Consider the following 54854-nt stretch of genomic DNA (forward strand, 5'->3'; position numbering starts at 1 on the left):
TTTTATTTGTGCCCTTCTGAAAGTTCAACTAACAAGTAAGGAGGTACACAATGGCTAACGGAACAGTAAAGTGGTTCAACGATTCCAAAGGCTTCGGCTTCATCACCAGTGAAGACGGCACCGATGTATTCGTCCACCATACGTCCATCCAGGGCAACGGCTTCAAGTCCCTTGCCGAGGGTGACAGCGTTACGTTCGATACCGAGAAAGGCCCTAAAGGTCCCAAGGCAGTCAACGTCGTAAAAAAGTAGTGCACCGAAGAGAACCCCCTGCTCATCGCAGGGGGTTTTTCTTTGCCAAGGAGGGATCGAAATGATGAGCAAGCAAAAGAATGCCGAGCGCCTCGAAAGGAAGCAGCAGCAGATCGATGCGGGTCCGGTATCCGCCCGTTATCCGGGTGTTACCTCGATTGTTATCGCCATGGACTACTACAAGAAAGGGCCCGGCCCCTCGTTCATGCAGCGCACGGTCAACTTCTTCCCCGGCAGCGCCGCCTATTTCCTCATGGAGTGCATGGGGGATAAATGCATCGACGGCGGCTTCGATCTCGAGCCGATTATTCACACTATGGTGAAGGGGCGCCAGGAGTCGGCGAGCGGAGAGCTCGCCTGTCCCGGAAACGATGCCTCGGGCCACCGGCGGATCGGTTACCGGGTTGCTATACGCTATACCGATACTGCCCATTGAGGGAGCGGCGCTGCGATGCGCGAGAGCACGCGGCGACCGCAGAACCTGCCGGTGATGCACCGGGTCCCTTCTCTTCCCCCGAACACAGAAAAGGAGTTTTATGGAATTCAAACAGTTTGCTTTACATCCTCACATCGCCGCCGGGATCGAGGCTGCGGGCTATGTCACCCCGACGCCGATTCAGGCGCAGGCGATACCGCCGGTCCTCCAGGGGCGCGATGTCATGGGCCTGGCCCAAACCGGCACCGGCAAGACCGCTGCCTTTGTCCTCCCGCTCCTGCACCGCCTTATGCAGGGAGGCCGCAGGCGTGTGCGTGCGCTCATCGTCGCCCCGACCCGGGAGCTGACAGAACAGATCAACGAAGCGATCGCCGGCCTCGGAAGGCAGACCGGCCTCAAGAGCGCAACCGTTTACGGCGGTGTCGGCTTCGGTCCCCAGGCGGACAAGCTCAGGCGCGGGGCTGAAGTGGTCGTGGCCTGTCCCGGCAGGCTCCTCGATCATATCGACCAGAAGACGATCGACCTCTCCCGTCTCGAAGTGCTCGTCCTCGACGAGGCCGACCACATGTTCGATATGGGCTTTCTTCCTGATATCAGGCGCATTCTTCAGCACCTCCCCCGCCAGCGGCAGACCCTGCTCTTCTCGGCCACCATGCCGGAGGAGATACGGCGGCTGGCCAAGGATGTGCTGACCGACCCGGTCACGCTCCAGGTGGATGTCGCCGCTCCCGCAGATACGGTCAGCCACGCCCTCTACCCGGTCTCCCAGCACCTGAAGACGCCGCTGCTCATGGAGCTGCTGCGCAGCACCGATACCGAATCCGTGCTGGTCTTTACCCGCACCAAGCACCGGGCCAAGCGCCTTGCCGAGCAGCTCGAGAGGACCGGCTACCGCGCGGCATCGCTGCAGGGGAATCTCTCGCAGGCGCGGCGGCAGGCCGCGATGAACGGCTTCCGGAGCGGTACGTTCCAGATCCTGGTGGCGACGGATATCGCTGCGCGCGGGATCGACGTGACCAGGGTCTCCCATGTGATCAACTATGATATCCCCGCTACCACCGATGCCTATATCCACCGTATCGGACGGACCGGCCGTGCTGCCCGGAACGGCGACGCCTATACCCTGGTGACGGGTGAGGACAAGGATATCGTGCGCGCCATCGAGCAGGTCCTCGGCGGACCGATCGAGCGCCGCACCGTGGACGGCTTCGATTACGCCGCCGCCGCGCCGCCGAAAGAGCGTTCCTCCCGCGCATCCCGCAGTCCGCAGCAGCCGGCTCGAAGGGGACCGGGGCGCAGGACCGCTTTCTCTTCCTGCTCAAGAAGATAGAGAACCGGAAGGGGCAACCGCCCTGAAACTATTATTTGCTAAATACCTGACGGGTATGCTATTATAGGAATGAATTTCAGAAGTTTTTATGCGCACACGGGGCCACAAAGACTTTTGCTTTGTGGCTCTTTTCATTCTTGTGTACTTCTGAAATTTAATCCACACAAAGGAGGTACACACAATGGCTGAAGGAACAGTAAAGTGGTTTAATGAGGCCAAAGGCTTCGGCTTTATCACCAGCGAAGACGGCGGCGACGTATTTGTCCACTATTCCTCTATCCAGGGCAACGGCTTCAAATCCCTTGCCGAAGGCGATAGAGTCAGCTTTGATACCGAAAAGGGCCCCAAGGGTCCCAAGGCAGTCAATGTCGTAAAGCAGTAATACGTTACCGATAAACTCAAGCCCCCTGCTCCGGCAGGGGGATTCCTTTTACCGTGGGGGATCGATGATCAGTAAACAGAAGAATGCGGAACGGAGCGAAAGAAGACAGCAGAAGATAGATGCAGGACTGATGTCCGCCCGCTACCCGAATGTCGCCTCCATCGTCATCTCGATGAACTATTACCAGAAAGACATCGGCCATGCGATCATGCAGCGCACGGTCAACTTCTTCCCCGGCAGCGCCGCCTATTTCCTCATGGAGTGCATGAGGAACGACTGCATCGACGGCGGCTTCGATCTCGAGCCCGTTATCCACACCATGGTGAAAGGCCGCAAACGGTCGGGAAGAGGAGAGCTCGTCTGCAACGGGAACGACTCCGCCGGCCACGCGAAGATCGATTATTCGGTCGCCATAGAGTACTTCGAAAAGTCCCGCTAACGCTTTCCCCCTGCTCCCGTACTCCTTTACGGGTATCCGTGTCACATTTTCAATCTGCCCGGCCCGGCCTGCCTGGCCTCGATGCGCCCCTTCATTCCCATTGCGGGGTGGAACGGTTTATCGCAATAGAATTCGTAGTCGCCGGCCTCGGTGAAAGTGACCTTGGCCCGTTGCGTCGTTCGCCCGGGGAGATCGATATTCAGGAGCAGCGTGCCCGAGGGGTCTTTCAGCGAAAAGTTGTGCGTACTGCCAGAGGTGTTCTCGATAAGGAACAGGACGGTGTCCCCGCGCTGCACGATGATAGTGTTCGGTTCGAAGCGGAAGCTGCTCGCCTTGATGAGCAGGGAGCTCTCGCCGGCGGCGGGCGTCACCGTTACCGGTGGCCCGGCAGAGCGGGCGCCGGAGCATCCCGTAAAAAATAACGCTATCATGCAGAGTACAGCGGCAGTGCGCCGGGTGCCGTTCATGGCAATCCTCCTTGCCGGGAGGCTGTTCGGGAATCATTCGAGACCACGTCTCTCCTTCACCCTATAGTCTTTTGGCAGTGCTGTCAAGAGGAGCCGATCGGGCTTACCCTGCGAAGAAGAGCTGTCGCGACGAGCTGATGATGAAGTAGGTTGCGAGCATGAGGAGCAGGATGCCGAAGGCGCGGTTGGCCTGCTCCAGACGCTTGAGCGGGATGAAACGCTTCGCCCAGAAGAGAAAGAACGCGAGCCCGCCGAGGTACGAGGCGAGCCCCAGGGCGCCGGCGATGAGGATGGCCCAGGCCAGGTCGGGACGGAGCAGATCGACCAGCCCGATATCCCTGAAGATGCGGACGATCGAGAGCCACCACAGGATCATCACCGGGTTGACGAGCGAGAGCGAGAGACCGCCCAGAAACGACCACCGCTTCATCCGGAGAAACCTGCTGCCTTTATGTCCGGCAGCGCCCTCTCCGGCGCTGCTGTGGCGTATGCTCAGAACGCCGAGAGCGATGAGGATCACCCCGCCTGCGAGCCAGAAGATCGCCATCACCCGGGGTACCTCGAGGAACGGCGCTATGCCGAAGAGGGCGATGACGCCGTAAAGCATATCGATGCAGAACGCGCCGAGGACGACCATCAGCGCAGGCCGCAGGTGGCCGTTGATCGTTCTCCGGACCACCTCGATCTGGACGGGTCCGGCAGGGATCGCGGCGATGCAGCCCATGATATAGGCTGCTATGATGATGAGTATGACATTCATCAAAAGGTATCGTCCTCCTGCCTCGCGGCGCGACCTGCTGCAGATCTGCGACGCTCTCGGGAACTGCTTCCCCGGTCAGCGGGGAGCGCCGAACCCGAGGAACGCACGCACCCTGACCAGGAACCTGACGAGGAAGAGCTCGGCCCGGTCGAAGAAGGCGGCGACGATGCGGAACTGTCCGGCGATGATGGCGAGCCCCGGTATGCCGAGCACGATGCCGGGCAGGCCCGGGACAAAGCCGAGAGCGGCGCCGGCAAGGACAAGCGCGATGCCCAGGGTAATGAGGAGCGCTCTCCGGACGGGATGGCACTGCCGCTCCTCCCGCCGGTGCCTGTAATAAGTAATGAACCGCTCTCCGGACTTGCCATGGATAACCATGCTGAAATGCTTCTTGAACTCTCTAAACATAGTCTCCTAGTCTACCATGTTCAGACACCCGGGTTCTGCATACGGAGCCTAATGGCGTCTAACGGAATGAGCAGAGGCTAGTCAGACAAGGCATAGTACATTCGCTCATTCTCGCAAGGCATCCACGCCTTGTTCCGAGGCGGGGCAGCCCGCTCCGCCATCCTGGCTCCGCTCGGGCTGCCCATGCCGCTCATGTACTATGCCTTGTCTGACTCTAAGTCCTTTCATTTTGTTAGGAGCTCTAAGGCTGTATGCCGTTGTGGCATTCGTAGCAGGCGCCGCTTTTCCAGACATCGCCGATGTCTGCCGGATGCCGGAAGGGAATGCCGCTCTCGAGGTCGATCTCGACCGCGCCGCCGGCTCTCCCCTGCGAGAGGATGAGGTGGCAGGCGGTGCAGCTGCCGGTTATTGCCACACCGGACTCGTTCTTGTGGTTGCCGTCGTGGCAGCGCATGCAGCCGCGGAAATAGAAGTGGCCGATATGGTTCGGGTAGACCGACCACCGTGCGTTCATATGGGGGAAGATAGTGTCGCGGTAGAGGGCCTGCGTGCTCTCTACGGCTTCGGCGATGATCCCCGCATTTTTCTCGGAGAAGCCGGGATGGACGGTGCGGTAGGTATCCGTAAGCGTCCGTGCGATGCCCTCCATTGCTTCGGCTTCGGACCGGTACCTGAGCGCCATCGCGTTCACCGCATTCCGCTTGATCTCGGGAATGGACGGGTCGATCCTGCCCGACGCGAGCGCGAGATCGACGGCATAGTCGGGAGGGAGAAAGCGGTGGCTCGGACGGTTGTGGCAGTCGATGCAGTCCATCACGCGCGGCTTCGCTGCGGCAACGGCTTCCTTCGAGAGCGGGCTGCCAGCATCCTCGTAGACCGTGACCGCTCCGGTCCTCTTGTTGACGACGCGCACCCAGGGGATATCCTGGCGCTGCCGGTCGCGGGCGATGTACTCGATGCGTATGTCCTCGTTCACGTGCCAGTGAATGCCGGTAGGCTGGAGCGTGCCGGGCAGGCCGCCCCCCACTTTGATCAGCATGGTAATCGGCCAGTGCGTGTTATCCCGGTTATAGAGATAGTGGTCGAAACGCCGCTGCCGGGCGCCGAAGAAGTGGCTCGGCCAGTGGCACTCCTCGCAGGTCTCCCGGGCGGGCCGGAGGTCTTCGAGGGGCGTAGGAATAGGCCGGGGATAGACGTCCGCGAGCACGGCGTAGACCTGGTAGAGGCCCTGCAGCTTCGAGCGGGCGTACCAGCCGGCGCCCGGGCCGATATGGCAGGAGACGCACTTCACCCGTGCATGGGGCGAATGCTGGTACGCCGTGTACTCGGGCTTCATCACCCGGTGGCAGGTCTCGCCGCAGAATACTACCGAGTCGGTGTAGTGATAGGCCTGGTACGTAACGACCATGCTGATGAGCACGAAGACGAGCGTCCCGAAGAAGAAGACGAGTGCGGCGTTCCGGTGGCGGGGCTTGTTGAGGTCCACCGAGGGCCACTTGAAATAGGGCATCTCGCCGGTCTTCTGCCAGGTGCGCCACTTCCTGTACATCCCGAGGGGGATCAGCAGCAGTCCTCCTGCCAGGAAAAAGGGCAGGAAGAGGTAGAGGACGATGCCGAGATAGGGGCTGGCAATGGGACGGAAGAAATTGACGGTGAGCAGGAATACGATAGCGACAATCGAGACGACCGCGGCAAGGGCTCCGACAGCGCTTATCCAGTTCGAGGCGAGTTGCGGCAGTCTCTCTTTCATAAGTGCAGCGGCATCCTCCGGAACAATGGTCCTTAAGGCCATTATAGCAGTGTTCGGGCGTACGGGGAAGCGATAAGGCCATCAGACACCCGAACCGCGCTATGCCGCAGCATCACGGGCATATTGCCTAATCATCTATGGTTGTGGTAGCCTTAGTAATGCTGAAAGTTTCAGAAGTTTTTGCGTAGAGAGGGCCACAAAGGAGACACCTTTGTGGCCCTTTTCAGTACGGACCTTCTGGGCTTTGAATCTAACGAAGTAAGGAGGTGCACAAGCGTGGCAAAAGGAACAGTAAAGTGGTTCAACGAGGCCAAAGGTTACGGCTTCATTACCGCTGAAGACGGCAAAGATATCTTTGTCCACTATTCCTCTATCCAGGGCAACGGCTTCAAATCCCTTGCCGAAGGCGATAGAGTCACCTTTGACATCGAAAGCAGCCCGAAAGGTCCTAAAGCAATCAATGTCGTGAAAGAGTAACCGTAACCACCCGCCCTCCTGCCCCTCACGGCAGGAGGGTTTCATTTTCCGCTCCCCTTCTCAGCAGAGATCAAGTCTGAACCCGGGACCGGCTTGAAAAAAACGGACGACATGCTATCATGGAAATAAAGCCACGATATCCTGCGAGGTTGTTTCCGGAGATAGTATGGGAGCAGACGGCGCACGGGCGCTCATAGAGGAGATCCTGAGCTCCGCAGGCATCGGCATCAACGGCGCCAGTCCGCATGACCTTCGCATACGCGACGACCGTTTTTTCGAGCGAATCCTCCGCGACGGAAGCATAGGGCTCGGCGAGGCGTATATGGACGGATGGTGGGAGTGCGCATGCCTCGACGAGCTCTTCTGCAGGCTCATGCCCCTCGAGCCCGAGCTGCGGCTCCGGAAGAGCCTGAAGCTCGCCACGCATCTGCTCAAGGCGGCGGTGCTCAATGTGGGGAGCAGGTCGCGGGCCTATGCTGTCGGCAAAAAGCATTATGATAGGGGAAATGAATTGTACCGGTATATGCTCGACCGGAGAATGATCTACAGTTGCGCCTACTGGAAGAATGCGCAGGAGGCGAAGCTCGACCTGATCTGCAGGAAGCTTCGCCTCAAGCCAGGTGACAGGGTCCTCGACATCGGGTGCGGGTGGGGCGGTTTTGCGCAGTATGCCGCTGAGCGGTACGGGACGCGCGTCACCGGCATTACTATCTCCCGAGAGCAGGTCGCGCTCGGGAGGAAGCGCTGCAGCGGGCTGCCGGTGGAGATACGCCTGCAGGACTACCGCGACCTGCGCGAGCGGTTCGACCACATCGTCTCGGTAGGGATGTTCGAGCATGTGGGGCACAAGAATTATCGCACCTATATGGAGACGGTGCACCGCTGCCTCGAAGACCGCGGCCTCTTCCTGCTCCACACCATCGGCAGCAATGTTTCGAACATCGCTACCGATCCCTGGATCGACAAATATATCTTCCCCAATTCGCTCATCCCTTCGATGCGGCAGATAAGCGCGGCAGCCGAACGCCTCTTCGTCGTAGAGGACTGGCATAACTTCGGCCACGACTACGATCCGACCCTGATGGCGTGGTTCAGGAATTTCGACCGCCACTGGGAAAAGCTCCGCGCCTGGTATGATGACCGATTCTATCGCATGTGGAAGTTCTATCTCCTGAGCTGCGCCGGCGCCTTCAGGTCCCGGTATCTCCAGGTGTGGCAGCTCGTCTTCTCGAAGAACGGGCTCTCCGGCGGCTACGAGCCCGTCCGGTAAACAGACTTAGAGAGTCTAACGGAATGAGCAAAGAGAAGCCAGACAAGCGGTATCCGCCGCCCTCCGGAGCCCGACTTGTTTTTTATCACTCCTTCGTTTTAGGGTAACTGCATATGGATATCGAGAATCTTGCAGCGCAAATAAGACGCAACTGCGCCATCTCCGATGCGCAGTTCTGGGGGTACTATTCGCTCTGCGGCCTGCTGATGCGCTATCGCGACCTCTACCGGAGCGAACACGGCCTCAAGCCCTGGGAGAGCATCCCGGGCGATGCGATCGCAGTATGGATCGATGAGCGGGAACGACTCTGGCAGCGGCTCGAGCACGAGCCGCTACAGCCCCTTACTATCGGCGACGAATCCTTCGACCCCTTCGATGTAAACGGCCTGAACACCAGGATCAGCGGTTACGGCCTCGTCTACGGGGGCGGCTACGGCCTCTACCTCAAGCCGGTATTCTTTCTCGGCAGGCTCAACGCCTGCCGAGAGCATTACGATTACCGGGTATTCTCGGTCGGCAGGGAGCTCTGCAGGGACCTCTCCACCTCTCCCGCGATGCTCCAGGGCAGGTGCATCTATGTACGCACCGATATGGTGCGGGACCTGCTCTGGGATAAGGTGCAGCAGCTCTGCTCGCGCACCTACGGAGGACTGCTCGAGCCGCTGCTCGCGCAGTATGGCGTGACACGCGACAGCGGCGCCCCCCGCACCATTACCGGGGCGCTGGAGCGTATGGTAACGGATGCTGCCGAAACGCTTATGCTCCATGAGACCGGAGAGGCCTATGAGGACGGCCACGGTGAAGAGTGGCGCGCAGTGGTCACCCATGGCGACGACCGGACAGCGGAGTTTTACCTGCGGGGCATCAAGGACCTCGCTGCGGACACGTCGGTCATGGGACCGCTCGCCGCAGCGGTCGAGCGGCAGGACGCGCGCCTCCTCTCGTTTTATATGGTCTTCCTCGACGGGGTGCGCAGAGAGCTCTTCCCCGAGATCAGGAGCGCCTTCCAGCTCTTTGCCGAGACCGGAGACTGGGCGCGCATCGAGGCGGCCCGGAGGACCGGCTACGAGCGGGCGCGGCAGCTCACCGCGCTCGTCCTCGCGCGGTGGCGGGCCGGGCAGACTACCGCGGGGCTGAGGAAGGAAGTACAGCGGTATATGGAGAAGATACTCGCCCTCCCCTGATCGTAACGCCGTCACGACGCACGGCTGCCGTGCTCCTGGCCGCGCGTGCGTCGCGCCTCATCGCTTTCCGGAGGCTCCTTCTCCTCGGGCCGGGGTCTGCATACCGGGCAGTACGGTTCCCCTATGTCCAGGAGACAGACATGCCCTCATTCGGGACAGCAGACGCATTGTTCGATAGGGTGCCCGCATACGGGGCAGCGCTTTGCTTCTTCCATAGAAGACTTCTCCTTACGATTTCTGTGTCTCGGCATCTCTCCTTAAATTGTAGGACATTTTGCGAAAAGAAGCAGCGGCGGGCAATTGTCATCGCTGAAAAAATGGGGTAGAGTTAAGGTATGAGCGTCCTGCGGTTTATTCTATCTCTCGCCCTCGCTATCGCAGCAGCAGGCCACACGGCAGTATCTGCCGCAGCTCCGCCGCCCTGCACGCCTACCGAGCCCGACATGCTCGGGCCGTTCTACAAGCCCAATGCACCGGTGCGATCAAAAGTGGGCGAGGGGTACGTGCTGAGCGGCGTGGCGCGGTCGGCGGCGACCTGCAAGCCGATCAAGGGGGCGCAGATCGAGTTCTGGCTCGCCGGACCCGATGGGGACTACGACGACCGCTATCGGGCCAGGATGTTCACGGATGCTGCCGGGACCTATCGTTTCGAGAGCCCCTTTCCCGAGCCTTACGGGGGACGCCCGCCCCATATCCATATCCGGGTTTCAGCCGAAGGCTATCGGCCCCTCGTGACACAGCACTATCCCGTCGAACACCAGAAACAAGGGAAGATGGACCTCGTCCTCATCCCGGAGCGGTAGCCCCTGGGCAGCATCCGTACGCAGCTGCCCCGTGCTCAGTGAATCACCCACTCGCTCTTCCTCACGAGCTCGGGCTCGGGCCCTCCTGACAACTGCACGATATAGCAGCCCTTCGACGCATAGCGCTGGCCGGGGCCGAAGCTCACCCGCGGATAGGTGACGATGGCATAGGTCTGGTCCTTGGCCATATCGATGACATCGAGAAAGTAGTCGCGATAGAAGTCGCTCTGCATCATCATGAGCGCCTCCGAGAGCATCCAGCCGACGAAGTACATCTTGGACTGAATAGCGAAATCGGTTACCGGGATATTCCTCACCTTGAGCCAGTTCTCGACCACGAGCTTGTTCCGGTGCTTCTCCTGCGGCAGACGATAAGGGTAGGCGATATACGTAAAGGGGCGGATCTGCTCCGGCAGCGTATACAGCGACGCATCGAGGAGGCTTGCTGCCATGAAGAGCATCGCCGGCCTTTTGGCCCCTTCCGAGAGCGCCGCCGCGTCGGCGAGGTCCTTCGGCGGGAGCCAGAGCGCCACCACGGCTGAAGGATACGCGTCTGCCAGCGCTCTCCAGAAGGCCGGGGTAAGAGGCTCATCCGAGAGCATCCTCTCTTCGGGCGGGCCGAGACCGAGCTTTCTCCGCGTCTCCCTGAACGCCTCTGCAAGCACGCGCCCCTCCCGGGTGTTGCGGAAGACCTGAACGACGGGAACCGTTTCCGGTATCTCCTCGGAACGCAGGTACCGCGCCGCAGCCTCCCCTTCCTGATAAAGACCTTTGGAGAAGTAGAGCGTGTACCAGTCCGAATCCGCAATCACCGGATAGTCGGTGACCGGGAAGATGCAGGGGATCTTCCGCTCCTCGCAGAACCGGTGTATCGGCTCCCAGCTCCGGGTGGTGATACCGCCGGCAAGGGCGAAGACAGGCTCCTTCCCGTAGTACTCCTCCACCTGGCCTCGCCATGTCTCGGGGGCTCCCTTCAACTCCCAGCGGGAGAGCACTATCTTGCGGTAGGAGCTGTACATCTCCTCGCGGAAGGGTCCTCCATGCCGCGCCCGTTTTTCCTGATGCCGCGACTGGGAGGTCCTGTCACGGAAATACGCCTCCAGGGGAGCGATCATCGCATCCCGGTCCTTTGGGGGGACCTCTTCGGTGATAACCGTAGCGAAGCGCAGCGTCGTGTCGGTCACGCCAGGAGAAATAGCCGCGGAGAGATTCTTGAGATAGAAGACCATGATCTCCGCATCCCGGTCCGAAAGCATATACCGCGGCATGACATAGTCGAACTTTCTGCCTGCCGGGTCCACTCCCGCCATGAGCGCCGCGGCGAGCGTCTTGTCCGTGTAGGCGGGCCGCACATCGCCGCCCGCATATTCTTTGGGAAGCTTCGCTTCGGGAGAGCCGATGACCCCCTGCCCGTGCGGCAGGGGCTTGTAAAGCTTCGCTCCATTGGTCGGCGGGGTAAAGACCGTACCCTCGTTCGACCCCAGGCCGCTCCTCAGGTGGCAGCTGATACAGGTGAACATCGTTCCCTCTACCGTGATGTCTCCCTCGACCACCGCCATCATCGGCTCACCCGACGGAAGGATGCCGTCGCGATACATCCGCTCCCCGAGCCGAAGGGCCTCCCCGGGCGGCAGGCCTGCCACTGTCGACGGCTGCGCCTCTGCAGCCTGGAGCGAGACCGCCAATGCAGGGAGCAGAAGCGCGCTCAGGAGTACGGCACAAAAGGATCGCGCTACCATAAGGGAAGAGCGTCGAGAGGACATGCTCATTGCTTGATTCCTTTCCGGTACTCCTCCATAAGCTCCGCGGTACCGATGAGTCCGTAGATGCGCACCCAGGCGTTTTCTCCGGGAAACTTAAGAAGCGTGAGCGGATAATGGGCCATCTTGTTCGGCACATAAGCATCGAAGGCCCGCATGACCTTGTCGATATTCTCCCGCGAACCGGTGAGAAAGTCCCATCCCGGCTTTGCGCGGTACCGCTTCAGATACTCTCTCATCACCTCGGGAGTATCGTACTCGGGGTCTATCGAGACCGAAACGAGCTGCACCTTCGACGCATCGGGACCGAGCTTCCTCTGGAGGCTGGAGTACCCTGCGGAGAGGACGGGACAGATGGTAGTGCAGGTGCCGTAAATAAAGTCGAGCATCACCGGCTTATCGGCATTCAGCAGCGCCGCGAGCCGCACTTTCTTGCCGTCCTGGTTGACGAGGGTGACATCGGGTACGGCGTACCGCTCTGTCGTCCGCTTGTAGCGCTGGGGGGCATCCGCCGCCTCCACGGATGCCGAAAGGGCCAGCAGCGCGACAGTGGAGAGCACGAGAGAGCGTATTCTCTGCATTCGCATCGGGGTCCTCCTGAACATACGGGCAATAAACGATCTGCTCACTACAGTATACTCCTTTGCCGGGAACTATGCCAGGGAGAGAGGAACAGAGGGAATCATCAGAGCGTGAGATTGCCGAAGACGACCGGCCAGGTGGCGAGCGCCAGAAAGGAGAGTATGAGCAGGATGCTCAGGATGAGCCACTTCCGCTCCAGCCGCTCGATGACAGGGGCGAGCGAGGCGCGCTTCTTGAGCGGCTGGGAGAGCCCCGGCAGCAACCCGAAGAGGACCCCGCCGAAGAGGCCGAGGTAGAGGGGATAGCCGACGAAATTATAGTTCTTCTGGAATATATCGAACGGGCAATGGTGAGAAGGCAGCTCGTAAATATAGAGCGATATAAAGGAGACGACAGCGGCAAGGGATACCGGAAAGAAGAGAGCGGCGAAGAGCGAGACCGCATAGGAGACAGAGGCGTTCCGGTAGAAGAGGCCGGCGAGAGCGGTGCAGAGGAAGAGACCGGCGCTCCCGTAGAATGCCCACATCATGCTCTTTGCGGGAAGCGCCGCCAGGTCTCCGGCAACGCCGGTGTCGGCAGAGCTGAAGAGCGAGCCGCAGCACGACGTGATCACCTCGGGCTCGAGGCCGAGAAAGTAGCGCGCCGTCAGCACGAGATCCGCTGCGACGAGCAGGGTCACTACCATCAGTGCGGTATATTTCGGTTTCACCAGAGGGAAGTCCTCTGCCCGCTGGTCGATCGCATTCAGGGCTATCCAGAGCGCGGCCCCGAAAAAGACGGCGATCTTCGTCATGAGCGCCGCCCATCCCACGGGGTTGGCGTTCAGCGAGCCGGTGGCGCACATGGCGCCGACGAAGGCGTTGTGGATATCGTCGACCGTATATATGAAGAGCAGCCCGGCGAGCAGCTCGAACCCGAGGGCGTATTTGACGATCGAGGCGATGAGGTAGGTCTTTCGTTCGAGGAGCAGCTGCTCTTCGGAGCTGCTCCCGAAATCCCACCGCCGCATCACCGCAAAACCCACGCCGGTCGCTGCGAGCATCATCGCGAGGACGATCCCCGAGCCTGCAAGGAGCGCAAGGATGCCGGGATGGAGGATCATCGCTTCCTATGCCCCGCTGATGCTCTCGATGCGACCGTCCTGCATCTCGACCACCGTATCGACAAAGGAGTGCTCGTAGACAAAGGCGTCGTGAGTCGCGATGACGATGGTCTTTCCTTCGTCCCTGAGCCGGCCGAGAACAGCGAGGAGCTCGGACGACAGCGTACGGTCGAGATGCGCCGTGGGCTCGTCCGCGATGATGATCTCGGGGTCATTGATCAGCGCCCTGGCGATGGCGACGCGCTGCTGCTCTCCCCCGGAAAGCTGCCTGACCTTGAGCCGCTGTCGTGCCTCGAGGCCGAACCGCGCGAGCAGCGCCGCCGCCCGTCCTTTCATCTCGGAGAAGCCGGCGTCGAGCGGGTAGAGAGGAAGGAGCACGTTCTCGATGACGCTGACATCCCGCATCAGGTTGAACTGCTGAAAGATGAAGCCGAAGGTCTTCCGGCGGATTTCGGTGAGAAAGCGCTCGGGCAGTTTTGCGACATCCCTCCCGGCAACGAGGACCCTCCCGGAAGTGGGTCTGCCCATGCAGCCCATCAGGCTGAGGAGCGTCGTCTTCCCCGAGCCGCTCGGCCCTTTGAGGATAGCCACCTCCCCTGCCCTGATCGAGACCGAGGCATCGGCGACCGCCCTGATCTCGTCGGGCCGGTGGCGGTTGTAGATCTTCGTGACCTCTTCTGCCCTGATGATCGGTTCCATGAATACTCACATCCTCATGACACTTTCGGGATCGGTGACCGCCGCTTTCCACGACGGGATGATGGTGCTCGCCACATAGGGCGCGATCGTGAGAAAGGCCATGACGAAGATCTGGTAGAGGTCGAGGGACGGGGTGAGGCGGAACGGCGGGAAGAGGACGGACCAGCCTTTGATCACCGGCGCCAGCACCGCGGCGCCGAAGACGAAGACATGGAGATAGGCGATGATGATGCCGAGGAGGAAGGAGGTGAGCGAGAGCGCGATGCCCTCCCAGAACTTGAGCGCGAGCACGTCGGCCGTATCCCAGCCGATCGCCTTGAGAATCCCGATCTCCCGCTTCTCTTCAGCGCTGATCCCGGTCGCCTTGTCCCAGGCGAGAATGCAGAAAGCGATCAGCGCAGAGGAGAAGATCGTCAGCATCATCCCGCTCCGCCAGTTGAACACCGCATCGTAGGTCCTGACGATCTCGCCTTTCGTTATCGGCCGGGTGTCGGGCAGGGCCTGCTTGATCTTCGCGGCAACGGTCGGGACCTCCCGCTCATTGTATACCTCGACCGCGATATCGGTGGCGCTGCCCGAGGGAAAATTGAAGAACTGGACCAGATCTTCCTTCGTAAAGACGATCAGGTCATGAGTGATGAGACTCGAAGGGGCGGTGAAGAGGCCGGTGATCTCGAAGACGGTGCCGGTATTGGCGCTGTCGATCAGGATGAGCTCCTTCCCGGTATCGACATTGCGCGCCTCGGCAACGCCGGCGCCGACAGCGGACTGTCCGCTCGCCGAGGGGAGGCTCCCCTCTATAAGATGCAGGCCGGGGAGGAGCGCACCCGCGTCGCTCCCGTCGACCCCGAGCAGCGTGTAATTGGCATGGGTGAGCGCATCGTAGTAGTACCCCCAGTAGCGCGGCGTCACCTCTTTGACCCCGCGTATCTTCTCGATGGTCTCGCCATAGGCGGACGGTATGAGCTCGTGCCTCCCTGCAGCCATCTTCTGCACCACCAGGTCGGGAGCGGTGCTCAGAACGCGCGATGCCTCGTACTTCAGGGCATGCGTAAGAAAGAGGATCGAGGCGAGGACCGCGATGGTCAGGGTGTAGACGACAACGAGCGATATATTCTTGTACTTCCTGCGCAGGAGCGAGGAGAGCGCGTATTCCAGTATCTTCAGGTGCCGTTGCACGGGATGCCTCTACCGGAAGCGCAGCGTCGTCGAGGGCATCGCAGCCCCCGGCGCGATGATCGACCCTGCCGGGAAATGCTCGAGCGACACGGGAAAGTCCTGGAAGGGGGTGAAGAGGTCGGCCTGCGAAGGATGCCGCGTATAGCGCGCCTCGGTCCAGAGCGAGAGATCGGAGAGCCGGAGGACGCGCACCAGCTCCTGCTTGGGCCGGATCGTTTCTTCCTCATGCCTCCGGACAGTGGCGGCGCTGTGGACCAGGAGAAGCAGCACCACAGCGATCTCGACCACCGTGAACCCTATAAAAAGCCTGTGCTTCATCATACTATGACAGTACCGTCGGGAACGACTTCCCCCTTGTCGCAGCCTCCGGCAGAGAGCCTTTCGCACCTTCGCAATAAAGTACATTATACAGCATATCCGGCGATGTTGTGCGAACGGTCCCGGTTGCAAGAAAGCGACAGCTTTGTCGATTGACTAAAAACTTCTTCAAACGGTACAATTTTCCATGCTGCACGCTGATTTCGTTCCCCTCCATCTGCATACTGAATACAGCCTCCTGGACGGTGCAATCAAGATCGATGAGCTCGTGGCGCAGGCAGCGGCATTCAAAATGCCCGCGGTCGCGATCACCGACCACGGCAGCCTCTTCGGTGCGGTCGAATTTTACAAGAAGGCGAGAAAGGCGGGCATCAAGCCCATTATAGGATGTGAAATGTATGTCGCGCCGCAGAGCCGCCTCGACCGCGCCAAGACGAGCATCGAGAGCACCCTCAGCGAAGAGGCGGCGTTCCACCTCATCCTCCTCGCGCGGGATGCCACCGGCTACCGCAACCTCACGACGCTGGTATCCAAGGCCTTCCTCGAGGGATTTTATTATAAGCCGAGGATAGACAAGGAGCTCCTCGAGCAGTACAGCGGCGGGCTCATAGGCCTCAGCGCCTGCCTCAAGGGTGAAGTGCCGTACTATCTCAGGAGCGGCAATCTCGACAAGGCGCGGGAGGTCGCCCTCCAGTACAAGCATATCCTCGGTCCCGAAAATTTCTATTTCGAGCTCCAGCACAACGGCCTGCCGGAACAGGAAGAGGTGAACAGGCTGCTCATCGAGCTCGCCGGGGAGCTCCACATCCCCCTCGTCGCCACGAACGACTGCCACTACCTGAGAAAAGAGGACGCCAAGGCGCACGACATCCTCCTCTGCATCCAGACCGGAAAGATCGTGAAGGACGAGAAACGGCTCAAGATGGCGACGGAGGAGTTTTATTTCAAGTCGCCGGAGGAGATGAAGCGGGTCTTTGCCGATCAGCCGGAGGCGATCCGGAATACGCTCAAGATCGCCGAGCGGTGCAACTTCGATTTTACGCTCGGCAAATACCTGCTGCCCATGTATGAGCTGCCCGAGGGCATGTCGCCGGAGAGCTCTCTCGAGAAGCTCGCCTCCGAGGGGCTGGAGCAGCGTTCCAAAGGCGCTCCTCCCGCGGAATACCGGGAACGGCTCACCCGGGAGCTCAAGATGATCAAGAAGATGGGCTTCGCCTCCTACTTCCTGATCGTCTGGGATTTTATCAGCTACGCCAAGAAGAAAGGGATCCCGGTAGGTCCCGGCAGGGGCTCGGCAGCGGGGAGCCTCGTGGCCTACTGCCTCGGCATCACCGATATCGATCCCATCAGGTACAATCTCCTCTTCGAACGCTTCCTGAACCCCGAGCGCGTCAGCATGCCCGATATCGATGTCGACTTCTGCAAGGACCGGAGGGGCGAGGTTATCGAGTATGTTGCGGAGAAGTACGGGGACGACCATGTCGCCCAGATCATCACCTTCGGGACCATGGCGGCGAAGGCAGCGATCCGCGACGTCGGCAGGGTGCTCGACATCCCCTACGCCGATGTGGACCGTATCGCGAAGCTCGTCCCCAACAACGCGAGCATCGAGGAGGCGATCAAGCTCGAGCCCCAGCTCAAGGAGCTTTATGAAACGAATGAGACGGTCAAGGAGCTCCTGGACATCGCGCAGCGGCTCGAGGGCCTCTCGCGCCATGCCTCGACCCACGCCGCGGGCGTGGTCATAGCCCCGAAGCCCCTTACCGACTTCACCGCGCTCTACAAGAACCCGGCGGAAGAGACGGTCACCACCCAGTTCGATATGGGCTCGGTCGAGAGCGTCGGCCTGCTCAAGTTCGACTTTCTCGGGCTCAAGACGCTCACGGTGCTCGAAAAGACGGTCGATTACATCCGGCAGCAGGGAAAGGAGATCGTGCTCGCGGATATCCCGATCGATGACGAGGCCACCTACAAGCTGCTCAGCGCCGGCGAGACGACCGGCATCTTCCAGCTCGAAAGCGACGGCATGCGCGACATCCTGGTGAAGATGCAGCCGAACCGCTTCGAAGACCTCATCGCCCTCGTCGCGCTCTACCGTCCCGGGCCTATCGGCAGCGGCATGATCGACGACTTCATAAAACGGAAGAAGGGCGAGACCGAAGTCGTCTACGACCTCCCGCAGCTCAGCGAGATCCTCGACGAGACCTACGGCGTCATCCTCTATCAGGAACAGGTCATGCGCATCGCCAACAAGATCGCGAACTTCTCGCTGGGACAGGCGGACCTCCTCAGGAGGGCGATGGGCAAGAAGAAGCCCGAGGAGATGGCGAAGCAGAAAGAGGTCTTCCTCAGCGGCGCTGCCGCGAACCACATCCCGGAGAAGAAGGCGGAGCGGCTCTTCGAGCTCATGGCGTTCTTCGCAGAGTACGGGTTCAACAAATCCCATTCAGCAGCCTATGCGTATCTCTCCTACCAGACGGCCTATCTGAAGGCGCACTACCCCGTCGAATTCATGACCGCCAACCTCAGCGCCGATATGGGCGATACGGACAAGATCGTCAAGCTCATCAATGAATGCAGGAGCATGGCTATCGAGATCCTGCCCCCCGATATCAACGAGAGCGAGCGGGAGTTCAAGATCGCCGGCAACTCGGTCCGCTTCGGCCTCGAGGCGGTGAAAGGGGTGGGTACCGCGGCGATAGAGATCCTCATCCTCAACCGGCAGAACGGGGCGTTCGCCTCCTTCGACGAGTTCCTGAGGAGGATGGACAACAAGAAGGTCAACAAGAAGGTGATCGAAAGCCTCATTAAGGCGGGCGCCTTCGATTCCCTCTACAGGGACCGCGATGCATCACCGGAGAAGACGGGAGCTGAACGTACACCACGTGCCGCGCAGTACGTGCCGCCCCAGAGGGCGCGGGCGAGGGCCATGGCAGCGCTCGCCGCTCCTTCCCGGGCGAACGGGCTCGGTCCCGGGCTCTTCGGCGAGATGGACCCTGCCGGCGAGGAGGTCCAGCCCTGGGACGAAAAGACGCTGCTCGCGTACGAGAAGGAGGCGCTCGGCTTCTATATCTCGGGGCATCCGCTGGCGCGGTACCGCCGCACCCTGGCATCGATGGAGGTCGCCCCGATCGCCGCAATGGCGGAAAAGGACGACCGGGCGGAGGTCTGCATCGCGGGCATCGTGAGCGAGATGAAGAGCAAGGCGAAGGAGAAGGGCGTGACCGCGTTCCTCACCCTCGAGGACGAGACCGGCGCGAGCGACGTGCTCGTCTTCCCGGCGCTCTACCGCGAGCATGCCGATTTCCTGCGGAAAGGGAATCTCGTGATGGTGCGGGGCCTGGTCTCGAAGGCCGAGAAGGGGATCAAGGTCATGGCGCGGGAGCTCCGGGACCTCTCCGGCCTCGAGATCAGTATGAAGTACGAGGTGGCGCTGCGGTGCGAGGACAGGGACGACGCCTCCCGGAAGTTCGCCTGCATCAGGAGCCTGCTCCGGGACGTTGCCTCGAACGGCGGCGACAGGGTATCATTATCCTTCAGGGTGTACCTGCCCGACTGCTGCGTGCTCATCGCGTCGCAGCTGAAGCCGGCGCACAACTTCATTCCCGAGGTCGAGAGGATCACGGGAGGGACGGTAAAGGTATACTGAGGGAATGCGAAGAGAACAATTCAAAGATAAGGAATCGGTTACCGTGGATCTACGTGGAGCAGCGCAACGATGAGTTATTACCTCGATTTTGAAAAACCGCTGGAAGAGCTCGAGACCAAGATCGAAGAGCTGAAGCGGCTCTCCGACGGCAAAGAGCTGGATATCGCCTCCGAGATCAAGCGGCTCGAGAAAAAGGCGAAGGAGCTGCGGTCCGAGATCTTCGCCGGCCTCACTCCCTGGCAGAAGAGCATGATCGCCCGCCACCCCGAGCGCCCGTACACGCTCGACTATATAACGATGGTGGTCGAGGATTTCGTCGAGCTCCATGGCGACCGCCGGTTCGGCGACGACTCCGCGATCGTCGGCGGCGTCGGCAAGATCGGGGGCGTTCCCATGGTCGTTATCGGCCACCAGAAGGGCCGGGGAACGAAGGAGCGGATCTCCCGGAACTTCGGCCAGCCCAACCCCGAGGGGTACCGCAAGGCGCTGCGGCTGATGAAGCTGGCGGAGCGCTTCAAGAGGCCGGTCGTGACCTTCGTCGATACGCCCGGAGCCTTCCCCGGCATCGGGGCCGAAGAACGGGGGCAGGCGGAAGCGATCGCGACCAATCTCATGGAGATGTCCAAGCTGAAGACGCCGATCGTCTCGGTGGTCATCGGCGAGGGCGGCAGCGGCGGCGCGCTCGCCCTGAGCGTTGCCGACCGGCTCGCCATGCTCGAGCTCTCGGTCTACTCCGTCATCTCTCCCGAGGGGTGCGCCGCTATCCTCTGGAAGAAGAACGGCGAGCTCTCGGCAGAGGATTTCTCGCGGGCAGCGGCAGCCCTCAAGCTCACTGCCCAGGATCTGAAGGCCTTCAAGATCATCGACGATATCATCCCCGAACCGCTCGGCGGCGCGCACCGCGACCCCGAGATGACCGCGAAGCGGATCGCCGATTACGTGGTGAGGGCGGTCGAGGGCCTCAGATCAAAGAACCCTGCACGACTGATCGAGGAGCGCTACAAGAGGATCCGGAGGATAGGGGCAGTTACTCAAACAGCGCCTTCACAAAGTCATCGGGAGTGAAGTCTTTCAGGTCGTCCACGCCCTCGCCGATGCCGATGAGCCGGACCGGGATGCCGAGCTCCCGCTTGATGGCGAAGATGATCCCGCCTTTTGCCGTTCCGTCGAGCTTCGTCAACGCTATACCCGTAACGCCGACCGCCTCGTTGAAGAGGTGCGCCTGCCTCAGCGCGTTCTGACCGGTCGTTGCGTCGACCACGAGGAGTATCTCCTGGGGGGCATCGGGCATCGCCTTCTTTATGACCCGGTTTATCTTCTTGAGCTCGTCCATGAGCGAGCTCTTCGTGTGGAGCCTTCCGGCGGTGTCGATGATGACGACGTCGGTGCCCCGCGCCTTTGCCGCTTCCACTGCGTCGAACGCGACGGCAGCGGGATCGGAACCGCTCTGGTGCTTGAGAAGCGAGGCGCCGGTCCGCTCCGCCCATATCTCGAGCTGCTCGATCGCCGCAGCCCTGAAGGTGTCTCCCGCAGCGATCATGACCGAATTGCCCTCCGCGATGAAGCGCGCCGCCAGCTTGCCGATGGTCGTGGTCTTGCCCACGCCGTTCACGCCGACGGTGAGGATGACGAAGGGTTTCTCGCCGAAGGTGACGAGGGGCTGGGAGGCGCCGAGCATCGAGGCCATCTTCGTCCTGAGATACTGCTTCACCTGATCGGAGGTCTTTATCCGGCCCGACCGCACGTCCTCCCTCAGGGCGTCGCTGATCTCCGCTGCGGACTCCGCGCCGATATCGGCGGTGATGAGGATCTCCTCGATCTCGTCGATGACGCTCTCGTCGATCGTCGTGACCGCGAGCGCGGATTCGACCCGGTCGACGAGGTTCCGTTTTGTCTTGGCAAGACCTGCCTTTAATTTGTCGAGAAAGCCCATCGTTCAATTCTAGAATAGAAAGCGGGTACCGTCAATGATTCGCCGCTGCTCAGGGAGACGGCGGCGTTCGGAACGTCTGCGGCGTGCTACTCCAGGCGGAGGGTAACGGCGAGAGCGTTCTTCTCTTTCGTCACGTGGTACTTTGCCGGCTTCAGCATCTCGATCCTCACCACGGTCGTCCCTTTCTCCTTAGCATCCCCGTCTATGCTGATATCGCCGATGAAGGCCGAGTTGAACTTGAAGTTCTTCTCCACCCTGCTCGCCGCGGGGTGCGCCCTGAGAACGACCCACCGCTTGCCCTCGGCCGTTTCGGTTGCGGCGGAATAGCGCAACGAATTGTCGAGGTTGGGAATGTGCATGGTAACGGTCGACTTCTTCTTCGACTCCACCAGAGAGATGTTGGTGATCTCGAGCCCCCTGGCTTTGGCTTTCACCTTGCGCTCGGTCTTCTTCGCGTCTCTGGCCCCCTCTTTGGTCCTCTTCTCCTTCTTGGCCTGCGATGCGGCAGGGGAGACTGCGGCGGCCTTCGCCTGGTGCCTGTCCGCTGCCGCAGGAGCGGGCCTCCTCACCTCGGGCTGCGCTGCCGCGGTGGCAGAGGGCGTCGAGGTCTTCGCCGGGGCGGCGATGATCGAGAAGGCCTCCGACTTGTTGTACTGCACTTCGACGACGGTCGTGCCGTTGATGAACTCCGACGCCGGGATCTTGTTCGGCACCAGCGTCCCTGTCCCGGTGGTCGAGAGGGCCACATCGGGCCCGACGAGGTTATAGTTCTTTATGACATGCCCGAGCTGGTTATAGACGGTTATCTTGATCTTGAACTTCTGTCCTGCCACGGCAGATTCGGGGACCGTCACTTCATACCGCTCCGGCACCGGCGAGACGACGCGGATGGTGTCCGTGGCGCCTTTCTGCGCCTTGCCGCTCTCGGTAACGACGAGGGCGATATCTTCAGCCACATCATAGCGGAGATCCGCCTTCGCCTGTCCGTTCACGAACTCATAGGCGGAGATGGTCGAAGGAAAGGGCCGCAGCTTGCCTGTAGCGGTGATCGTGACCCCGCTCCCGGTGGTCGCGTAGTTCGTGACGACGTTATTGAACCGGTCGACCGCCACGATCGAGAGCTCGAACGGCTCGCCGGCGATCACCTCTTTCGGCGCGAAGATCTTGAAGGCATTCACCGGCCCGCTCGTGATCTCGATCTTCTCGCTCATCCCGGAGCTCCCGGTGATGAGGTCCTTCACTTCTATCTGGGTGATGCCCGCCTTCTGCGACACGAGGGTCACGACACTGACGCCGCTCTTGAAGTCCGGGATCGCCGGCATGTCGATCTTCGGGTCGGCATCGCCCTTGAAGATGAGATTGATGTTCTTCCCGGGTATCGGCTCGAAGACCGTATTCCCGTAAGCGTCCTTGGCGACGATGCGGATATCGAAGGGGTCTCCGGCCTGGGCCCTGCGCGGCTCCCTGATCGCAAAGGAGGTCATCTTGTTCGGAAAGACCATGAGCTCTTTCGAGACGATGGGGATGGGGCTTCCGGTCTCGCGGATCGAGAGGGTAACGGCCTCGGCGACTTTATCGACGAGCGATATGGCGAGCGCCCCGTTGGTAAAGGCCGATGCCTTGAGCGTGGTCGGTTTTACCACGGCCGAGCCGGAAGCCGCGAGCTGGAACTCCCGCCCGGACTCGTTGAAATTGGCGATGACGTTGTTGAACGCATCCACCGCCAGCAGCCGTATGGTCGTCTCTTCTCCTGCGACGACCCGCTCGGGCATCGTGATATTGAAGTGGTCGAATTTTCCGGGCTTGATAACGATCTCAGCAGCCTTTGCCAGCGAGGGGACGGCGATGAGCACTGCTATAAGCAATGGCAGCCACAGTACCGATCTCTGCTCTCTCTGCATCATACTGGAAAACCCCCTATGAAAATTAAATATATATTTTTACGTGTGCATGCCCGTTTTTGCCACAAAAGTATATCATAAAGCATACTCAAATACCTACACTCCTTATATACTTTTCTTGTAATGAGCAGTATAGTAGCACAACAAGGTAAAATTTACCACTCATCGTCCTGGCCGCCGGCGGCTCCGGACTGTTTATATTTCGTGGTTTTCCCACTGCGCTTTAAGCTGTTGTGCCCCTGCACGAGAGGAGACGGTCATGAACGGCTGCGCGCAGCCGGGGAAATCGGGAGGCGCGGCGCTCCTCGTGCTCCTTGAAAAAGAGGCAAACCTTTTGATAGTATTAATGATGCCTGAGGACAGGGGAAAGGCCAGCCTACTGCTGCGGGGCATCGCAAAGCTGGTGGACTTCATACTGATCGCAGCGGCGGTCAAGATGCTCCCTCAGGTGGGACACCTGGCCGGGCTGGTCTACCTTCTGATCAGCGACGGCCTGTTTGATGGGAGGAGTCTCGGAAAGAAGATCATACGACTGCGGGTCGTGTCGCTGCCGACGGGAAATACCGGAAGTTTCAAGGATTCAATTATCCGAAACCTCACTCTTTTTTTTCCCCTCCTGTTGTATAATATACCGCTGTTTGGATGGATTCTCATGGTGCTGGTCTGCGCGCTCGAATTCTTGCTGATGCTCGGCAACGAGGACGGCATGCGTCTCGGCGACGAGCTTGCCCGGACGACCGTTAAAGAAGGGTAATGATTCACCGATCACAGGTGATAATGCAGCGGAAGCCGGCGCGGTGAGCAGGACGAAGCACTTTACGAACAGGGATTGTCAACCACGAACCATGTGAGGCAAGGAGGAAGTACGTGTTTTTCAACAAGATCCTGGGCATGTTTTCAAACGACCTGGCTATCGATCTGGGGACCGCGAATACGCTCGTCTATGTGAAGGGAAGAGGGATCATCTGCAACGAGGCGTCGGTCGTCGTCATCAGAAGAGACAACAAGCGCCCGGTCGCGGTCGGCGTAGAGGCCAAGGAGATGCTGGGGAAGACCCCCTCGAATATACTCGCCATCAGACCCATGAAAGACGGCGTCATCGCTGATTTCGATGCGACCGAAGTGATGCTGAAGTACTTCATCACCAAAGCGCACAACAGGAAGAGCTTCGTCTCTCCGCGCGTTATCATCGGCGTGCCCTCGGGGATCACCCAGGTCGAACAGCGCGCGGTCAAGGACGCCGCGCATGCATCGGGAGCGCGGGAGGTCTACCTCATCGAGGAGCCCATGGCAGCCGCCATCGGCGTCGGCCTCCCGGTCGGAGAACCGTCGGGGAACCTGATCGTCGACATCGGCGGCGGCACAACGGACGTTGCCGTGATCTCGCTCGACGGCATCGTCTACAGCAAGGCCGTCCGCGTCGGCGGCGACAAGATGGACGAATCGATCATGGCCTACATCAAGCGCAAGTACAATCTCATGATAGGAGAGCGCACCGCCGAACAGATCAAGATCGAGCTCGGCTCCGCGTACCCGACCAACAACTCCGAGCCGATGGAGATAAAAGGAAGGGACCTCGTCTCGGGCATTCCGAAGGCGATCAACGTCACCGAGGACGAGATACGGGAGGCGCTCCAGGAGAGCGTGGGCCTCATCCTCGATACGATCAAGGTCACCCTCGAGAACACGCCCCCGGAGCTCGCCGCCGACATCGTCGACAAGGGCATCGTGCTGGCGGGAGGCGGAGCGCTCCTGCGGGGTCTCGATATCCTGATCAGGGAGCAGACCGGCGTGCCGGTGATCCTGCCCGACGACCCGCTCACCGCCGTGGTGCGGGGGTGCGGCATGATGCTCGATAAGCTCGACCTCCTGCAGAAGGTAGCGATCAATACCAATTGATGTCGAAGGCGAAGAAGCGATTCATCATTTTCCTCGCTCTTTTTTCCTTTGCACTGGCAGTAATGAGTTATCAGCACGGGAGAAGGCCTTCCTCCTTTCTTCAGGCAGTATCCTATCCCTTCGATCTGCTCAACCGGCTCGCCGCTGACGTCTCGACAACGGCCCGGCAGGCGCGGGCTGCGTTCGAGGAGAACAAGCGGCTCAGGAGCGAGCTGGCTCAGTTGCTGCTCGAGCGCCAGCAGTACCGCGAGATCATGCAGGAAAACAGGCGGCTGAAAGAGCTCCTCGCGCTCAAGGAGAGCGAGCACCGTGCCGTTACCGCGGCAAGGGTCGTCGCCCGGGGGTACGACCGGCTGCTGAACACCGCGGTCATCGACAAGGGGAAGGCGGACGGCGTGGAGAAGGGCATGGCGGTCATCACCACCAAGGGGCTCATCGGCAAGGTCTATTCCGTGCGCGACGCGTTCTCGGAGGTGCTGCTCCTGAACGACTCGAACTTCTCGGTCGCCGTGAGGCTCCAGAACAGCCGGCGCGAGGGCATCGTCTCCGGCACGGGGTACGGCTACTGCCTCCTCAAGTACGTAGCGCCGGAAGAGACGGTGGAGCGCGGCGAGGTGGTGGTCACCTCGGGCTTCGACGGGCTCTTTCCCGAAGGGATACCCGTAGGCGTGGTGAGCAGGGTGAAGAAAGAGGGCGTAGAGTTCTTCCAGTATGTCGAAGTTGTTCCCTTCCAGCCCAGCGATACGACGGAAGAGGTGATCCTGTTGAAGCGGGCAGAGAGCCCCGGTCTCTGACCCATGCCGCCGTTACGGCATAACCGTGAATGCACGGTGCCCTGCTGCCGGAGAGCGCGGGCTCATCAGCAGGAGAGGACAGGAGGGCATGCGTGAAGGCGCTTAAGTGGGTGCTGCTCGCAGCCGCCGTCTTTCTGATCCAGACGCAGTTCTCTTCGCTCAAGGGGCTCGTGAACGGCACGGTCATCCTGGTCTATCTCTTCGGGCTCAAGAGCAGGCAGGAGATCGCGACCCACGGCTATACCAGCACCAGGGCCGAGCTCGAGAGCACGCTCTTCGGTATGGCCGTCGGGCTCGTCGAGGACCTCCTCTCGGGGTCGATCATCGGTCCGGGAGTACTGAGCAAGGGGCTGCTCGGGCTCACCGCCTCGATCGTCTTCACCGATCTCGTCTTCCGGTGGACCCCGCTCTGGGGCGGGGTGATCCTCGCGGTCTTCACCTCCCTCGACGGCGGCATGCTCATCGGCACGAGAGTCTTTTTTACCGGCGTAGAAGTAGGCAGCGTCACCGCCCTCCAGGTGCTGCTGATTCAACCCCTGATGAACATCCCCTTTGGTATAATAATTAAGCCCCTGGAGCAGTCGAGACTATGATCCCCGACGCCGGTGACCGGGGCGGAGAGATCGCGGAGCACGCATGATGATTTCAAAGCGCATACAACTGAGCTCTTATCTGGTCATCCTCGTCTTCATCTTCTTCGCCTTCAAGCTCTGGCAGCTCCAGATCCTCGAGGGCGAACGGTACCGTAATCTCTCGGAGGGCAACCGGCTCCGCATCGTGAAGACCCCGGCCCCGCGCGGCATTATCTATGACCGGAACGGAAAGGCGCTGGTCAAGAACGTGCCCTTCTTCAGCGTCTCTATCCTTCCCGAAAACCTCAAGAGCGCCGATGTCGGCGCCCTCGCCGCGTTCCTCGGCGTGGAGGCGGCGGAGATCGGGGCACTGCGGGACAGGAAAGACAACAGCCCCTTCATCCCGGTGAAGCTCAAGCAGGGGCTGCACTTCGAGGAGATCGCCCGGATCGAGGCGGGCAAGTCGGACTTCCCGGGCCTCTTCGTCGAGACCGAGGTCGGCAGGGAGTATTTATACGGAAAGACCGGCGGCCATGTCATCGGCTATCTCGGCAAGATGACGCCTGCCCAGTTCGCGACCCCCGAGCTCAAGAACTTCCCGCCCGACGGGCTCATAGGACAATGGGGCATCGAGGGGCTGTACGACAATGTCTTGAGGGGAATCCCCGGGGAAAAGCTGATCGAGGTCGACGCCCTCGGCAGGGAATTGCGCATGGTGCAGCAGAAGCCCGCGGTCAAGGGCGATGACGTGACGCTCAGCATCGATATCGATATCCAGCAGGCGGTGGAGGACGCCTTCGGTGAAAAGGCAGGGGCGCTGGTCGCGATAAAGCCCGACACGGGAGAGATCCTCGCGCTCGAGAGCCTCCCCTCCTTCGATCCCAACATCTTTTCACGGGGCATAAAGTACCAGGACTGGGTAGCGCTCATGGAAGACAAGAAGAAGCCGATGCTGAACCGGGCGATCCAGAGTCAGTATCCGCCGGGCTCGACCTTCAAGATCATCACCGGCGCTGCCGCGCTCGAGGAGAATAGCATCGACCCCCAGCAGCGGATCACCTGCACCGGGGGAGTCGGGTACGGGCGATGGACCTTCGGCTGCTGGAAGAAAGGCGGGCACGGGAGCGTCGATTTCCACCGGGCGCTCGTCGAGTCCTGCGACACCTACTTTTATGAAGTCGGCAGACGGCTCGGCATCGACAAGATTCACCAGTACGCGACGGCGCTGGGTCTCGGCAAAGAGACCGGCCTCAATCTCTCGATAAAGGAGCGGAAGGGCATCATTCCGAGCACGCAGTGGAAGCAGGAACGGTTCAAGCAGCCCTGGTATCTCGGGGAGACCTATATTGCGGCTATCGGCCAGGGATATGTGACGACGACCCCTATTCAGATGGCCAATATGATGTCGATCTTCATCAACGGCGGCGATATCCATCCCCTCACCTTCGAGAAGGGCGGGACCCAACCCGTAGGCAGGGTCGCGCTCAAGCCGGAGACCATAAGCATGGTAAAGGACGCGCTGTCGGGTGTGGTGAACGAGCCCGGCGGCACGGCCCACGGCTCGATGTCGCAGGTGGTCCTGATCGGCGGCAAGACGGGGACTGCGCAGGTGGTCGGGAAGAAGAAGGAGACAAAGGCGGAGCACCATATGGACCATGCGTGGTTCGTCGCCTTCGCCCCTGTCGAGACGCCCGAGATAGCCCTTGCCGTATTCGTCGAGCACGGCGGCCACGGCGGCTCCGCAGCAGCCCCTGTGGCGAAGAAAGCGATCGAAGCGTATTTCGTGAAACAGAAGCCGGAGACGGAAGCAGGCGCCCCTCCCGGGAATAAGGAGCCGGGTGCGCCAGGTCCGAAGATGCTGCAGACCGCAGCTCCCGCAGCCCCGGCCCCGGGAGTGCGAGACTCCCATGATTAAGGTTGACCGCCGGCTGGGCAAGAATTTCGACTGGCTCACCTTTGCGCTCATCGTCAGCCTCGCCCTCATCGGCATCATGACCATTTATAGCGCCACGCGGCCTCCCCTGGGCGTGGGAGAGCATTCGGACTTCTATATGCGGCAGGTCCTGTGGCTGCTCATAAGCGTGGCAGCGCTTTTCACCATCGTATTTTTCGATTACAAGTGGCTCTCCCGGGTCGCCTACCCTCTTTACGCTATCGGCCTGCTGCTCCTCGTGGCGGTCCTCGTTGCAGGGCGCTCGAGCCTGGGCGCCCAGCGCTGGCTCAGCCTCGGCTTTTTCTCGTTCCAGCCCTCGGAGTTTTTCAGAATGATCTTCATCGCCGCCTTCTCCGCCTACCTGACCGGTTCGGGAGACCAGCTGCAGAGGAAGCTCTCCGCAAAGAGCATCATCATCTTCGCCATCCTTCCGTTGGCCCTGCTGATCAAGCAGCCCGACCTCGGCACCGCCATTCTCCTTTCGTCGATCTTCGTCGCCCTGTCCCTCGCAAAAGGGATCAGCAGGAAGATCATCACGATCGTGCTCGTCATCGGCATCATCTCGATTCCCTTCCTCGGCCATATCTTCTGGGAGGGGCTCAAGGATTACCAGAAGAACCGCATCATCGCGTTCATGGACCCCGAGGTCGATCCGGCAGGCATCGGCTATCACATAAACCAGTCGAAGATATCGATCGGCTCGGGAGGGTTCACGGGCAAGGGCTATATGCAGGGGACCCAGGGGCCGCTCCGGTTCCTCCCCGAGAAACATACCGACTTCATCTTCGCGGTCTTTGCCGAAGAGTGGGGGTTTGTCGGGAGCCTGCTGCTGCTGTGCATCTATTTCGCGCTCTTCCTGCGCGGGCTCGATACCGCCTACAAGGCAAAGGACGAATTCGGCAAGCTCATGGCGATCGGCATCACCGCGATGTTCTTCGTCTACTTCTCGGTCAACATCGGCATGACCATGGGAATGGCCCCGGTCGTCGGCGTGCCGCTGCCCTTCGTGAGCTACGGCGGCACGGCGCTGCTGAGCAACTTCATCGCCGCCGGGGTGCTCATCAATATCAGGACCCGCCGCTTCGAACTCTTCTATCCATAGACTGCAGGCCATAGACTGCAGGCCATAAGCCGTAGGCAGGGAACAGTTTACGCGAAGATATCGACGCTGCCTTTTATCTTTTTCTTCTGCCCGCTCTCCGGAGCATACGCCTCGCTCGCCTTCTGAAAATAGAGCCCCTCGAACGGAGCGCTCTCCCTTTCGTTAAGGCTCACGTAATAGGCGCTGTCTCCATACCGGTTCACCTCTCCGGCTCCTCCCGCGGCGCGAGGCTGCGGCTGAAGGCGCCGCACCCTCAGCTCGTACGACAGAGTCACCCCGTTTACCATACCGCCTCCTGCTCCCCTTTGTGGGGCGAAAAGGTTTCGCTCCCTTCCCCGTCCTGCAAAGGAGCAAGCGCCGTACCACATCGGGAGGTCATCCAAAGCAGGGAGTTGCGCGCAGGGGTGAAGCGAAGAGCATACAAACAACGCTTCCGGGAATGCAGGATATTCCCTTCATGTCGGGAGGTTGACGCTCCCGGAGCAGCTTCGAAATTCCTCGATGCATTCGACGCCGCGATACTCAGGCTGGAACGGTTTCCCCTCTCGGGCCACGTACCGAAACATGTCTTAGGGAAAAGGTAGGGAAAAGGGTCAAAGGTAGGGAAAAGGGTCAGGTCTACACTCTTGACAGATGCTGGTTGTTTCTGTAGTATGTATGGCACCTATGGCACGGCCGCTGAGAATAGAGTTCAAAGGTGCATTCTATCATATTACGGCTCGGGGAAACGAGCGGAAAGACATCTTCAGGGATAACGCCGATAGGGAGAAGTTGCTGTGTTATTTTGAATCTGCTGTTGAGCGGTACCAAGCGGTTATCCACGCCTTCTGTCTGATGGACAACCATTACCATCTTCTCATCGAAACCCCTGCGGGGAACCTCTCACAGACCATGCGACATATCAATGGAGCATTTACTGCTTATTTCAATAGGCGGCACCAGAGAGCAGGGCATCTGTTTCAAGGAAGGTATAAAGCGATTCTTGTGGAGGCCGATGAGTATGCAGGAGCGCTGTCCCGATACATTCATCTGAATCCAGTCAGGGCAGGGCTTGTCGACAGACCGGAAAAGTACCCATGGTCAAGCTATCGGTACTATGCCGGTGCTCAGAAGGCTCCCTGGTGGTGTACTATCGAATGGCTGCTTCAGTATTTTGGAAAAGGAGGGGCCGATGCGCAGCGAGCGTACCGTGGTTTCGTGAAGTCAGAAACAGATGCTGCCGTGAATGATCCGTTAAAAGAGACGGTAGCAGCGGTAATACTGGGGAGCGCTGAATTTATCGGTAAAGTAAAAGAGCTATATCTCAGCGGGAGAAAGGGAGGGCGTGATATTCCTGCGCTGAAAGCATTGACCAGAAGGTCGATTGAGGAGATCATTAATGTTGCGGATCAGGAGTTTGGAGCGGAAACAGAGCTTTCGAGGAAAGCGGCGCTCTATCTGAGCCATCGACACAGTGGGCTGTCCCTCAGGGAGATCGGGAGATATTTCGGCATCGGAGAGTCAGCCGTATCGCAGGCAAGCCGTCGGTTCGGATTTGTTCTTGAGAAGGATGTACGATTGCAGAAGAAATTAAAACAGATGAAGAGAACGCTCCAATGGTCAAATGTGTAGACCTGACCCTATAGACGACACATGACCCTATAGACGACACAATTCACGTTTCACGTCCTTTTTAGCGCCGCTTCGATTTCCCGCAGGTCATCGGCAATCTCGCCGGGAATGAGAAAGAGCCCTTCCGGGCTGCAATCGTCCTTGCTTTTTGAAAAGCCGGAGGACAGGAAGTCGAGCTTCGGGCGGCATAGCTTACCTTCTGTGCTGTTCATTTTTGCACTGATCTCACTTCTTGAAGCTATCTGTACAAAATTTGCCCATATTTTGTATAATTTGTCATGAAATTCGAATGGGACCCTATAAAAAGTGCCACGAATAAAGAGAAACACGATATCGATTTCGAGACAGCGCAGGAACTCTGGCTTGACGAAAGCCGCATACAGATTGACGCACCGCACCCGGTAGAGGAGCGGAGCATTATCATAGGGAAGCTTCACGACAAATTGTGGACGGCTGTATATACCATGCGGAGCGAGGTAATCCGCATCATCTCGGTCAGGCGTTCCAGAGAAAAGGAGGCTGCATTATATGAAAAAGAAAGCTCTCGCTAAAAGCGCAAAAGAGTTTGATCGTCGATTCGACTCAGGTGAGGACATCCACGATCTACTCGATATGTCCAAGGCTGCCATTACCCGTCCAGGCAAAAAAGTACGCATCACCCTGGACGTTGCCGAGTCACTCGTTAATGACATAGATACTATCCGTGAACGAATAGGCGTCGACAGAGGTGCACTAATAAAGGTATGGCTCCACGAGCGGGTAAAGCAGGAAAAGGCAACCAGCAAAACTTAGTAAGCTTCATATCAGAGGTGGACCCCGCAAGCAGGGCTGGGACCGGGTCTTTCATCGTACATAACAGCACTGAGGGGTAAGGAGCTTTCCCCTGTCACTTCCCCCCCTTCGTCACCTTGAAGCTGGCGAGCACCTTCTCGAAGGTGGCGATGTCCTTGTCGAAGTAGTAGCGCTGGGCAGCAGTGTAGCGTATGCCGTAGAACCATTCGCCGAGCATGAATCCGTAGTAGACGCTCTTTTTCTTCAGTCCGTCCTTTGTCTTGTACGTGAACACGGCTTTGAAGCCGGGATATCCTCCGATTTTAGCAGGCACGTTTTCCGTTACGGCGAGGTTCACGACATCCTGGTTCGAGCTGATGTTATCGAGCGCGACTTCGGCGCTCTCCTGGGGGAGCATGCCTTTTGCAAATTTCTTTTTCGTATGCTCCAGCTTTTTATCGTTACCGATCTTTTCTACAATAATGTTCTGCAGCAGCACGCCGTCGCGCGTGATGAGCAGATGCTCGCTGGTGTTCAATCGCATCCACCCTTCGGGGAGCTCGACGGAAAAGTTGTGCTCTCCTGACTCGTAGAGGCCCCCGACCTGCAGCCACGGCGCGCAGCCGGTCAGAAAGACCAGGCACAGCAGAATGTATTTCCTCACTTCCTGTCTCCTCCTTCGCACTGTCGTATGTATTCCTCGATATATGCTCTATCCGGAGCAGCGGGAGCGAGGGCGAGATAGCTCTTCAGGTGCTTTTGGGCGAGCGCTCTCTCGCCGCTCTTGTAATGCACCAGCCCCAGCCCCTTGTACGGGTCTGAATACGTTGGATCAGCGGAGATCGCCTTTGCGTAGCAGGCTCGCGCTTTTTCCGCATCGTCCTTTTCGCCCCTCTGCCTGAACACTTCTCCCAGAAGGTAGTGCGCCTTCGCATCGTTCGGCCGCACGGCCAGATACCGTTCTATGCCCCTTTGCGCGCTCTTGAAGCGGCCTGCTTTCAGGTCGAGCAGGGCGTTGTCGAGGATGACGCCGCCGGTCTTGGCGAAGAAGATCTCGGCGTTCTTCACGCCCGTCTTCCGGCCGTATTCCTGAAGGAATGTCTCATAATTCTCTATGCGCTCCTTGAGGCGCGGGTGGCTTCCGAAGAAGAACGGTTCTTTTATCTCTTCTTCCTCTACCTCCTGCTTGAGATGGATGAAGAGCTTGGGCGCTTCGGTGGGGTCGTAGCCGGCGCGGACCATTGCCTGCAGGCCCTCCATATCCGCCTCTGTTTCGAGCTCCCGCGAATAGCCGGTTACCGCAGCCAGCGTGCCGATGGCCGCGAGTCCGCCGAACCCGCCGAAGGTGACCTGGAAGGCAGCCAGGAAGGCGGTCTTGTTTTTGATGTCCCTGAACGCTTTCACGGTATGGCGGTGGGTGGCGTGCGTCATCTCGTGGGCGAGGAGGGTGGCGAGCTGCGCCTCGTTCTCCATCCTGGCGAGGATGCCCGTATGGATGTATAGTGCGCCGTTGGGGAAGGCGAAGGCATTGAGGTGGTAGTTGTTGATGACCTTCACGGTGAAGGGTATCGCTTTGACGACATCGGGCGGCTGGAGTCTCCGGGCGATCTCGTTCAGGTAGCGCTCGATCTCCTCATTGCTATAAATGATGCCGCTCTTCTCGAGGGCTGCCTGCTCCTTCTCCACCCGTGCCCAGAGCCGCTGCTCATCCTCTTCCATGGCAAAGGAGCCGGTCGTTACCGGAGCGAGGTTGGTCGTTGCGCAGCCTGCGAGAACGAGGACGAGCAGGCAGAGCGCGGCTGCAGCGCTCATCGGCCGGAGCCGGCTTTCGGCAGGTCGGCGAGCAGCGAGTCGACGAGCCGGCATACGCTATCGTAGTTCCGGAGATCGTGCTGCGCCTGGCTGCCTTTCACGTTGTACCATAGTATTTTCCCCTCTGTATCGACCACGGCGGAGCTCATGGCGGTCACGCCGGACCTGGGGACAATGCCCGTTAAAAGGCCGACGACGATCAGCGCCTTCCTGCCGCCGGTCGAGATCTCGTCGAAACCGTCGATGAAGAGCAGGGTATCGGCGCCGTTCTTCTGGAGCAGGTGTTTAACGGGGCCGAGCGAATAGTCGAAGTTCTTCTGTTTCTCGGGGAACAAAAAGGGGCCATAGGTGTGCCACTGGATGCTCAGGCTGACCGCCCGGTAGAGCGCCTGGATCTCTTCCAGCTCCGTCTCGATCTCCTTGTCCACGGGAATCGCCTTGACCCCCATGGACCGCTCCTTGAGCTCCTCCGCGACCGCTTTCGCCGTATTCTGCCGGCCGATATCACACCAGTCGTCCCGCAACTCGTGAACGCCTCCTGCGGTGAATTCGTACACCTTGATATCGGGAGGCACCAGGCCGTGTGTCTTGATATCTTTCAGATGCAGCGCAAGATCGGGGTGCGCCCGGTAAGACTTGGGCACGCACCCGGCCGCGGTAAGGAATGCGGAGAGGAGCAGCAGCAGGACCAAACCCTCTTTTCCGAAACGCATCGTCGCCTCCTGTGCAGCCTGCCACAAATGAAGGGTATCTTACCATCCTCAAGTCCTTTTTGACCAGAGGTGCGAGTAGCAGGATCAGGTCTCGGGCTTTGAACTCCCTTGGCTTTATTGTTGCTCGAACAGTTTCACGTCTTGCAACGTTGCATTATACGATGAGCTCTAACGGAATTACCCCTCGGTGTTGCCTGCCTGCGGAAAGCTGTCGAGGTGCGGTTTGATCGCTCTGCCGAGCCAGGCGATGGTTTCGCCGAGATTGCGCATGTTCTTCAGCCCCTCCCCGTCGTTGAGGACAGCGCCCTTATCGAGCCCGAAGCCGAGATTCCAGTACGTGGAGCCCGGGATGATCATTCCCGACATAAGGAACAGGTGATTGATGCTGTCGAAGACATGCGTGCCGCCGCCCCGCCTGACTGCAACGACCGCGGCGCCGATCTTGCCGCGGAAGGCCCTGCCGTTCGCCAGCGCGACGAGCCCGGAGCGGTCGATCAGCGCCTTGAGCTCGGCGCTGACATCGGTGAAATAGGTGGGTGACCCGAGGATAAGGGCATCGGCGGCGACCATCTTCTCCATGCAATCGTTAACTATATCGTTTCTCCCCGCGCAGCGAAGGTCCTTATTCTCGAAACATTTGTAGCAGGCGATACAGCCGCGGATGTCTCTGCCGCCGACCTGAATGAGCTCCGTTTCCCATCCGGCAGCCGCAAGCGGCTCGAGCACTTTTTGCAGCAGGATCTCGGTGTTTCCTCCCTTTCGCGGACTTCCATTGACGGCAATAGCTTTCATGGTCTCCTCCTCGATGCTCACGGCATATGCTCCTAGAACTATACTGCTCAGCCGCATTTTAGGCAAGTGCGCAGAGGCGCCCACGCTCCCTTGAAGAAGAGCAGCGCCATACTATACAATCACAGCGAACGATTTCATTGTTCGGTGAATGGGGGGACCAGGAATGATCGATGGTCTCTACACGGAAGAGCAGGATCGCGGTCTGTCTTTCTATACTGCTTGTCCTCGCTCCCCTGTTCATACAGGCAGCGGACGTACCGCTCAACACTACCGCCCGGGTCTACTTCAGCCCCCGCGGCGGCGCAACCGATGCGCTCGTCAAGGCGATCCGCAGCGCCCGCACCGAGGTCCTCGTACAGGCGTACAGCTTCACCTCTGAGCCCATAGTTAAAGCCCTCGCCGATGCGCACAAGCGGGGGGTCCGCACCGAGATCGTCCTGGACAAGTCCAACCGGACTGCGAAATACAGTTCCGCCGGCTTTGCGCATACTATGGGCATCCCCACCTACATCGACGCCGAGCACGCCATCGCCCACAGCAAGATCATGATCATCGACCGGGAGACGGTCGTCACCGGCAGCTTCAACTTCTCGAAAGCCGCCGAGGAAAAGAACGCCGAAAACCTGCTCATCATCACGTCGAAGGAGCTCGCGAAGGTCTACCTCGAAAACTGGCAGCTGCACAGGAAGCATTCCGAGCGGTACCGCCCGCCTCCTTCCCGCACCGCTCGATCACCTTCCTGATGAAGAGCTGCCGCTCCGCATCCTCGAAATCCCTGAGCGATGTCATGGCCTTCTCATAGCGCCGTGCGATGAACGCTTCGAACGAGACGACGGAGAGTACCGAAAGCGCGATGCCGCCGATTCCAGTGATGACGAAACGGCCGATGTTGAGCACGGTGCCTATGGTGAAGAGGCAGAAGATGCAGGCCAGGGCGAAGATCGCCCTGGAGCAGAGGCGGTTGAGCCGGGCGAGCTGCCGGCCCTTCCTGAGCAGCTCGAACTCGCGCTCGCGGCTGAAGAGCTCCGCCGCATGCTCCTGTGCCAGGCCGAGCTCCTGCCGCTGGAGCCTGCATTCGATGAGGTTCAGCAGCCGCTCCCGCTCGAACGCCATCTCCCGGTCGGAGATATCCCGTTGCGGCGAATAGTTGTATTGCATAGGGCAGACCTCCCTCTAAGGGCGTCTAACAGAATGAGGAGGGGAGTCAGACGAGGCACAGTATGTTCGCTCATTCTCGGCAAACATCCTGTTTGCCTCCGAGGTACCAGCCCGCTCCATCATCCATGATTCCACTCGGGCTGCTAATACCGCTCACATACTATACCTCGTCCGACTCCAAGCTCCTTCATTTCGTTAGGGGCTCTAGATCCCGGGGATGCGTTTTCCTTTGGGGTAGTGCGCCTCGCACCAGGCGTTCACCGCGCTGCGGAGCTTTTCCTTCCTGGCGAGCAGGAACTCGATGTAGGCGGCGTTGATCCTCGCGGTGGTGCCGAAGCGGTAGAAATTCAGCCCCTTGAACGCGTCCTTTATCGTATCGGCGTCCAGGCCCTCTATTACGGAGATCAAGGGATGGAAAAAGTCCACGGTATATCTCTTGTGCTTTATCTCATCCAGCAGTACATCCGCTATTGCCCAGCCCGTATCGGTCACGTTATCGAAATCATAGGTCTGGAAGTAGGCGCCGATCGAGAGACTGTAGTCATCCACGAACCCGGGCCCGGTGAGGCTGTAGTCTATCGAATGGCAGATCAGATCGTTGTTGACGACGTAATCGTGCTCCTTCGAGTCATAGTTGCCGATCCATACGTTGAAGACGAGGTTGTGCAGGACCTGCTCCAGGTTCCTTATCTTCGACAGCTTCGCGATCTTCAGGAAGTTCTCGAGCGCAAGGCCCCCGAACTCCTCGAGCAGCAGCTTGCGTTGCATGATGGTGTCTTCGGCGTACCTCGTCAGAAAGGTGTCGAAGGCAGGAGAGAACGCGACCTGTGAGGCGTCGATCAGTCTCACCTCGGGCACGCAGGTCCCTGTCTTCATCGCCAGCCGGTGCGCCAGCACGGCCCTGTCGTTCAGGTCGGCATGGTCCTTCGCGAAGCTTTTGGAGTTTTTGAAGATCTTGCACGCCCATACGGCGGAGGTCGCTCTCTCCCTGATGATGAAATTAAGGTTCGTGCCGCCGGCAAGCTCTTCGACGAATTCATAGGTGCTCGACTCTTTCGATGCCGCCATGAAAGCGCTCCTGTCGCACGCCCGATACCACCGGGCCGTTTACCATGTAAAAGAGAGCATGAGCCTCTAAAGAATATCGGAAAGAGGAAGAAAGCTCCTGTATAAAAGTGTATCACCAAAAACGAGGGCATACAAACAGAAGAGCACTCTTCCTCCTTGACTCCACATTCCTTTCCTGAAAGAATTTAAGCAGGAACGGGTCACAGAGCTTCCTCGATCCTGTATGCGCCGCTCTCGCTTCACGATCATCCTGCCAAGGATAGCAGCCCGCACCCGTAGCAGCCGCAGTACGCATTCAGCGGCGCTCTCATAATCCATACCTCTACCGCCGGATCACTGTATTCGGTCCGCAATGAAACAAAGGAGGCGTAAGGATAGGCTATGGAAAAGGAGAAGAGGATAAAGCAGTTCGCCACGCAGCGCGCGGTCTACCTGATCCTGGTGCTCCCCTTTCTACTCGTTCCTTTTGTGATGCTGATGGTGGAGCAGCAATCAAGAGGTGCGGCATCGGCTACGGAATTCGACGTGATGACCCCGGAAGAGATGTATCCTCCCTGGATCGATGAAAAAAGCGGGGCACTGAACCGGGGCGTCGAGTTCACGGTCCCCGAGGTCGAGAACATGCCCGACTTCCACGGCAATCCCTTCGAGGCCAGGCTCGTCATATTCGCCGGGGGGAACTACTTCTTCGCCATGAACCGCCTGGTGCAGGCCTTCCAGGAGCAGTATCCGGCGTTGAAGGGAAAGGTCTTCTACGAGACGCTCCCTCCCGGCATCATCGAGCGGCAGCTCAAGCAGGGCAATGCGATCACGGTGGGCAACCTGACCCTCGCCGTGCAGCCCGACGTGGTGCAGGCAGGACCGCAGCGGCTCAGGGATCTGGTGAAAGCGGGGATACTCAGGGAGCCGGTGGCGCCCTTTATCAGGAACACGCTCGCGATCATGGTGCCGAAGGAGAACCGCAAGGGCATCGCCTCGCTCAAGGACCTCGCCCGTCCCGGCGTGCGGGTGGCCCTTCCGAACCCCGAGACCGAAGGCGTGGCGCGCACGATCATGGATGCCCTCCGCGCGGCAGGCGGGGATGACCTCGTGCATGAGGTCTACGAAGAGAAGGTGAAGCGCGGGGAAGCGATCATCACCGACATCCACCACCGCCAGACACCGCTCTGGATCATGCAGGGCAAGGTGGACGCAGGGCCGGTCTGGATCAGCGAGGCCATTTTCCAGGAGTCGATCGGCATGCCGATAACGCATACCGCTATCGAGGAAGAGTACAACCAGGAGGGGCTCCAGGCCGCTGCTGTCGCGCGCGATGCACGCAATCCCGGTGCCGCCCGCGCCTGGATAGACTTCCTCCGGTCGCCGGAGGCCGCGAGGATACTCGCGCTCTACGGCATGGAGCAGGTGACGGCAGAGGAACGCGCTGCCGGGAAATAGGCGCTCCGGGCTGAAAATGAAAGGGAGAGGGCTGAAGCCCTCTCCCTTTCAGGTAATTACCCGCGAAGATTCTCTGCGGTTATTTCTTCTTCACTACGCGCTTCTTTGCTGTGGCCTTCTTGGCGCCACAGGTCTTCTTCTTACTTCCGGTCTTGCACGCCATACGCTTCCTCCTTGTCTCGGAATACCGTAGCACTCCTCAGCAGTGCTATCGTACGACCAGCAGCACTTTATCTATCGGGGGAAACGTACGGAAGTTTAACGGTTTTCATGCTGCGCTGCCGTGGCAGGCGCAAAAAAGGGGCCCCGGATGCCGCATTCCCGGGGCCTGAAGGCTTCAGCTATTTTGCGAAGGCGTCGGATATCGGCTGAAGGGACGCGGCGAGCCCCAGCAGATCGAGGACGATCGTCACCCTGAATATCTTCCAGAAGTCCTTTTGCTTGTACTGCCACCGGAAGTGGAGAACAGCCCAGGAGATAGCCCAGAGCGCGAGCGAGAGGAGCGCCTTTCCGCCCAGGAGACTGGTGCGGTCGTACAGCGTCATCATCTGCTTCAGCGGCGCAACGGCAGCGACTACTATGCTGGAGATGCCGAGCGCTGCGCTCCCGATCCCCGACGCCAGCAGCGCCGCTGCCAGAACCCCGTCCGTATCAACTGCCTTGGGCTGTTTCACGATCCCCTAAGTGCAAGTGCGATACCAGCTTCTGAAATGTGTAAAAGCAGGTACTTAGCACGGGACGTGAAGGGAAAAGCCTACATTCCTCCGGCTGCGCCTGTAGGGGAAAGCCTACTTAGAACCGCTCGTCATTGTGCTATACTTTCTGTTTGTATGTGTTTCAGCGGAGCGGAAGACAGCAGCCTCTGCCCATCTTCAAAGAAAGGACCTGAACAATAATGAGCACCGAACCGAACAAAGTGATCTACTCCATGGTAGGGGTGAGCAAGTATTACGACAAGAAGCCGGTCTTGAAAGATATCTACCTCTCCTACTTCTACGGCGCCAAGATCGGGGTCATCGGCCTGAACGGGTCGGGGAAGAGCTCCCTGCTCCGCATCCTGGCGGGAAGAGACAAGGAGTTCAACGGCGAGATCGCGCTCTCTCCCGGTTATACCGTGGGGCTCCTCGAACAGGAGCCGCAGCTGGATGAGAGCAAGACCGTCAGGCAGATCGTAGAGGAAGGGGTCCGGGAGATCGTCGACACCCTCAACGAATATAATGCTATCAACGAGAAGTTCGCCGAGCCGATGTCGGACGACGAGATGAGCAAGCTCATAGAGCGGCAGGGCAAGGTGCAGGAAAAGCTCGATGCCCTCGACGCATGGGACCTCGATTCGAAGCTCGAGATGGCGATGGATGCCCTCCGCTGCCCGCCGGGAGATGCGCCGGTCAACGTGCTCTCCGGTGGAGAGCGGCGCCGGGTGGCGCTCTGCAGGCTCCTTCTTCAGAAGCCTGACATCCTGCTCCTCGATGAGCCGACGAACCACCTCGATGCCGAGACCGTTGCCTGGCTCGAGCACCATCTCCAGAGCTACCCCGGCACGATCATCGCCGTAACGCACGACCGCTACTTCCTCGACAATGTGGCCGGATGGATCCTCGAGCTCGACCGCGGACAGGGCATCCCGTGGAAAGGGAACTACTCGTCGTGGCTCGAGCAGAAGAGGACCCGCCTGCAGCAGGAAGAGAAGGCCGAAAGCGAGCGGCAGAAGACCCTCCAGCGCGAGCTCGAATGGATCAGGATGTCGCCCAAAGGCCGGCATGCGAAGTCGAAGGCGCGCATCAGCTCCTACGAGGCGATGCTCAATCAGGATATCGAGAAGCAGGCGAAGGAGCTCGAGATATACATTCCGCCCGGACCGCGCCTGGGCAACGTCGTTGTCGAAGCCGAGGGCGTGGCGAAATCGTATGGAGACAATATCCTGATGGAGGGGATGACCTTTTCCCTGCCCCCCGGCGGCATCGTCGGCGTCATAGGACCGAACGGAGCAGGGAAGACGACGCTCTTCAGGATGATCACCGGCCAGGAGAAGCCCGACGCAGGGACCTTCAGACTGGGAGATACAGTCACGTTGGGCTATGTGGACCAGAGCCGCAGCACCCTCGACCCGGACAAAACGATATGGGAGGTGATCTCCGGCGGGGAGGATATGATCCAGCTCGGCAAGAAGGAGGTCAACTCCCGTGCCTACGTGGCGCGCTTCAACTTCTCCGGCAGCGACCAGCAGAAGAAGGTTTCGATGCTCTCGGGCGGCGAGCGGAACCGCGTGCACCTGGCCCGCATGCTGCGGGAAGGGGCCAATGTCATCCTGCTCGACGAGCCGACGAACGACCTCGACGTGAACACCATGCGCGCCCTCGAAGAGGCGCTCGAGAACTTCGCCGGCTGCGCCGTGGTCATCAGCCACGACCGGTGGTTCCTCGACCGCATCGCCACGCACATCCTCGCCTTCGAAGGCGACAGCAAGGTGGTCTGGTTCGACGGGAACTACACCGAGTACGAGGAGGACCGCAAGGCCCGGCTCGGCGCCGCCGCCGACCAGCCCCACCGCATAAAGTACCGGCATCTGACGAGAGGGTAAAAGAAACAAGAGCACTGGAGAGGGGGCGGGGAATGGTATGCGAGCGGTAATGAGTCGAGCGTACTATACCCCGCCCCCTCTCCCCGTTCATTGTGTCCGCGGCTCTAAATAAATTTGAATAATAGGCCTATTAAAATGTACAATATTCTTTGTAACAAGAGACATTTCGATGGGCTGTATTCCCTGATCGTCCATGCCGGCGCGCTCGCCGTACGATCTGCGCTTCTCCTGCTCCCCTTTGTCCGGGACGGTCGGCGCCCCATCGACGGTATTAACGCTTACTTTTTCCGTGCTCACGCGGAGAAATAACCATCGAGGGAGATATGCCTGCAGTGAACGGCTCACCCAGAAACCAGCCCGAGTCCGAGCCCGGCGCGCTCATGAAGTTCACCATCCGCCGGGTGCGTGAATCGGACGGCATGAAGATCATCGGTATCTTCAACCACTACGTAGAGCACAGCTTCTCCGCCTACCCCGTAGAATCGACCACCCTCCGCTTCTTCGACAGGCTCAGGAACATGACCTGCGGACAGGCCTTTTACGTAATCGAAGGGGATACCGCCGAAGTCGTCGGCTTCGGCCTGCTGAAAGAGCATCACCATGCGTCGGCCTTCTCCAAGACCGCCGAGATGGCGTACTTCATTGCCCCCGCCTATCTGCACCGGGGGCTCGGGACCATGCTCATGGACGCCCTCATAGAGGAAGCGCGGAAGATGGGGATCACGACCCTGCTCGCGAGCTTCTCTTCCCAGGACGAGGGTATCATCGCCTTCCATCGGCGGCGGGGTTTCGCCGAGTGCGGCCGGTTCGAGAGGATCGGCAGGAAGTTCGGGAAAGAGTTCGACGTCGTCTGGATGCAGAAGTTCATCTGAGGCGCTGCATACGCAACGCTCCCTGCCGCCTCTTGTGCGGTATCCACTATTTCCAGGTCATGCTCTCGTTCACCTTCAGCGCCTGCATCTTCGCCTTCACCTTCTCTCGTTTCATCTCCTGCCCGAACTGCTCGGGCGTGCCCGTGAGGAGCGGGAACGTGCCGTAATGCATGGGAATGACGACTGCCGGACCCACGAGCCTCACGGCATGAGCGGCCCGCTTCGGCCCCATGGTGAAGCGGTCGCCGATGCAGGCGAGCATGATATCGACCGTGGCGAACTTCCCGACAAGCGCCATGTCCGAGAAGAGGTCGGTATCCCCTGTGTGATAGATGACCGGTCCGTTCTTGATGGCGATGATGAAGCCGCCCGGATTGCCGGCATACACGCTCTTTTTCGCGAGCGCGCTGTCTTCGACCGCTTCGAGGCCCGAGCCGTGGAGGGCGGGCACGAAGGTAACCTTCACCTCGCCGTCGAGGAGCGCAATCTCGCCCCCGAAGTGTCCCCCGGTCTCCACTCCCCACTGCTGGCTGGGAAAGCCGCCGAACTGCACCATGGCGCGGCCCAGGTCGAAGGTGGCGACGAGCTTCGCCCCGGTCTTCTTCGCGATCTCGACGCTGTTGCCCACATGGTCGCCGTGCCCATGAGTGAGCAGGATGAGATCGGTCCTGTCCATAGCGGCTACAAGGTCACTCCCCTTTTTATTCACCGGGTTGTCGATCCAGGGATCGACGAGCAGCACCTTGCCCGTGGGCGTGGTGATCCTGAAGGCGGCATGGCCGAGCCAGGTGATCTCGGTCTTTCCTTCGGCTGACGCGATCAGCGGCATGGTGAACAGGCAGGCAGTCGAGGAGATGACCATGATGAACATCGCTCCGAGTCTCATATGAATCCTCCTTCCAGGGTATGATGGCTGTCTCTCGATTATAGAACATTTTCCCGCCGCGGGCTAAGACACCGCACACAGCGGCAGGGCAGCAGCAGAAACACTGTGCCTTTAGAGCCTAAAACGCCCAGCCCACCCCGAAGACGAGCCGGTAATCGAGCTCGTTCTGCTCGCCGTTAAGGTCCTGGAGCACCGGGATGCCGAGCGAGACATACGTCGAGAAGTGCCGGTCGAACGTGAGCCGGGCGCCCGGAGAGAGCAGGAGGGTATTCCCGCCGCTGTTTTCATCCTTGCGACCTGCCACCTCCTCTTTTTGCAGCCAGACACCGTTCCCCTCGATGATGAGATCGAGCTCAACCGGCCGTGCCAGTGCCCGGTACGAGAGGGCGAGATTGTACGAGAAGGTGTCGCCCAGGTCGGTCTCCTGCGCGCCTTCGGTCACGAGTGTATAGAGCAGGCTGGTATCGAGGGTGAAGCTGCCAAGCCTCTTCGTTGCCGCGATGCCGATCGAAGGGTCCCACGACCCTGAGCCGGGCTGGAATTCCGTTTCGAAGGGTTCGCCGTGGTCATCCTTGTCCGTCGTCCTGCCGGTGGGGAGCTTGAGCCCGACGAGGAGCGTAGCCTCCAGGTCCTTTGCCGCGCTGCGGTAGAAACGGTGGTGGAGGTAGAGCGCGAGGTCGCCGAAGCCGTGCGCGTCGCCGTGGCGATGCGCCTCGTCAGGGGGCTCGCTCTCCTCTATGTTTTCCCGGCGGATATAGGGAATACGCGCGTGAATGGTCGTGGCGTCCGTTATGCCGTAGCCGATGCCGATGATATACCGCATAACGGATTCCATGTTATGGACTTCGGTGTCCTGCTCCGCGAAGCGGATGAGCTCGGCTTCGGAAAAGGTATCGAACCGGAGGTACTCCGCCTGGGCCTCGATGCTGAACTGATGCTTCTCGAGCACCGCAGCGGAAACGGTAGTGATCGGCCCCGCATGCCCTGTTCCCGGAGTGACCGCAATATGCGTCGCCCGGGCGCTGCCGGCAGAAAGCATGAGAAGAAGAACGGCCAGAACAACTCTCCTGCGCATCATGATCGCCTCCTCGTGACATCTCTTTCGGTCCATGCTATCACAAAGGAGACGGAAAGGTAACCCGGCACCGCAAAATCCGGGAGCGGATCTGAGGTACAATAGTCTCATCTCTCGTGAAAGGAAAAGCTATGAATACCGTCTTCCTCTTCATCGCGATGTTCTTTGCCGGCGTGACTGTCGCCGTACAGCCGTCGATCAATGCCCGCCTCGCCCAGAAGGTAGGGGTCGTGGAGAGCTCCTTCTTCTCGTTTCTCGTGGGGACCCTGGCGATGCTCGTTGTCGTGCTCGTCAGCGGCCGCGGCTCGCTCAAGGCAGTTACCGGGGCATCATGGTGGGAGTTGACCGGGGGGCTCCTGGGCGCCTTCTTCGTCTCGATGACCATCGTCGCGGTCCCCAGGATAGGGACGGCATCGACAATGGCGGCGGTAATCACCGCTCAGCTAATCACCGGCCTCGCTCTCGACAGGTCGGGGCTCTTCGGCCTGAGGATCATTCCTCTCGATGCGCCGCGCATCCTCGGCGCCGCACTCCTCCTGACCGGCGCCTTCCTCATCTTCAAGAGATAGCGCGCTCTCCAAAATGAATCCGGCTGCGCGAGCAGCCGGATGAACGTTGCGATATCGTATGGAGAAGGAGGACAGGACCGGGTTCACGCAACCCAGCAGCTCCACCTATCAGGTCCTGCGGGATGCAGCTGTCGGCGCGGCCTCGGGATGCCGGATGAGCTTGAGCGAGTGTGCCAGGATATACAGCGCCCCGACCCCCACCAGCGTATAGATGATCCTGGAGAAGGCCGACATATCGCCGAATATGGCTGCCACAAGGTCGAACCCGAAGAGCCCGATGAGGCCCCAGTTGATCCCGCCGATGATCACGAGGATCAGCGAAATCCAGTCAAAGGTATTGAGCTTTCTTACACCGTTACTTTCGTACACTTCAGCCATAGTATCCTCCCCTTTTTTGTCCGCCAGGGCAATCGCCGCTCCCGCAGGAGGCGGGAGGGATCCCCTGTTTTATGTGTCCTGTCCTCCCTCTATAGATGCGAGGGCGTCATCTCCTCTGCCCGAGCTCTGCCGGGACTGTCCAGAGGGACCCTTCCCTCCGGGGGAGCTGCTGAATCTCCTCTTCCTAAAAGTCTACCGCAGTCGTATAAAAATTCAACATGGGCGCACAAGGGATCGAAAGGAATGAATTTTCCAGGGAGCTTTTCTGGTTGGAAGCCCCCCGGCGGTCCACGCGGTCAGCGGAGCATCAGGAAGTCGGTATCTTTTTCAGTTACCCCGCCCTGCTCCGCTGTTCCGGGCACCTCAGGGAGGACCACCGAGACGACATTCCCGCTGCCCTGCCTCCTGATCTGCTCGGGAATCGCCCGCTTCCAGGCATGCACCGTCCCGGCGAGGACTACCATCGTACGGTCGGGATTGTTCTGCAGGAACTCGAGCGCGTTCAGCGCCATCGCATTGTCCCATATCATCTGGGCCTCGCAGAAATTTACGAACTCTTTCCCGTGCGCGTGTGCCGAATGCATACTCCTGATGAACTCCATGTAGGCCTCATCGATAGTGCAGCTGATACCGGAAGGCAGCTGCCGGCGCTCCTCTTCCGTCAGGGAGTCGAACCCCTCTTTCGCCACCTTCGTCGTGATCGAGCGCGGTACATTGAGGCCGACGAGCGGGATGTCGTGCTCGCGTGCATAGAGCAAGATATCGCTATAGAGAGGCCATGGCAGGTTCCAGTTCTCGTAATAGATGGGGAGGAACTGCTCCAGGCTCAGCTTCCCTTCTATCCATTTGTTGAGGGCACCCTGGCTGCCGGCGGTGAACATCTCGAGCCCGATCGCGAGGGGAACACCCTTTTCATGCAGCGTCCTGATCACCTTGAGCTGGAGCTCGTGATGCCGGGGATCGGTATGGCTCTCGCCGACGACGATGATGTCGGCATCCTGCTTGTCCCGCATCATCTGGTCAAAGGTGATGACCCGCTTGTCCTGCATCCGGAGCACCCTCTCATAGGAGAATACATTGATCGCAAAAATGAGCATGCCGGCTAGTGCGGCCGTAAGTATCAGGATGAAAAACCTGCGCTTTGGATTCATGCTGCGCCTCCTCTCGAAAGAGCCTGCTGCTGCGCGGGGCTCTTCCTGCATTCTATACGATACGCGGCTCCCGGGGAAGGGAGTGGCTGGCGGGTGTCTGCGCTGCTGGCGGTCATCGTATACCACAATACTAGCAACAGGGCGGTACAGGGTCAAGAAGGACGAGGGAATGCTTCTGGCAGAGGGCCGGCATTGACAGGAGCTCTTTTTTGACTTAGGCTCAGAAGATAAAGAGGAGTATACTTTAACGGAAAGGAGGGCAGGACATGGATCAGAAAGAGCTCAAGAGACTTCTGGCAGGATTGGGCCTGGCAGGGCTGATCGCCGGCGCCGGTCTGGCAATCGGCCCCGGCAGCGCACGGGGCAGCAGCGGTTGAGGCCAGAGCGGCTGAAGCAGCTCATCCAGTGCCGGCGGCACTGAGAAAAAGGCAGCAGACCGGAAGAAAGCGGGACAGAGCGACGGCAGCACGGCAGGCCAGGCAGCCCCTGCGGAAAAGCCCGCTGACGAGCCGGGAAAAGAAGAACAGAAGGCCGATGACCAGAAAAAAGCGGGACAGAGCGGCTGCAGCGGCAGCAAGCAGTAGGGTGCAGGAAGCGGGAGGGGACCATGTCCTCTCCCGTAACCGCAGGAGAGCGCTGATCGGCGCCCCGGGCCTCCCTGCGTATCGTTCTGATCTCGCCCGTATCGAGCAGACCCTTTCGAGGCTGAGGACAGCCGATCTCCCGAAGGAGGTCACCTGCCGCATGGTCAACCCGACCGTCTCGGTCATCAGGTGCTCCTGGAAGAACCTGCTGCCGCTCCTGGAACGGAATGCAAACGGTGAAGAGCGGGCGCCCGAAGAGGGCGAAGAGATTCTGCTGCTCTGGAAGATGCCCGGCGCAGGCGATGTCCGGTACAAAGTCGCCTCATCCGAAGATCTCCTTGCGCTCAAGATGGTCTTCGAGGACCGGGCTGCATCGGCGGTCGCTGCCGAGGCAGCCCTGCCGGTCGGCGCGGTCGATGCAGCCCTGGACCGTGCGGCAGAACAGGGTATCCTGCTCGCCCCTCCCTCCCTGCTCAGGCGGGACCCTGCGCTCTTCCACAGAGGGCAGCGGGACGACCGCTTTCTCAGCACCTCGGTCTTTACCCTTCAATGGCACATCACCCAGGCCTGCGATCTTCACTGCAAGCACTGCTATGACCGCAGCGCGCGGAGCACGGTTCCCCTGGAGCAGGCCTTCGGCGTGCTCGACGATCTGCGGAGCTTCTGCCGCAGCAGGGGCGTGAGCGGACAGGTCTCGTTTACCGGGGGAAACCCGCTCCTCCATCCCCATTTTACCGAGCTGTACCGTGCCGCAGTCGAGCGGGGCCTCACCGTCGCCATTCTCGGGAATCCCTCCACCCGCAAAGCGCTCGAAGAGCTCGCCGCCATACAGCGCCCCGCTTTTTTCCAGGTGAGCCTCGAAGGGCTCCTCGAGCACAACGACGCAATCCGCGGTCCGGGACACTTCGACCGCGTCATCGATTTTCTCCGCCTGCTCCGGGAGCTCGATATCTACTCCATGGTGATGCTCACCCTGACGAGGAACAACATGGAGCAGGTGCTGCCGCTCGCCGACCTCCTCCGCGGCATAACCGACACCTTCACCTTCAACCGCCTCTCCGCAGTAGGCGAAGGGGCGCGCCTGCAGCCGGTTCCGGTCGAGATCTACCCCGCCTTTCTCGAGCGCTACGCCGAGGCAGCCGAGGAGAACCCCATCATGGGGCTCAAGGACAGCCTCATCAATATCCTGCACCAGCGCAAGGGGCTCGAGCTCTTCGGCGGCTGTGCGGGCTTCGGCTGCGGGGCTGCCTTCAATTTCGCTGCGCTCCTGCCGGACGGCGAGGTGCACGCCTGCAGAAAGTTCCCCTCCCCTATCGGCACGATCAACACCCGGGGCCTTGCCGAAATCTACGACTCAGCCGAGGCCCGGCGATACCGGGAGGGATGCAGCGCCTGCGCTCCCTGCCCCCTCCGGCCGGTCTGCGGCGGCTGCCTCGCCGTTGCTCACAGTGCGGGAAAGAATATATTCAAAGAGCGTGACCCGTATTGTTTTGTCGAACCCTAAGAGCAGGCTTACGGCTTCAGCACCGCTATCGTCGCTCCCCAGCTGCCGGCGTCCCCTCCGGCGAGCCTGAAGGAGCGCACCTCGGGCATACGCCTGAGCAGAGAATGCACGGTCTCGCGGAGCGTGCCGCTGCCTTTGCCGTGAATAATGCGGATTTCGAGTATGCCCCGTTCCCGGCAGGCCTCTATGTAGGCCGGGAGCAGGGTCTTCAGATCTTTCGGGCTGAAGGTGTGGAGATCGAGCACGCCGTCGATGGGAAGATCGAGAGGCGGCTGATCTTCCGGATGGAGATCAGGCGGAGGGAGATCGGGGTCATGCGCCACGGTTATGCGAGCCCGATATGGAACATGGACTCAAGGTCGTGGCGGGAGTAGACGCGGTAGGCCATGAGGGTCTGGGACTTCACGATACCCTCCACCTTGAGCAGGTGGTTGGTCACGAGCTCGGCGAGTTCTTCATTCTCGGCAACGCGGATAACGGCGACGAGATCGTAGATGCCCGCCACCGAGTAGACTTCCGTAACTCCCTTCATATCCGCGAGCTGCTCGGCAACCTGATTAATCTTGTCCCGCTCCACGTTCAGGAGCGCAAGCGCCGTGATCATAGGAACCCTCCTTCATGCCGGATTAATACAGATGGAATGCAGCCTAGAGCAATTATGGCATCGGCCCCCATGGATTGCAATAAGCGCGGCGTGAACGCAGGGGAAACGAGCGAGAGAGGAAGAGGGCGGAAGGGGGAGCCGAAGACCAAAAAAGGCAATGCAGGTGACCCTGCGACTGCCTTTTTTGGTCTACGCTATCGGCGCAGTAACTAGCTCAGGTGCTTGTTGACCAGCTTGGTCATCTCGAACATCGAGACCTGGCCCTTGCCGCCGAATACCGCCTTGAGGTTCTCATCGGCATTGATGTTCCTCTTGTTCACCTTGTCCTGCAGGCCGTTCTTCCTGATGTACTCCCACAGCTTCTTGGTCACTTCCGTTCTCGGGATCGGCTTGCTGCCGACAACCCTGGCGAGGACGGGGCTGATGTTGACCGGCTTCATGAATTCAGGATTCGGTTTCCTCTTGGTCTTCACCTTTTTTGCAGCCGGCTTCTTGGCGGGTTTCTTTGCTGCTTTCTTTACAGCGGGTTTCTTTGCTGCCTTCTTCGCGGCGGGTTTCTTTGCTGCTTTCTTGGCGGGCTTCTTTGCGGCTTTCTTTGCAGCGGGTTTCTTTGCTGCCTTCTTCGCAGGCTTCTTTGCTGCTTTCTTTGTTGCCATTCTTACCTCCTCGGTTTTTAAAAAATATCGAAGCAATGAGGCCAACCGTTAATCACGAACATACTACCAATATCTGCGACCAGCGTCAAGAGAAAAATTGAAAGGATTACAGAGGGGAACGCGCCCCCGACAGAGGCGGCCTGCGCAGGGAGGGCGAAGTGCTATAATGAGGATAGATATTCATCGTTTCCGGGAGGAGCATATGAGAAGCATCAGGCAGTTCGTCACCATGGCGGTTCTCCTTGTTTTCGTCGTTTCCTGCGGCACTGCCTATAAGGCGCAGCCGCTCCCCTTCAAGCCGCCTGCAGCCTACCCGAATGCCCAGGAGGTTGCCGGCACGCTGGTCGGCGCAAAGGCGTATGCGGACCGCGCCGAAGCGCAGGAGGCCTTCGGGTTCGATGTGCTCGGTGCGGGAATGCTGCCGGTGCAGGTGGTGTTCGACAACCAGGGGAGCCACCCGCTGGTCGTGAATTCCGAGCAGACCTTTCTCGAGGACAGGGAGGGGAACCTCTGGCCGATCCTTTCGAGCGAGCTCGCGCATGAGCGCGCGACGAAGTACGCCACGACCAAAGAGGTCTTCAAGAAGGGCGCCTACAAGGGGTTCCTCGGCGCCACCGCCGGCGCGCTCATCGGGGCGGCGATCGGCATTGTCGGCGGGGGCAATGTAGGAGAGGCGGCCGGGAAGGGCGCGGCGATCGGCGCTGCAGGCGGCGGCGTTATCGGCGGCGCGCAGGCGTATGAACGCGACGCCCGCGAGGCGCGCCGGAATATCATGGAAGACCTCAGGCAGAAGTCGCTCCAGAACAAGACGGTCGATCCCAAGAATCTCGCTTACGGCATCATCTTCTTCCCGGGAGAGGCGCCGTCGGCACGGCAGCTCAGGCTCCAGCTCGTCGAAAAGGATACCGGGAGGTCCCATGTCCTTCTCCTGGATTTGCGGTGATCCCGGTTACCGATACGTTGGCCCTCGACGACCGCGATATAGAGCTCCGCTTCATCCGCTCCTCGGGGCCGGGCGGGCAGCATGTCAATAAGGCGGCTACGGCGGTGCAGCTCCGCTTCGATGCAGCGCACAGCGCCTCCCTTTCCGAAGAGGTGCGCCAGCGCCTGATGAGGCTGGCGGGGAAGCGTTTGACGGGAGAGGGGGTGCTGGTGATCGAGGCGAGCCGGTACCGCACGCAGGAACAGAACCGGCAGGACGCCCTGGCCCGTCTCGTCATGCTCCTGCGCAAGGCGATGACGCCGCCGAAGCAGCGCAGGAAGACCGCGCCGTCCAGGGCGTCGCGGGAGCAGCGGCTCGTAGAGAAACGCCGTCGCAGCGCAGTCAAAGGGCTGCGCGGGGCGCCCCGGGCTGACGAGCAGTGAGCCCGATGCAGCCGCGAACGAGAGGATATTCATGAGTGACCGCTTCGATGGCAATCTGCCGGTGAAGGTCTACAAGAGGGTATCGCCGGAGCCCGGCGCACCGCTGCTCACCGATGAGCTCATGGCGAAGTACTGCGTCTATCTCCCGGACTCCCCCGGCTCCCTTGCAGGCTTCGCCTCGGCCATTGCCGGAACAGGGAGCAACATATCGTTTTTCCACTACGACCGCTCGATCGACAGCAACCGCGTTGCCGTGGAGGTGCAGCTCGACCACGCAAAGCTCGCTGCGCTCCTCCGCTCCCTGAGCCGCCACCGGTACGTGTTCGAGAGGGCCGGGATGGCCCAGGACGAGGTCCAGATCACCGCTGTCGAGAGCGTGCTCGAGATCAAGGTCCGGCTCGTCAACACCCCCGGCGCCCTTGCCGCGTTTGCGAATCTCCTGAAAGAGCACAACGCCAACGTCATCTACATGCTCTACGACGAGGACATCGAGCCCGAGGCAGCGGATATCGCCCTGGCGACGAGGAGCCCCGAAGAGATCGAGGAGTTGCTCAATGCGATCAACCGGAAGGGGTACTACTACCGCGTCATCTATCGCGGGGCCGATGCGCAGGAGGCCTCGCATATCATCGGCCTGAAGATGGCCGAGAAGTTCTTTCTCCGGCTCAAGAGGGTGCTCGGCAGCAGCGACCTGGAGGAGATCAAGTCCCTGGTCGCCTCCTCGAAAGACCTGCATTCGGACCTTGTGCACTTTTATGCCGAGGCGGGAAACGATCTCGAGGCCGGCGATGTCTTCGAGAAGGTGCTCGCCCTCGCCTCGCGCTCGCGGAGCCGCGTCGGCGACCGCTTTGCCGCGGTCGAGATGCCGCCGCTCGCCTTCGAGGGGGGCGTCACGCTCTACGGGTTCAGAGTGCCGACGAGCGAAAACTTCTATCTCTTCCGCCATGCCGATGGGGAGCATGACGAGCTGACCATGATCGACGCCGCCCACGGCGTCTACTTCGAGGATATCAAGCGGCTGCTCCGCAGCCGGTCGCTCGACCCGGCAGCGGTGCGGCGCATCCTCGTCACCCATCCCGATACGGACCATATCGGCACCGCCGGCTATTTCGAGCGGGAGTTCGGCGCCGAGGTATTCGTGCATCCCGGCAGCATCGATGTCATACAGCATATGAACAGGGCGTACGGCACGTCGGGCAGACTCGCCAACCTGAACAAGTACTACACCCGCCTTTCGAACGCCTTCACCGCATGCAGGTTTCCGGAGCATCCCCGCTACTTCGAAACGGACCCGCTCGGCCGGATCGGCAGCTTCGACGTGATCGCCCGCATCGGGATCGGCCCGCTGACGTTCGAGGTCCTCGAAAGCCACGGCGGCCATGCCCCCGGCCAGGTCTTCTATCTCAACAGGGCGTACGGCCTTCTCTTCACCTCCGATTTTCTCATCAATGTCCCGAGCCTTTCCCCTGACGAGCGGGAGCATCTGAGCCTCTACCGCTACCTGCTCACCAATCCCAACAGCAATACGCAGGTGTACAAAGAGGAGCTCGCCGCGCTGAAAGAGATTATCGCCTCCCTCGACGCGGAGCTGAAACAGTCGGGAAGGCCGGTCCTCATCTTCCCCGGCCACGGCGACTACTATCGCGCCGAGGAGCTGGCAAAATAGCATTGTCTTTCTCTTTATTCTCGGATAGAATTCAAGCAGGAAAACTTTTCCCCTCGAGGAGGCGATATGAAATTACCCGAATACATAACCGCGGATGAGGTGAGGCGCGTCTGCAGGGAGCTCAATCTCGAGGACTGGACCGCCCTGCAGGAGCCCGCAGTCTCCGCGGAAGAGGCCCGCACTATCCTTGCCGAGGTCAATACCGACGGCATGGACATCCCGCTCGAAGATTTCCGGCGGGGCCTCGAGGTCGAGCTCGAGCACGGCACCATGTTCAAGGATGCGAACGTGACCAACAACCACCCGGTGCTGACCGGCAAGATCGTGCTCGCCCATCTCAAGGAGAGCATGGATTACTACAAGCGCCTCGAAGTGGCCGAGCTGGAAGGGGATCTTCTCAAGGCGACGATCGCGCGCGATCCTGAAAAAGTCGCCCGCTACCACCGGCGGCTCGCTGCCGCCCGCAGGGAGCTCAGCGAGGCCGAGGCCGAACAGCTCCGCTAGCCAGGCGCCAGAGATGGTGGTATACGGGAAGGGTCGTCAGCCGCACATCCTCGAGCGGCGCCCCTCGCTCCGTGGGCCTCCGCCTCTAAGTAGAGCACCTGCTGCGCCGTATCATTAGGGTCCACACCGCCTCCTTTGTCTCTTGCTCCTGCCCTCTCCCTAAATTATACGACTTCCGGTCGCTGCGTACTTTTGCATCCGCCTTTACCCTGATATAATTATCACAAGGTCTCCGCATCTCCCGAGGACAATGCATCCTGAACACGTAACCTTTAGCTGAAGGAGGACACTGTATGCGCTACCTGTTGCTTATCGCAGTCTCGGTCATCGCCCTCGCCGCCCCTGCGCCTGCTCCTGCCGAAGGGGCCCCGCAGACAGCCAGGGCGACCTTCATCAACACCAAAGGCGAGGAGGCAGGGACAGCTCTGCTCACCGACACCCCTCACGGTCTCCTTATAAAGGCTGAGTTTACGAAGCTGCCAGCCGGTCCGCACGGATTCCACCTGCATGCAGTGGGCAAGTGCGAGCCCCCCTTCAAGACAGCCGGCGGCCACTACAACCCGACCAACAAGAAGCATGGATTCCTGAATCCCCAGGGAATACACGCCGGCGATCTTCCGAATATACATGTCGGAGCCGACGGAAAGCTCACGGTCGAAGCCTTCGCCCCCCAGGTGACCCTCGCCGGGCTCCTCGACCAGGACGGTTCCGCGCTCCTCGTCCATGATAAGGCGGACGATTACAAAACCGACCCTGCCGGCGACTCGAGCGACCGCATCGCCTGCGGCGTCATCAGCCGCTGACCGCTGCTTCACCGGCACGCCTCTTTTGGAGCGGCCGCATCATAGAGCGGAGGGGAAGGGAGCAGGGGCGTGTGATATAATGCCTCTATGGAACAGCTCCTTGCGCGGCTCCCCTGGGGCCTTCTCATTATCCTCTGCCTGACGCTCGGGCTCGCGCCCTTCGCTCCGCCGCATATTGTGGAGAAGCTTTCGATGCTCTTCAAAGGCCGCCTGGTGCGTCCCCTGGACTGGTTCGATCTGTTCTTCCATGCCACCCCCTGGGTGTTGCTGGCACTTAAAGGCTTTTACTCACTGCGACATTAAGCATTCACGATACTGTGAAGGAGAGATATCCATGACGGTTGCGATCCAGAAGATCCCGGGCGGCTTCAGCCTCGACGGCCTCGAGCTGAAGAGCGGCAAATGCGGCTGCACCTCCATATCGACCTGCTGCTATTCCTGGTCGAAGATAAAGAAGAGAGACGACCGCACCTTCGAGTTCGTCGCAAAGACCACAACGCCCGAGACTTCCGACTTCTTCACCTGGGGATATACGGCGACCAGGGAAGGGGTTACGGTGACCGTGCTGGTGGAGGACGCCCGGGATAAAAAGATTTACTCGGGCTATCTCCCTCCGGCAGCAGGGGCCTGGGAGGCCCGGGGATGGACAATAGCGGAAAAGAACGGGGAGAGGGAGGACGGCGCGGTCTGGCGGTGCGCGAGCTGCCGCTGGCTCTACAAGGAGGACCGGGAAGGAGCTCCTTTCGCCTCCCTGCCCGACGACTGGAAATGTCCGGTCTGCAACGTGGGCAAAGAGGCTTTCGAGAGTATAGGATAAAGGCCTGCCGCAGCGCTACTATCGAAGGCCCCCGCTCTCCCTCTTGCTCCCTGCCCCCTCGAAAGGGCTCTCCTGGCCGGCCTTCTTCATTTGCACG

Annotated in this window: 62 protein-coding genes; 34 read left to right on the top strand and 28 right to left on the bottom strand. The window is 60.0% G+C overall.

All coding sequences use genetic code 11. The annotated features are described in order from the left end of the window. The first annotated feature begins 50 nt into the window (after positions 1 to 50). The 5 genes from AB1805_12665 (at position 51) to AB1805_12685 (ending at position 2838) form a co-directional block, all read left to right on the top strand. Entirely contained in the window at positions 51 to 251 is a 201-nt protein-coding gene (locus tag AB1805_12665) for a cold-shock protein (protein ID MEW5746276.1), read from the top strand. Positions 252 to 312: 61 nt separating this feature from the next. After that, on the top strand, positions 313 to 687 hold the full coding sequence (locus tag AB1805_12670) for a hypothetical protein (GenBank protein MEW5746277.1): 375 nt from the start codon (positions 313 to 315) through the stop codon (positions 685 to 687). 100 nt (positions 688 to 787) lie between these two features. Then, positions 788 to 2017 (top strand): DEAD/DEAH box helicase, encoded by a 1230-nt coding sequence (locus tag AB1805_12675; GenBank protein MEW5746278.1) that lies wholly within the window; start codon positions 788 to 790, stop codon positions 2015 to 2017. 181 nt (positions 2018 to 2198) lie between these two features. Further along, positions 2199 to 2399: a cold-shock protein gene (locus AB1805_12680; protein ID MEW5746279.1), complete on the top strand. Its 201-nt coding sequence runs from the start codon at positions 2199 to 2201 to the stop codon at positions 2397 to 2399. A gap of 64 nt (positions 2400 to 2463) precedes the next feature. Beyond that, on the top strand, positions 2464 to 2838 hold the full coding sequence (locus AB1805_12685) for a hypothetical protein (protein MEW5746280.1): 375 nt from the start codon (positions 2464 to 2466) through the stop codon (positions 2836 to 2838). Between the two features lie 41 nt (positions 2839 to 2879). Here AB1805_12685 and AB1805_12690 read toward each other — a convergent pair whose 3' ends face one another. From AB1805_12690 to AB1805_12705, 4 genes are all read right to left on the bottom strand, one after another. Continuing rightward, positions 2880 to 3305 carry a plastocyanin/azurin family copper-binding protein gene (locus AB1805_12690; protein MEW5746281.1) on the bottom strand — a complete coding sequence of 142 codons (426 nt, stop codon included), beginning with the start codon at positions 3303 to 3305 and terminating at the stop codon, positions 2880 to 2882. Between the two features lie 103 nt (positions 3306 to 3408). Next, the gene (locus tag AB1805_12695; protein ID MEW5746282.1) at positions 3409 to 4065 is read right to left on the bottom strand and encodes a LysE family transporter; all 657 of its coding nucleotides are present in this window, start codon (positions 4063 to 4065) and stop codon (positions 3409 to 3411) included. 75 nt (positions 4066 to 4140) lie between these two features. After that, positions 4141 to 4473: a hypothetical protein gene (locus AB1805_12700; protein MEW5746283.1), complete on the bottom strand. Its 333-nt coding sequence runs from the start codon at positions 4471 to 4473 to the stop codon at positions 4141 to 4143. A gap of 241 nt (positions 4474 to 4714) precedes the next feature. Further along, the gene (locus AB1805_12705) at positions 4715 to 6223 is read right to left on the bottom strand and encodes a NapC/NirT family cytochrome c (protein ID MEW5746284.1); all 1509 of its coding nucleotides are present in this window, start codon (positions 6221 to 6223) and stop codon (positions 4715 to 4717) included. Between the two features lie 276 nt (positions 6224 to 6499). On the opposite strand from AB1805_12705, the gene AB1805_12710 reads away from it, so the two are divergent. The 4 genes from AB1805_12710 to AB1805_12725 all read left to right on the top strand — a co-directional run bounded on the left by AB1805_12710 (position 6500) and on the right by AB1805_12725 (position 9957). Further along, positions 6500 to 6700, top strand: a complete 201-nt coding sequence (locus AB1805_12710; GenBank protein ID MEW5746285.1) for a cold shock domain-containing protein — start codon at positions 6500 to 6502, stop codon at positions 6698 to 6700. Positions 6701 to 6866: 166 nt separating this feature from the next. Then, entirely contained in the window at positions 6867 to 7970 is a 1104-nt protein-coding gene (gene cfa, locus AB1805_12715; protein ID MEW5746286.1) for a cyclopropane fatty acyl phospholipid synthase, read from the top strand. A gap of 113 nt (positions 7971 to 8083) precedes the next feature. Next, the gene (locus AB1805_12720; GenBank protein MEW5746287.1) at positions 8084 to 9154 is read left to right on the top strand and encodes an Sfum_1244 family protein; all 1071 of its coding nucleotides are present in this window, start codon (positions 8084 to 8086) and stop codon (positions 9152 to 9154) included. A gap of 335 nt (positions 9155 to 9489) precedes the next feature. Further along, positions 9490 to 9957: an intradiol ring-cleavage dioxygenase gene (locus AB1805_12725; protein MEW5746288.1), complete on the top strand. Its 468-nt coding sequence runs from the start codon at positions 9490 to 9492 to the stop codon at positions 9955 to 9957. 35 nt (positions 9958 to 9992) lie between these two features. Here the strand turns inward: AB1805_12725 and AB1805_12730 are convergent, their stop codons facing one another. From AB1805_12730 to AB1805_12755, 6 genes are all read right to left on the bottom strand, one after another. Beyond that, complete coding sequence (locus AB1805_12730) at positions 9993 to 11696, bottom strand: amino acid ABC transporter substrate-binding protein (protein MEW5746289.1); 1704 nt, start codon at positions 11694 to 11696, stop codon at positions 9993 to 9995. Between the two features lie 26 nt (positions 11697 to 11722). Beyond that, the gene (locus tag AB1805_12735) at positions 11723 to 12304 is read right to left on the bottom strand and encodes an SCO family protein (GenBank protein MEW5746290.1); all 582 of its coding nucleotides are present in this window, start codon (positions 12302 to 12304) and stop codon (positions 11723 to 11725) included. 98 nt (positions 12305 to 12402) lie between these two features. Continuing rightward, positions 12403 to 13401, bottom strand: coding sequence for a hypothetical protein (locus AB1805_12740; GenBank protein ID MEW5746291.1), 999 nt, complete (start codon positions 13399 to 13401; stop codon positions 12403 to 12405). Positions 13402 to 13407: 6 nt separating this feature from the next. Beyond that, the gene (locus AB1805_12745; GenBank protein ID MEW5746292.1) at positions 13408 to 14100 is read right to left on the bottom strand and encodes an ABC transporter ATP-binding protein; all 693 of its coding nucleotides are present in this window, start codon (positions 14098 to 14100) and stop codon (positions 13408 to 13410) included. 6 nt (positions 14101 to 14106) lie between these two features. Then, the gene (locus AB1805_12750) at positions 14107 to 15279 is read right to left on the bottom strand and encodes an FtsX-like permease family protein (protein MEW5746293.1); all 1173 of its coding nucleotides are present in this window, start codon (positions 15277 to 15279) and stop codon (positions 14107 to 14109) included. Positions 15280 to 15288: 9 nt separating this feature from the next. Further along, entirely contained in the window at positions 15289 to 15600 is a 312-nt protein-coding gene (locus AB1805_12755; protein MEW5746294.1) for a hypothetical protein, read from the bottom strand. A gap of 184 nt (positions 15601 to 15784) precedes the next feature. On the opposite strand from AB1805_12755, the gene dnaE reads away from it, so the two are divergent. Next, positions 15785 to 19246 (top strand): DNA polymerase III subunit alpha, encoded by a 3462-nt coding sequence (gene dnaE, locus AB1805_12760; protein MEW5746295.1) that lies wholly within the window; start codon positions 15785 to 15787, stop codon positions 19244 to 19246. 69 nt (positions 19247 to 19315) lie between these two features. After that, entirely contained in the window at positions 19316 to 20311 is a 996-nt protein-coding gene (locus AB1805_12765) for an acetyl-CoA carboxylase carboxyltransferase subunit alpha (GenBank protein ID MEW5746296.1), read from the top strand. Here the strand turns inward: AB1805_12765 and ftsY are convergent. Together ftsY and AB1805_12775 are read right to left on the bottom strand one after the other, a co-directional pair. Next, the gene (ftsY, locus tag AB1805_12770) at positions 20274 to 21179 is read right to left on the bottom strand and encodes a signal recognition particle-docking protein FtsY (GenBank protein ID MEW5746297.1); all 906 of its coding nucleotides are present in this window, start codon (positions 21177 to 21179) and stop codon (positions 20274 to 20276) included. The genes AB1805_12765 and ftsY overlap by 38 nt on opposite strands. Before the next feature lie 86 nt (positions 21180 to 21265). Then, positions 21266 to 23083, bottom strand: a complete 1818-nt coding sequence (locus tag AB1805_12775; protein MEW5746298.1) for a hypothetical protein — start codon at positions 23081 to 23083, stop codon at positions 21266 to 21268. A gap of 256 nt (positions 23084 to 23339) precedes the next feature. Between AB1805_12775 and AB1805_12780 the strand changes: the two genes are divergently transcribed. The 6 genes from AB1805_12780 (at position 23340) to rodA (ending at position 29380) form a co-directional block, all read left to right on the top strand. After that, positions 23340 to 23834: an RDD family protein gene (locus AB1805_12780; protein MEW5746299.1), complete on the top strand. Its 495-nt coding sequence runs from the start codon at positions 23340 to 23342 to the stop codon at positions 23832 to 23834. 137 nt (positions 23835 to 23971) lie between these two features. Continuing rightward, positions 23972 to 24979, top strand: coding sequence for a rod shape-determining protein (locus AB1805_12785; protein ID MEW5746300.1), 1008 nt, complete (start codon positions 23972 to 23974; stop codon positions 24977 to 24979). Then, on the top strand, positions 24979 to 25773 hold the full coding sequence (gene mreC / locus AB1805_12790; GenBank protein ID MEW5746301.1) for a rod shape-determining protein MreC: 795 nt from the start codon (positions 24979 to 24981) through the stop codon (positions 25771 to 25773). The genes AB1805_12785 and mreC overlap by 1 nt, the downstream gene beginning before the upstream one ends. A 92-nt stretch (positions 25774 to 25865) precedes the next feature. Next, complete coding sequence (locus AB1805_12795; GenBank protein MEW5746302.1) at positions 25866 to 26366, top strand: hypothetical protein; 501 nt, start codon at positions 25866 to 25868, stop codon at positions 26364 to 26366. A gap of 43 nt (positions 26367 to 26409) precedes the next feature. Further along, entirely contained in the window at positions 26410 to 28260 is a 1851-nt protein-coding gene (gene mrdA / locus AB1805_12800; protein MEW5746303.1) for a penicillin-binding protein 2, read from the top strand. Continuing rightward, positions 28253 to 29380 (top strand): rod shape-determining protein RodA, encoded by a 1128-nt coding sequence (gene rodA, locus AB1805_12805; GenBank protein ID MEW5746304.1) that lies wholly within the window; start codon positions 28253 to 28255, stop codon positions 29378 to 29380. The genes mrdA and rodA overlap by 8 nt, the downstream gene beginning before the upstream one ends. 47 nt (positions 29381 to 29427) lie before the next feature. On the opposite strand, the gene AB1805_12810 is transcribed toward rodA, so the two are convergent. Next, positions 29428 to 29667, bottom strand: a complete 240-nt coding sequence (locus AB1805_12810) for a hypothetical protein (protein MEW5746305.1) — start codon at positions 29665 to 29667, stop codon at positions 29428 to 29430. A 379-nt stretch (positions 29668 to 30046) separates the two neighbouring features. Between AB1805_12810 and AB1805_12815 the strand changes: the two genes are divergently transcribed. Further along, positions 30047 to 30991, top strand: coding sequence for a transposase (locus tag AB1805_12815; GenBank protein ID MEW5746306.1), 945 nt, complete (start codon positions 30047 to 30049; stop codon positions 30989 to 30991). A gap of 50 nt (positions 30992 to 31041) precedes the next feature. Here AB1805_12815 and AB1805_12820 read toward each other — a convergent pair whose 3' ends face one another. Next, positions 31042 to 31428 (bottom strand): hypothetical protein, encoded by a 387-nt coding sequence (locus tag AB1805_12820; protein ID MEW5746307.1) that lies wholly within the window; start codon positions 31426 to 31428, stop codon positions 31042 to 31044. On the opposite strand from AB1805_12820, the gene AB1805_12825 reads away from it, so the two are divergent. Both AB1805_12825 and AB1805_12830 read left to right on the top strand, forming a co-directional pair. Continuing rightward, a complete protein-coding gene (locus tag AB1805_12825) occupies positions 31324 to 31542 on the top strand; it encodes a BrnT family toxin (protein ID MEW5746308.1) in 219 nt (72 codons plus the stop codon). The genes AB1805_12820 and AB1805_12825 overlap by 105 nt on opposite strands. Further along, entirely contained in the window at positions 31520 to 31783 is a 264-nt protein-coding gene (locus tag AB1805_12830; protein MEW5746309.1) for a CopG family transcriptional regulator, read from the top strand. Before AB1805_12825 ends, AB1805_12830 begins: the two co-directional genes overlap by 23 nt. 94 nt (positions 31784 to 31877) lie before the next feature. Here the strand turns inward: AB1805_12830 and AB1805_12835 are convergent, their stop codons facing one another. The 4 genes from AB1805_12835 to AB1805_12850 all read right to left on the bottom strand — a co-directional run bounded on the left by AB1805_12835 (position 31878) and on the right by AB1805_12850 (position 35079). Continuing rightward, positions 31878 to 32426 (bottom strand): hypothetical protein, encoded by a 549-nt coding sequence (locus tag AB1805_12835; GenBank protein MEW5746310.1) that lies wholly within the window; start codon positions 32424 to 32426, stop codon positions 31878 to 31880. Then, a complete protein-coding gene (locus AB1805_12840; GenBank protein MEW5746311.1) occupies positions 32423 to 33574 on the bottom strand; it encodes a M48 family metalloprotease in 1152 nt (383 codons plus the stop codon). Before AB1805_12840 ends, AB1805_12835 begins: the two co-directional genes overlap by 4 nt. Next, positions 33571 to 34287, bottom strand: coding sequence for a hypothetical protein (locus tag AB1805_12845; protein MEW5746312.1), 717 nt, complete (start codon positions 34285 to 34287; stop codon positions 33571 to 33573). The genes AB1805_12840 and AB1805_12845 overlap by 4 nt, the downstream gene beginning before the upstream one ends. 177 nt (positions 34288 to 34464) lie before the next feature. Further along, entirely contained in the window at positions 34465 to 35079 is a 615-nt protein-coding gene (locus AB1805_12850; protein ID MEW5746313.1) for a flavodoxin family protein, read from the bottom strand. A gap of 170 nt (positions 35080 to 35249) precedes the next feature. Here AB1805_12850 and AB1805_12855 point away from each other — a divergent pair, with 170 nt between their 5' ends. Then, the gene (locus AB1805_12855; GenBank protein ID MEW5746314.1) at positions 35250 to 35822 is read left to right on the top strand and encodes a phospholipase D family protein; all 573 of its coding nucleotides are present in this window, start codon (positions 35250 to 35252) and stop codon (positions 35820 to 35822) included. Here AB1805_12855 and AB1805_12860 read toward each other — a convergent pair. Both AB1805_12860 and AB1805_12865 read right to left on the bottom strand, forming a co-directional pair. Further along, positions 35713 to 36237: a hypothetical protein gene (locus AB1805_12860; protein MEW5746315.1), complete on the bottom strand. Its 525-nt coding sequence runs from the start codon at positions 36235 to 36237 to the stop codon at positions 35713 to 35715. The two genes, AB1805_12855 and AB1805_12860, sit on opposite strands and share 110 nt — an antisense overlap. A 204-nt stretch (positions 36238 to 36441) precedes the next feature. Beyond that, positions 36442 to 37305, bottom strand: a complete 864-nt coding sequence (locus AB1805_12865; protein ID MEW5746316.1) for a hypothetical protein — start codon at positions 37303 to 37305, stop codon at positions 36442 to 36444. Positions 37306 to 37686: 381 nt separating this feature from the next. Here AB1805_12865 and AB1805_12870 point away from each other — a divergent pair, with 381 nt between their 5' ends. Further along, positions 37687 to 38742, top strand: a complete 1056-nt coding sequence (locus tag AB1805_12870) for a substrate-binding domain-containing protein (GenBank protein MEW5746317.1) — start codon at positions 37687 to 37689, stop codon at positions 38740 to 38742. A 341-nt stretch (positions 38743 to 39083) separates the two neighbouring features. Here AB1805_12870 and AB1805_12875 read toward each other — a convergent pair whose 3' ends face one another. Further along, on the bottom strand, positions 39084 to 39416 hold the full coding sequence (locus AB1805_12875) for a hypothetical protein (protein MEW5746318.1): 333 nt from the start codon (positions 39414 to 39416) through the stop codon (positions 39084 to 39086). A gap of 221 nt (positions 39417 to 39637) precedes the next feature. On the opposite strand from AB1805_12875, the gene ettA reads away from it, so the two are divergent. After that, a complete protein-coding gene (gene ettA / locus AB1805_12880) occupies positions 39638 to 41323 on the top strand; it encodes an energy-dependent translational throttle protein EttA (protein ID MEW5746319.1) in 1686 nt (561 codons plus the stop codon). A 332-nt stretch (positions 41324 to 41655) separates the two neighbouring features. Next, positions 41656 to 42195 (top strand): N-acetyltransferase family protein, encoded by a 540-nt coding sequence (locus tag AB1805_12885; protein ID MEW5746320.1) that lies wholly within the window; start codon positions 41656 to 41658, stop codon positions 42193 to 42195. Positions 42196 to 42241: 46 nt separating this feature from the next. Here AB1805_12885 and AB1805_12890 read toward each other — a convergent pair whose 3' ends face one another. Beyond that, positions 42242 to 43081, bottom strand: a complete 840-nt coding sequence (locus AB1805_12890; GenBank protein ID MEW5746321.1) for a metal-dependent hydrolase — start codon at positions 43079 to 43081, stop codon at positions 42242 to 42244. 118 nt (positions 43082 to 43199) lie between these two features. Continuing rightward, a complete protein-coding gene (locus AB1805_12895; protein ID MEW5746322.1) occupies positions 43200 to 44159 on the bottom strand; it encodes a transporter in 960 nt (319 codons plus the stop codon). A gap of 128 nt (positions 44160 to 44287) precedes the next feature. Between AB1805_12895 and AB1805_12900 the strand changes: the two genes are divergently transcribed. Beyond that, positions 44288 to 44725 carry a DMT family transporter gene (locus AB1805_12900; GenBank protein ID MEW5746323.1) on the top strand — a complete coding sequence of 146 codons (438 nt, stop codon included), beginning with the start codon at positions 44288 to 44290 and terminating at the stop codon, positions 44723 to 44725. Positions 44726 to 44833: 108 nt separating this feature from the next. Here AB1805_12900 and AB1805_12905 read toward each other — a convergent pair whose 3' ends face one another. Together AB1805_12905 and AB1805_12910 are read right to left on the bottom strand one after the other, a co-directional pair. After that, complete coding sequence (locus tag AB1805_12905) at positions 44834 to 45103, bottom strand: DUF378 domain-containing protein (protein ID MEW5746324.1); 270 nt, start codon at positions 45101 to 45103, stop codon at positions 44834 to 44836. A 296-nt stretch (positions 45104 to 45399) separates the two neighbouring features. After that, complete coding sequence (locus AB1805_12910; protein MEW5746325.1) at positions 45400 to 46254, bottom strand: ChaN family lipoprotein; 855 nt, start codon at positions 46252 to 46254, stop codon at positions 45400 to 45402. Positions 46255 to 46520: 266 nt separating this feature from the next. Here AB1805_12910 and sbtA point away from each other — a divergent pair, with 266 nt between their 5' ends. Then, positions 46521 to 46838, top strand: coding sequence for an SbtA family thio(seleno)oxazole RiPP natural product precursor (gene sbtA, locus AB1805_12915; GenBank protein ID MEW5746326.1), 318 nt, complete (start codon positions 46521 to 46523; stop codon positions 46836 to 46838). After that, positions 46789 to 48342 (top strand): thio(seleno)oxazole modification radical SAM maturase SbtM, encoded by a 1554-nt coding sequence (sbtM, locus tag AB1805_12920; GenBank protein MEW5746327.1) that lies wholly within the window; start codon positions 46789 to 46791, stop codon positions 48340 to 48342. The genes sbtA and sbtM overlap by 50 nt, the downstream gene beginning before the upstream one ends. A gap of 8 nt (positions 48343 to 48350) precedes the next feature. Here sbtM and AB1805_12925 read toward each other — a convergent pair whose 3' ends face one another. The 3 genes from AB1805_12925 to AB1805_12935 form a co-directional block, all read right to left on the bottom strand. Next, a complete protein-coding gene (locus AB1805_12925) occupies positions 48351 to 48665 on the bottom strand; it encodes a Smr/MutS family protein (GenBank protein MEW5746328.1) in 315 nt (104 codons plus the stop codon). Between the two features lie 2 nt (positions 48666 to 48667). Continuing rightward, positions 48668 to 48946: an Lrp/AsnC ligand binding domain-containing protein gene (locus AB1805_12930; GenBank protein ID MEW5746329.1), complete on the bottom strand. Its 279-nt coding sequence runs from the start codon at positions 48944 to 48946 to the stop codon at positions 48668 to 48670. A gap of 209 nt (positions 48947 to 49155) precedes the next feature. Then, positions 49156 to 49602 carry an SWIB/MDM2 domain-containing protein gene (locus AB1805_12935; protein MEW5746330.1) on the bottom strand — a complete coding sequence of 149 codons (447 nt, stop codon included), beginning with the start codon at positions 49600 to 49602 and terminating at the stop codon, positions 49156 to 49158. Positions 49603 to 49804: 202 nt separating this feature from the next. Here AB1805_12935 and AB1805_12940 point away from each other — a divergent pair, with 202 nt between their 5' ends. The 7 genes from AB1805_12940 (at position 49805) to AB1805_12970 (ending at position 54757) form a co-directional block, all read left to right on the top strand. Next, complete coding sequence (locus tag AB1805_12940; GenBank protein MEW5746331.1) at positions 49805 to 50545, top strand: hypothetical protein; 741 nt, start codon at positions 49805 to 49807, stop codon at positions 50543 to 50545. After that, complete coding sequence (gene arfB, locus AB1805_12945) at positions 50542 to 50967, top strand: alternative ribosome rescue aminoacyl-tRNA hydrolase ArfB (protein ID MEW5746332.1); 426 nt, start codon at positions 50542 to 50544, stop codon at positions 50965 to 50967. The genes AB1805_12940 and arfB overlap by 4 nt, the downstream gene beginning before the upstream one ends. Positions 50968 to 50998: 31 nt before the next feature. Further along, complete coding sequence (locus AB1805_12950) at positions 50999 to 52633, top strand: MBL fold metallo-hydrolase (GenBank protein ID MEW5746333.1); 1635 nt, start codon at positions 50999 to 51001, stop codon at positions 52631 to 52633. 66 nt (positions 52634 to 52699) lie between these two features. Continuing rightward, a complete protein-coding gene (locus tag AB1805_12955; protein ID MEW5746334.1) occupies positions 52700 to 53137 on the top strand; it encodes a DUF5661 family protein in 438 nt (145 codons plus the stop codon). Positions 53138 to 53430: 293 nt separating this feature from the next. Beyond that, positions 53431 to 53940 carry a superoxide dismutase family protein gene (locus tag AB1805_12960; GenBank protein MEW5746335.1) on the top strand — a complete coding sequence of 170 codons (510 nt, stop codon included), beginning with the start codon at positions 53431 to 53433 and terminating at the stop codon, positions 53938 to 53940. Between the two features lie 87 nt (positions 53941 to 54027). Further along, positions 54028 to 54243 carry an RND transporter gene (locus tag AB1805_12965; GenBank protein MEW5746336.1) on the top strand — a complete coding sequence of 72 codons (216 nt, stop codon included), beginning with the start codon at positions 54028 to 54030 and terminating at the stop codon, positions 54241 to 54243. Between the two features lie 31 nt (positions 54244 to 54274). After that, positions 54275 to 54757, top strand: a complete 483-nt coding sequence (locus AB1805_12970; protein ID MEW5746337.1) for a rubredoxin — start codon at positions 54275 to 54277, stop codon at positions 54755 to 54757. Positions 54758 to 54854: the final 97 nt, after the last annotated feature.

Source organism: Nitrospirota bacterium (genome assembly GCA_040752355.1).
Lineage (GTDB): Bacteria > Nitrospirota > Thermodesulfovibrionia > Thermodesulfovibrionales > Dissulfurispiraceae > JBFMCP01.

Excerpts from the sequence above, each read along its gene's own strand:
- AB1805_12680 (MEW5746279.1), top strand. The coding sequence starts at position 2,199 with ATGGCTGAAGGAACAGTAAAGTGGTTTAATGAGGCCAAAGGCTTCGGC.
- AB1805_12690 (MEW5746281.1), bottom strand. The coding sequence starts at position 3,305 with ATGAACGGCACCCGGCGCACTGCCGCTGTACTCTGCATGATAGCGTTA.
- AB1805_12900 (MEW5746323.1), top strand. The coding sequence starts at position 44,288 with ATGAATACCGTCTTCCTCTTCATCGCGATGTTCTTTGCCGGCGTGACT.
- cfa (MEW5746286.1), top strand. The coding sequence starts at position 6,867 with ATGGGAGCAGACGGCGCACGGGCGCTCATAGAGGAGATCCTGAGCTCC.
- AB1805_12755 (MEW5746294.1), bottom strand. The coding sequence starts at position 15,600 with ATGATGAAGCACAGGCTTTTTATAGGGTTCACGGTGGTCGAGATCGCT.
- AB1805_12890 (MEW5746321.1), bottom strand. The coding sequence starts at position 43,081 with ATGAGACTCGGAGCGATGTTCATCATGGTCATCTCCTCGACTGCCTGC.
- AB1805_12705 (MEW5746284.1), bottom strand. The coding sequence starts at position 6,223 with ATGAAAGAGAGACTGCCGCAACTCGCCTCGAACTGGATAAGCGCTGTC.
- AB1805_12695 (MEW5746282.1), bottom strand. The coding sequence starts at position 4,065 with ATGAATGTCATACTCATCATCATAGCAGCCTATATCATGGGCTGCATC.
- AB1805_12780 (MEW5746299.1), top strand. The coding sequence starts at position 23,340 with ATGAACGGCTGCGCGCAGCCGGGGAAATCGGGAGGCGCGGCGCTCCTC.
- AB1805_12765 (MEW5746296.1), top strand. The coding sequence starts at position 19,316 with ATGAGTTATTACCTCGATTTTGAAAAACCGCTGGAAGAGCTCGAGACC.
- AB1805_12700 (MEW5746283.1), bottom strand. The coding sequence starts at position 4,473 with ATGTTTAGAGAGTTCAAGAAGCATTTCAGCATGGTTATCCATGGCAAG.
- AB1805_12905 (MEW5746324.1), bottom strand. The coding sequence starts at position 45,103 with ATGGCTGAAGTGTACGAAAGTAACGGTGTAAGAAAGCTCAATACCTTT.
- ftsY (MEW5746297.1), bottom strand. The coding sequence starts at position 21,179 with ATGGGCTTTCTCGACAAATTAAAGGCAGGTCTTGCCAAGACAAAACGG.
- AB1805_12685 (MEW5746280.1), top strand. The coding sequence starts at position 2,464 with ATGATCAGTAAACAGAAGAATGCGGAACGGAGCGAAAGAAGACAGCAG.
- AB1805_12730 (MEW5746289.1), bottom strand. The coding sequence starts at position 11,696 with ATGGTAGCGCGATCCTTTTGTGCCGTACTCCTGAGCGCGCTTCTGCTC.
- AB1805_12725 (MEW5746288.1), top strand. The coding sequence starts at position 9,490 with ATGAGCGTCCTGCGGTTTATTCTATCTCTCGCCCTCGCTATCGCAGCA.
- AB1805_12930 (MEW5746329.1), bottom strand. The coding sequence starts at position 48,946 with ATGATCACGGCGCTTGCGCTCCTGAACGTGGAGCGGGACAAGATTAAT.
- AB1805_12670 (MEW5746277.1), top strand. The coding sequence starts at position 313 with ATGATGAGCAAGCAAAAGAATGCCGAGCGCCTCGAAAGGAAGCAGCAG.
- AB1805_12675 (MEW5746278.1), top strand. The coding sequence starts at position 788 with ATGGAATTCAAACAGTTTGCTTTACATCCTCACATCGCCGCCGGGATC.
- AB1805_12860 (MEW5746315.1), bottom strand. The coding sequence starts at position 36,237 with ATGCAATACAACTATTCGCCGCAACGGGATATCTCCGACCGGGAGATG.
- mreC (MEW5746301.1), top strand. The coding sequence starts at position 24,979 with ATGTCGAAGGCGAAGAAGCGATTCATCATTTTCCTCGCTCTTTTTTCC.
- AB1805_12845 (MEW5746312.1), bottom strand. The coding sequence starts at position 34,287 with ATGCGTTTCGGAAAAGAGGGTTTGGTCCTGCTGCTGCTCCTCTCCGCA.
- dnaE (MEW5746295.1), top strand. The coding sequence starts at position 15,785 with ATGCTGCACGCTGATTTCGTTCCCCTCCATCTGCATACTGAATACAGC.
- AB1805_12935 (MEW5746330.1), bottom strand. The coding sequence starts at position 49,602 with ATGGCAACAAAGAAAGCAGCAAAGAAGCCTGCGAAGAAGGCAGCAAAG.
- AB1805_12745 (MEW5746292.1), bottom strand. The coding sequence starts at position 14,100 with ATGGAACCGATCATCAGGGCAGAAGAGGTCACGAAGATCTACAACCGC.
- AB1805_12830 (MEW5746309.1), top strand. The coding sequence starts at position 31,520 with ATGAAAAAGAAAGCTCTCGCTAAAAGCGCAAAAGAGTTTGATCGTCGA.
- AB1805_12850 (MEW5746313.1), bottom strand. The coding sequence starts at position 35,079 with ATGAAAGCTATTGCCGTCAATGGAAGTCCGCGAAAGGGAGGAAACACC.
- rodA (MEW5746304.1), top strand. The coding sequence starts at position 28,253 with ATGATTAAGGTTGACCGCCGGCTGGGCAAGAATTTCGACTGGCTCACC.
- AB1805_12775 (MEW5746298.1), bottom strand. The coding sequence starts at position 23,083 with ATGATGCAGAGAGAGCAGAGATCGGTACTGTGGCTGCCATTGCTTATA.
- AB1805_12810 (MEW5746305.1), bottom strand. The coding sequence starts at position 29,667 with ATGGTAAACGGGGTGACTCTGTCGTACGAGCTGAGGGTGCGGCGCCTT.
- AB1805_12910 (MEW5746325.1), bottom strand. The coding sequence starts at position 46,254 with ATGAATCCAAAGCGCAGGTTTTTCATCCTGATACTTACGGCCGCACTA.
- AB1805_12895 (MEW5746322.1), bottom strand. The coding sequence starts at position 44,159 with ATGATGCGCAGGAGAGTTGTTCTGGCCGTTCTTCTTCTCATGCTTTCT.
- AB1805_12955 (MEW5746334.1), top strand. The coding sequence starts at position 52,700 with ATGAAATTACCCGAATACATAACCGCGGATGAGGTGAGGCGCGTCTGC.
- AB1805_12720 (MEW5746287.1), top strand. The coding sequence starts at position 8,084 with ATGGATATCGAGAATCTTGCAGCGCAAATAAGACGCAACTGCGCCATC.
- AB1805_12865 (MEW5746316.1), bottom strand. The coding sequence starts at position 37,305 with ATGGCGGCATCGAAAGAGTCGAGCACCTATGAATTCGTCGAAGAGCTT.
- ettA (MEW5746319.1), top strand. The coding sequence starts at position 39,638 with ATGAGCACCGAACCGAACAAAGTGATCTACTCCATGGTAGGGGTGAGC.
- AB1805_12940 (MEW5746331.1), top strand. The coding sequence starts at position 49,805 with ATGAGAAGCATCAGGCAGTTCGTCACCATGGCGGTTCTCCTTGTTTTC.
- AB1805_12785 (MEW5746300.1), top strand. The coding sequence starts at position 23,972 with ATGTTTTCAAACGACCTGGCTATCGATCTGGGGACCGCGAATACGCTC.
- AB1805_12840 (MEW5746311.1), bottom strand. The coding sequence starts at position 33,574 with ATGAGCGCTGCAGCCGCGCTCTGCCTGCTCGTCCTCGTTCTCGCAGGC.
- AB1805_12665 (MEW5746276.1), top strand. The coding sequence starts at position 51 with ATGGCTAACGGAACAGTAAAGTGGTTCAACGATTCCAAAGGCTTCGGC.
- mrdA (MEW5746303.1), top strand. The coding sequence starts at position 26,410 with ATGATGATTTCAAAGCGCATACAACTGAGCTCTTATCTGGTCATCCTC.
- AB1805_12965 (MEW5746336.1), top strand. The coding sequence starts at position 54,028 with ATGGAACAGCTCCTTGCGCGGCTCCCCTGGGGCCTTCTCATTATCCTC.
- AB1805_12735 (MEW5746290.1), bottom strand. The coding sequence starts at position 12,304 with ATGCGAATGCAGAGAATACGCTCTCTCGTGCTCTCCACTGTCGCGCTG.
- AB1805_12740 (MEW5746291.1), bottom strand. The coding sequence starts at position 13,401 with ATGATCCTCCATCCCGGCATCCTTGCGCTCCTTGCAGGCTCGGGGATC.
- sbtM (MEW5746327.1), top strand. The coding sequence starts at position 46,789 with ATGACCAGAAAAAAGCGGGACAGAGCGGCTGCAGCGGCAGCAAGCAGT.
- AB1805_12970 (MEW5746337.1), top strand. The coding sequence starts at position 54,275 with ATGACGGTTGCGATCCAGAAGATCCCGGGCGGCTTCAGCCTCGACGGC.
- AB1805_12950 (MEW5746333.1), top strand. The coding sequence starts at position 50,999 with ATGAGTGACCGCTTCGATGGCAATCTGCCGGTGAAGGTCTACAAGAGG.
- AB1805_12855 (MEW5746314.1), top strand. The coding sequence starts at position 35,250 with ATGGTCTCTACACGGAAGAGCAGGATCGCGGTCTGTCTTTCTATACTG.
- AB1805_12960 (MEW5746335.1), top strand. The coding sequence starts at position 53,431 with ATGCGCTACCTGTTGCTTATCGCAGTCTCGGTCATCGCCCTCGCCGCC.
- AB1805_12815 (MEW5746306.1), top strand. The coding sequence starts at position 30,047 with ATGGCACGGCCGCTGAGAATAGAGTTCAAAGGTGCATTCTATCATATT.
- AB1805_12870 (MEW5746317.1), top strand. The coding sequence starts at position 37,687 with ATGGAAAAGGAGAAGAGGATAAAGCAGTTCGCCACGCAGCGCGCGGTC.